The 56,870-nt window shown below is 63.9% G+C and carries 50 protein-coding genes and 3 pseudogenes (1 of these 53 running past the window's edge); 35 read left to right on the forward strand and 18 right to left on the reverse strand.

What is annotated here, in order from left to right:
* Positions 1-211: 211 nt before the first annotated feature.
* Positions 212-652 (forward strand): annotated as a pseudogene (locus NOM55_RS08110) (IS110 family transposase); the annotation flags it as partial.
* Between the two features lie 60 nt (positions 653-712).
* Here NOM55_RS08110 and NOM55_RS08115 read toward each other — a convergent pair.
* A pseudogene (locus NOM55_RS08115) lies at positions 713-1,790 on the reverse strand (IS3 family transposase); the annotation flags it as partial.
* Between the two features lie 66 nt (positions 1,791-1,856).
* On the opposite strand from NOM55_RS08115, the gene NOM55_RS17430 reads away from it, so the two are divergent.
* The gene (locus tag NOM55_RS17430) at positions 1,857-2,153 is read left to right on the forward strand and encodes a transposase (RefSeq protein ID WP_370687870.1); all 297 of its coding nucleotides are present in this window, start codon (positions 1,857-1,859) and stop codon (positions 2,151-2,153) included.
* Positions 2,154-2,723: 570 nt separating this feature from the next.
* On the opposite strand, the pseudogene NOM55_RS08125 reads toward NOM55_RS17430, so the two are convergent.
* Positions 2,724-3,579, reverse strand: a pseudogene (locus NOM55_RS08125) (IS3 family transposase); the annotation flags it as partial.
* Positions 3,580-3,674: 95 nt separating this feature from the next.
* On the opposite strand from NOM55_RS08125, the gene NOM55_RS08130 reads away from it, so the two are divergent.
* Positions 3,675-3,809, forward strand: coding sequence for a hypothetical protein (locus tag NOM55_RS08130; RefSeq protein WP_255908185.1), 135 nt, complete (start codon positions 3,675-3,677; stop codon positions 3,807-3,809).
* Between the two features lie 41 nt (positions 3,810-3,850).
* On the opposite strand, the gene dcd is transcribed toward NOM55_RS08130, so the two are convergent.
* The 3 genes from dcd to NOM55_RS08145 form a co-directional block, all read right to left on the reverse strand.
* A complete protein-coding gene (dcd, locus tag NOM55_RS08135) occupies positions 3,851-4,420 on the reverse strand; it encodes a dCTP deaminase (protein ID WP_047968178.1) in 570 nt (189 codons plus the stop codon).
* 75 nt (positions 4,421-4,495) lie between these two features.
* The gene (locus tag NOM55_RS08140) at positions 4,496-4,804 is read right to left on the reverse strand and encodes an STAS domain-containing protein (RefSeq protein ID WP_255908186.1); all 309 of its coding nucleotides are present in this window, start codon (positions 4,802-4,804) and stop codon (positions 4,496-4,498) included.
* Positions 4,805-4,818: 14 nt separating this feature from the next.
* On the reverse strand, positions 4,819-5,991 hold the full coding sequence (locus NOM55_RS08145) for a PAS domain-containing sensor histidine kinase (RefSeq protein WP_255908187.1): 1,173 nt from the start codon (positions 5,989-5,991) through the stop codon (positions 4,819-4,821).
* A 196-nt stretch (positions 5,992-6,187) separates the two neighbouring features.
* On the opposite strand from NOM55_RS08145, the gene NOM55_RS08150 reads away from it, so the two are divergent.
* The 10 genes from NOM55_RS08150 to NOM55_RS08195 are packed head-to-tail and all read left to right on the forward strand — an operon-like array spanning position 6,188 to position 15,353.
* Positions 6,188-7,129, forward strand: coding sequence for a chemotaxis protein (locus tag NOM55_RS08150; protein WP_047968180.1), 942 nt, complete (start codon positions 6,188-6,190; stop codon positions 7,127-7,129).
* Positions 7,130-7,159: 30 nt separating this feature from the next.
* Positions 7,160-8,095 (forward strand): chemotaxis protein, encoded by a 936-nt coding sequence (locus NOM55_RS08155; RefSeq protein ID WP_047968153.1) that lies wholly within the window; start codon positions 7,160-7,162, stop codon positions 8,093-8,095.
* 47 nt (positions 8,096-8,142) lie between these two features.
* On the forward strand, positions 8,143-8,529 hold the full coding sequence (gene cheY, locus NOM55_RS08160; RefSeq protein ID WP_202902794.1) for a chemotaxis response regulator CheY: 387 nt from the start codon (positions 8,143-8,145) through the stop codon (positions 8,527-8,529).
* A gap of 33 nt (positions 8,530-8,562) precedes the next feature.
* The gene (gene cheZ, locus NOM55_RS08165) at positions 8,563-9,294 is read left to right on the forward strand and encodes a protein phosphatase CheZ (RefSeq protein ID WP_255908188.1); all 732 of its coding nucleotides are present in this window, start codon (positions 8,563-8,565) and stop codon (positions 9,292-9,294) included.
* 55 nt (positions 9,295-9,349) lie between these two features.
* The gene (locus NOM55_RS08170) at positions 9,350-11,209 is read left to right on the forward strand and encodes a chemotaxis protein CheA (protein ID WP_255908189.1); all 1,860 of its coding nucleotides are present in this window, start codon (positions 9,350-9,352) and stop codon (positions 11,207-11,209) included.
* 11 nt (positions 11,210-11,220) lie between these two features.
* The gene (locus NOM55_RS08175) at positions 11,221-12,438 is read left to right on the forward strand and encodes an EAL and HDOD domain-containing protein (protein WP_047968156.1); all 1,218 of its coding nucleotides are present in this window, start codon (positions 11,221-11,223) and stop codon (positions 12,436-12,438) included.
* A 32-nt stretch (positions 12,439-12,470) separates the two neighbouring features.
* Positions 12,471-13,112, forward strand: coding sequence for a tRNA (adenosine(37)-N6)-threonylcarbamoyltransferase complex dimerization subunit type 1 TsaB (gene tsaB, locus NOM55_RS08180; protein WP_255908191.1), 642 nt, complete (start codon positions 12,471-12,473; stop codon positions 13,110-13,112).
* On the forward strand, positions 13,105-13,554 hold the full coding sequence (gene rimI / locus NOM55_RS08185) for a ribosomal protein S18-alanine N-acetyltransferase (protein ID WP_255908192.1): 450 nt from the start codon (positions 13,105-13,107) through the stop codon (positions 13,552-13,554). The genes tsaB and rimI overlap by 8 nt, the downstream gene beginning before the upstream one ends.
* Entirely contained in the window at positions 13,551-14,312 is a 762-nt protein-coding gene (locus NOM55_RS08190) for a uracil-DNA glycosylase (RefSeq protein ID WP_255908193.1), read from the forward strand. The genes rimI and NOM55_RS08190 overlap by 4 nt, the downstream gene beginning before the upstream one ends.
* Before the next feature lie 48 nt (positions 14,313-14,360).
* Positions 14,361-15,353, forward strand: a complete 993-nt coding sequence (locus NOM55_RS08195) for a recombination-associated protein RdgC (RefSeq protein ID WP_255908194.1) — start codon at positions 14,361-14,363, stop codon at positions 15,351-15,353.
* A 111-nt stretch (positions 15,354-15,464) separates the two neighbouring features.
* Here NOM55_RS08195 and NOM55_RS08200 read toward each other — a convergent pair whose 3' ends face one another.
* Positions 15,465-17,435: a LysM peptidoglycan-binding domain-containing protein gene (locus NOM55_RS08200; protein ID WP_255908195.1), complete on the reverse strand. Its 1,971-nt coding sequence runs from the start codon at positions 17,433-17,435 to the stop codon at positions 15,465-15,467.
* Between the two features lie 143 nt (positions 17,436-17,578).
* Positions 17,579-18,352 (reverse strand): hydroxyacylglutathione hydrolase, encoded by a 774-nt coding sequence (gene gloB / locus NOM55_RS08205; RefSeq protein WP_255908197.1) that lies wholly within the window; start codon positions 18,350-18,352, stop codon positions 17,579-17,581.
* On the opposite strand from gloB, the gene NOM55_RS08210 reads away from it, so the two are divergent.
* The 9 genes from NOM55_RS08210 to NOM55_RS08250 all read left to right on the forward strand — a co-directional run bounded on the left by NOM55_RS08210 (position 18,351) and on the right by NOM55_RS08250 (position 25,006).
* Positions 18,351-19,112, forward strand: coding sequence for a class I SAM-dependent methyltransferase (locus NOM55_RS08210; RefSeq protein WP_238377360.1), 762 nt, complete (start codon positions 18,351-18,353; stop codon positions 19,110-19,112). The genes gloB and NOM55_RS08210 overlap by 2 nt on opposite strands.
* Positions 19,105-19,548, forward strand: coding sequence for a ribonuclease HI (gene rnhA, locus NOM55_RS08215; protein WP_047968164.1), 444 nt, complete (start codon positions 19,105-19,107; stop codon positions 19,546-19,548). The genes NOM55_RS08210 and rnhA overlap by 8 nt, the downstream gene beginning before the upstream one ends.
* Before the next feature lie 46 nt (positions 19,549-19,594).
* On the forward strand, positions 19,595-20,317 hold the full coding sequence (dnaQ, locus tag NOM55_RS08220) for a DNA polymerase III subunit epsilon (RefSeq protein ID WP_255908198.1): 723 nt from the start codon (positions 19,595-19,597) through the stop codon (positions 20,315-20,317).
* A complete protein-coding gene (gene ispD / locus NOM55_RS08225; RefSeq protein WP_255908199.1) occupies positions 20,314-20,997 on the forward strand; it encodes a 2-C-methyl-D-erythritol 4-phosphate cytidylyltransferase in 684 nt (227 codons plus the stop codon). The genes dnaQ and ispD overlap by 4 nt, the downstream gene beginning before the upstream one ends.
* Before the next feature lie 4 nt (positions 20,998-21,001).
* Positions 21,002-21,484 carry a 2-C-methyl-D-erythritol 2,4-cyclodiphosphate synthase gene (ispF, locus tag NOM55_RS08230; RefSeq protein ID WP_255908200.1) on the forward strand — a complete coding sequence of 161 codons (483 nt, stop codon included), beginning with the start codon at positions 21,002-21,004 and terminating at the stop codon, positions 21,482-21,484.
* Positions 21,485-21,507: 23 nt separating this feature from the next.
* Positions 21,508-22,170 (forward strand): ribose-5-phosphate isomerase RpiA, encoded by a 663-nt coding sequence (gene rpiA / locus NOM55_RS08235; protein WP_255908201.1) that lies wholly within the window; start codon positions 21,508-21,510, stop codon positions 22,168-22,170.
* 286 nt (positions 22,171-22,456) lie between these two features.
* Entirely contained in the window at positions 22,457-23,170 is a 714-nt protein-coding gene (phoU, locus tag NOM55_RS08240) for a phosphate signaling complex protein PhoU (protein WP_047968169.1), read from the forward strand.
* 87 nt (positions 23,171-23,257) lie between these two features.
* Positions 23,258-24,742 (forward strand): exopolyphosphatase, encoded by a 1,485-nt coding sequence (ppx, locus tag NOM55_RS08245; RefSeq protein ID WP_120811425.1) that lies wholly within the window; start codon positions 23,258-23,260, stop codon positions 24,740-24,742.
* Positions 24,743-24,814: 72 nt separating this feature from the next.
* On the forward strand, positions 24,815-25,006 hold the full coding sequence (locus NOM55_RS08250; RefSeq protein WP_120811427.1) for a hypothetical protein: 192 nt from the start codon (positions 24,815-24,817) through the stop codon (positions 25,004-25,006).
* A 64-nt stretch (positions 25,007-25,070) separates the two neighbouring features.
* Here NOM55_RS08250 and efp read toward each other — a convergent pair whose 3' ends face one another.
* The 4 genes from efp to NOM55_RS08270 form a co-directional block, all read right to left on the reverse strand.
* A complete protein-coding gene (gene efp, locus NOM55_RS08255; protein ID WP_047968172.1) occupies positions 25,071-25,634 on the reverse strand; it encodes an elongation factor P in 564 nt (187 codons plus the stop codon).
* 57 nt (positions 25,635-25,691) lie between these two features.
* On the reverse strand, positions 25,692-26,840 hold the full coding sequence (gene earP, locus NOM55_RS08260) for an elongation factor P maturation arginine rhamnosyltransferase EarP (RefSeq protein WP_255908203.1): 1,149 nt from the start codon (positions 26,838-26,840) through the stop codon (positions 25,692-25,694).
* Between the two features lie 107 nt (positions 26,841-26,947).
* Complete coding sequence (locus tag NOM55_RS08265; protein ID WP_255908204.1) at positions 26,948-28,285, reverse strand: glutamine synthetase family protein; 1,338 nt, start codon at positions 28,283-28,285, stop codon at positions 26,948-26,950.
* Positions 28,286-28,303: 18 nt separating this feature from the next.
* Entirely contained in the window at positions 28,304-28,465 is a 162-nt protein-coding gene (locus tag NOM55_RS08270; protein ID WP_156168059.1) for a hypothetical protein, read from the reverse strand.
* Positions 28,466-28,677: 212 nt separating this feature from the next.
* Between NOM55_RS08270 and NOM55_RS08275 the strand changes: the two genes are divergently transcribed.
* Positions 28,678-31,974, forward strand: a complete 3,297-nt coding sequence (locus NOM55_RS08275; protein ID WP_255908205.1) for a DUF748 domain-containing protein — start codon at positions 28,678-28,680, stop codon at positions 31,972-31,974.
* A 202-nt stretch (positions 31,975-32,176) separates the two neighbouring features.
* Positions 32,177-35,035 carry an adenosylcobalamin-dependent ribonucleoside-diphosphate reductase gene (locus tag NOM55_RS08280; RefSeq protein ID WP_255908206.1) on the forward strand — a complete coding sequence of 953 codons (2,859 nt, stop codon included), beginning with the start codon at positions 32,177-32,179 and terminating at the stop codon, positions 35,033-35,035.
* 168 nt (positions 35,036-35,203) lie between these two features.
* On the opposite strand, the gene NOM55_RS08285 is transcribed toward NOM55_RS08280, so the two are convergent.
* Both NOM55_RS08285 and NOM55_RS08290 read right to left on the reverse strand, forming a co-directional pair.
* The gene (locus NOM55_RS08285) at positions 35,204-35,395 is read right to left on the reverse strand and encodes a vir-repressed protein (protein WP_120811434.1); all 192 of its coding nucleotides are present in this window, start codon (positions 35,393-35,395) and stop codon (positions 35,204-35,206) included.
* Positions 35,396-35,525: 130 nt separating this feature from the next.
* Positions 35,526-35,699 carry a hypothetical protein gene (locus tag NOM55_RS08290; RefSeq protein WP_170152165.1) on the reverse strand — a complete coding sequence of 58 codons (174 nt, stop codon included), beginning with the start codon at positions 35,697-35,699 and terminating at the stop codon, positions 35,526-35,528.
* 288 nt (positions 35,700-35,987) lie between these two features.
* Between NOM55_RS08290 and NOM55_RS08295 the strand changes: the two genes are divergently transcribed.
* The 3 genes from NOM55_RS08295 (at position 35,988) to NOM55_RS08315 (ending at position 43,312) form a co-directional block, all read left to right on the forward strand.
* Complete coding sequence (locus NOM55_RS08295) at positions 35,988-36,698, forward strand: response regulator transcription factor (protein ID WP_255908208.1); 711 nt, start codon at positions 35,988-35,990, stop codon at positions 36,696-36,698.
* Positions 36,699-37,001: 303 nt separating this feature from the next.
* Entirely contained in the window at positions 37,002-41,750 is a 4,749-nt protein-coding gene (locus NOM55_RS08300) for an Ig-like domain-containing protein (RefSeq protein ID WP_305118882.1), read from the forward strand.
* Between the two features lie 299 nt (positions 41,751-42,049).
* Entirely contained in the window at positions 42,050-43,312 is a 1,263-nt protein-coding gene (locus NOM55_RS08315) for an MFS transporter (protein WP_120811442.1), read from the forward strand.
* Positions 43,313-43,324: 12 nt separating this feature from the next.
* On the opposite strand, the gene NOM55_RS08320 is transcribed toward NOM55_RS08315, so the two are convergent.
* From NOM55_RS08320 to NOM55_RS08330, 3 genes are all read right to left on the reverse strand, one after another.
* The gene (locus NOM55_RS08320; protein WP_255908209.1) at positions 43,325-44,026 is read right to left on the reverse strand and encodes an ABC transporter substrate-binding protein; all 702 of its coding nucleotides are present in this window, start codon (positions 44,024-44,026) and stop codon (positions 43,325-43,327) included.
* Between the two features lie 185 nt (positions 44,027-44,211).
* A complete protein-coding gene (locus NOM55_RS08325) occupies positions 44,212-44,982 on the reverse strand; it encodes a sulfite exporter TauE/SafE family protein (protein ID WP_255908210.1) in 771 nt (256 codons plus the stop codon).
* A gap of 128 nt (positions 44,983-45,110) precedes the next feature.
* Entirely contained in the window at positions 45,111-45,866 is a 756-nt protein-coding gene (locus NOM55_RS08330; protein ID WP_255908211.1) for a sulfite exporter TauE/SafE family protein, read from the reverse strand.
* Between the two features lie 102 nt (positions 45,867-45,968).
* Here NOM55_RS08330 and NOM55_RS08335 point away from each other — a divergent pair, with 102 nt between their 5' ends.
* From NOM55_RS08335 to NOM55_RS08370, 8 genes are all read left to right on the forward strand, one after another.
* Positions 45,969-46,880, forward strand: coding sequence for a LysR family transcriptional regulator (locus tag NOM55_RS08335; protein WP_255908212.1), 912 nt, complete (start codon positions 45,969-45,971; stop codon positions 46,878-46,880).
* A gap of 617 nt (positions 46,881-47,497) precedes the next feature.
* Positions 47,498-48,607: a hypothetical protein gene (locus NOM55_RS08340; protein WP_047967865.1), complete on the forward strand. Its 1,110-nt coding sequence runs from the start codon at positions 47,498-47,500 to the stop codon at positions 48,605-48,607.
* A 189-nt stretch (positions 48,608-48,796) separates the two neighbouring features.
* Positions 48,797-50,044 (forward strand): serine hydroxymethyltransferase, encoded by a 1,248-nt coding sequence (gene glyA / locus NOM55_RS08345; protein WP_047967866.1) that lies wholly within the window; start codon positions 48,797-48,799, stop codon positions 50,042-50,044.
* A 164-nt stretch (positions 50,045-50,208) separates the two neighbouring features.
* Positions 50,209-50,664 (forward strand): transcriptional regulator NrdR, encoded by a 456-nt coding sequence (gene nrdR / locus NOM55_RS08350; RefSeq protein WP_047967867.1) that lies wholly within the window; start codon positions 50,209-50,211, stop codon positions 50,662-50,664.
* Positions 50,665-50,700: 36 nt separating this feature from the next.
* Positions 50,701-51,813 (forward strand): bifunctional diaminohydroxyphosphoribosylaminopyrimidine deaminase/5-amino-6-(5-phosphoribosylamino)uracil reductase RibD, encoded by a 1,113-nt coding sequence (ribD, locus tag NOM55_RS08355; protein ID WP_255908213.1) that lies wholly within the window; start codon positions 50,701-50,703, stop codon positions 51,811-51,813.
* A 181-nt stretch (positions 51,814-51,994) separates the two neighbouring features.
* Positions 51,995-53,050, forward strand: a complete 1,056-nt coding sequence (locus NOM55_RS08360) for a malate/lactate/ureidoglycolate dehydrogenase (RefSeq protein ID WP_047967869.1) — start codon at positions 51,995-51,997, stop codon at positions 53,048-53,050.
* Positions 53,051-53,159: 109 nt separating this feature from the next.
* Positions 53,160-53,810, forward strand: a complete 651-nt coding sequence (locus tag NOM55_RS08365; protein ID WP_255908214.1) for a hypothetical protein — start codon at positions 53,160-53,162, stop codon at positions 53,808-53,810.
* Positions 53,811-53,908: 98 nt separating this feature from the next.
* On the forward strand, positions 53,909-55,393 hold the full coding sequence (locus tag NOM55_RS08370; RefSeq protein WP_255908215.1) for a carboxypeptidase M32: 1,485 nt from the start codon (positions 53,909-53,911) through the stop codon (positions 55,391-55,393).
* An 88-nt stretch (positions 55,394-55,481) separates the two neighbouring features.
* On the opposite strand, the gene NOM55_RS08375 is transcribed toward NOM55_RS08370, so the two are convergent.
* Together NOM55_RS08375 and NOM55_RS08380 are read right to left on the reverse strand one after the other, a co-directional pair.
* Positions 55,482-56,057 carry a cold shock domain-containing protein gene (locus tag NOM55_RS08375; protein ID WP_255908216.1) on the reverse strand — a complete coding sequence of 192 codons (576 nt, stop codon included), beginning with the start codon at positions 56,055-56,057 and terminating at the stop codon, positions 55,482-55,484.
* A gap of 72 nt (positions 56,058-56,129) precedes the next feature.
* A protein-coding gene (locus tag NOM55_RS08380; protein ID WP_255908218.1) for a PLP-dependent aminotransferase family protein crosses the window boundary here: on the reverse strand, positions 56,130-56,870 show its 3' portion. It continues 690 nt past the right edge of the window; only the last 741 of its 1,431 coding nucleotides appear in the window; its start codon lies beyond the right edge, outside the window; the stop codon is at positions 56,130-56,132.

Below are 56,870 nucleotides of genomic sequence, written 5' to 3' on the forward strand. Positions count from 1 at the left end.
TGTGTGAAAGTAGGACACCGCCAGACGCCCCTTAAACAAAGCCCAGCTTGAGACATCAAGCTGGGCTTTGTGCTTTGTGTGCGGCAAACGCTTCCCGTGATCCTTGAAAGCAAAGTTGAATCAATGGGATGGACTCCTCCCTCCTGATACGGCATCAACGTGCCAGACTGGAAGTGTCAACAAACCAGTCAACAGAAACGAGGAGTCCACCATGAAGATTATGCGCATCGGCATCGATTTGGCCAAAATCGTATTTCAGGTTCATGGTGTGGATGCTCAGGAAAAGCCGGTTTGTCGCCGTCAGTTGCGCCGCCGTCAGTTACTGGAATTCTTTACCAATCGCGAGCCTTGCCTGATCGGCATGGAAGCCTGCGCCAGCGCCCATCACTGGGCACGCAAGCTGCAAGCGATGGGGCATACAGTGAAGTTGATCGCGCCGCAGTTCGTGAAAACCCTACGTCAAGGGTAACAAGAATGACGCCAACGACGCCGAGGCCATCTGCGAAGCAGTCGGCCGGCCCAGTATGCGGTAAAGACGGTAGAACAGCAGGATTTGCAGGCATTGCACCGCATTCGTAGCGAGCTGATCCGGCAGCGCACCGCCAAGGTGAACCAGATTCGCGGCTTGCTGGGCGAGTACGGCATCGTCGTGGCGACGTCCCCCCCCATTTTCAATAGCAGAGGGCTTTAGAGTCCGGGCTAATTTACCTGATTTCTCAGCGAGTGATTTGGCGTGGGCGACCGGCGTCAAACCGCCAAGGGCCTTCTTGGGTCTTTCGTTGTTGTATTCCCTCCGCCAGGCTTCGATGACGACCTGGGCATGGTACAGGCTGGTGAACCAGTGTTCGTTCAGGCACTCATCCCGGAAGCGCCCGTTAAACGATTCAATGTAGGCGTTCTGATTGGGCTTGCCGGGCTCGATGAGGAAGAGTTGAACAGCACGAGCATGCGCCCAGGTCAGCATGGCGCGGCTGCAGAACTCCTTACCGTTATCAGTCTGATCACTTTCGGCAAGCCGCGTGTCTTCGCCAACTGGTCGAGGATGCGCGTCAGATGCAGACCACCCATCGCACGTTCCGGAACAATGGCCACGGCCTCATGCGTGGCATCATCAACCACGGTCAGATTCTTGATGACGCACCCCTCTGCCGTCCGGTCGAACACAAAGTCCATCGACCAGACCTGATTGGCGGCCAAGGGACGAGCCAACGGGTGACGGTCTGTCACCGGAATCTTCTTGCGCTTGCGCCTGCGAATTTGCAGACCCGCCTCGGCATAGAGCCGATCCACCCGCTTGTGATTGACCACCATGTCACTCTGCCGCAGCTTCAAGTAGATCATGCCGGCACCGTAGCGTCGGTGCCGTTGCGCGAGCGCGATGATCTTCGCTTTCAAGGCGGCATTACGATCGGTGGCGGGCTGGTAGCGGAATGAATTGGGACTCATGCCGGCCAAGTGCAGCGATCGACGCTCGCTGAGCCCTTTGCCCACGAGATGGCGCACCAGCTCCCGCCGTGATGGTGCGCTTACCACTTTTTTCGCAAGGCCTTTTTGGCAATCTCTTTCTCGAGCAGCGACTCGGCCAGGAGCTTCTTCAGGCGCGCATTCTCGGTCTCCTGCTCCTTGAGGCGCTTGGCCTCCGAGACATTCATGCCGCCGAATTTGTTGCGCCAGAGGTAATAGCTGGCTTCCGAGAAGGCGTGCTTGCGGCACAGCTCTGCAATGGGCATGCCCGCTTCCGCTTCGCGCAGGAAGCCGATGATCTGTTCTTCGGTGAATCGTTTCTTCATGTCCAGTCTCCATGTGTGGTTGATTGGACTCCAAAGTCACGTGCTACTCAATACCGGGGGGCGTCGGTGGCACAGCACGTACCGGCGTTGCGCAAGGCGCTGCCGGAAATCCTCGAGGATGCCGAAAACGGACTGAGTGTGTACTTTCGTACCCTGCTGGACGGTCTACGCGCCGATCTGGTGTATCTGGATGAGCAGATCGACCGGCTGGATCAGAACATGCAGCACCAGGCTAGCACGAATGCGCAGGCAAGAAAGCTGCAACAACTGCGCGGCATCGGCCCCATCACCGCCACGGCGCTGGTGGCGGCCATCGGGCAGAACTCGGGCCAGTTCAAGCGCGGGCGCGATCTGGCCGCCTGACTGGGATTGACACCCGCTCAGCACAGCCGCGGTGGCAAGGACCGGTTGCTGGGTATCAGCCGCGTGGCGATGCCTACCTGCACACCTTGCTGATTCACGGTGCCCGCGCAGTGGTGCGAACTGCGGCGGGGCGATCCGACCGATTGAGTCTCTGGATTCAAAATCTGTGCAGCCGGCGTAACAAGAATGTCGCAGCAGTCGCGCTAGCCAACAAGACCGCTCGGCTGGTTTGGGCGCTCCTCAGCCGCGAAGCGGATTACGACCCGGCCTACGGGCTGGAAGGGAATGAAGCGACCTAACGCCATCAGTGCCTCCTGGTCCCGACAAAGGGGTGATCAACGAGTAAGCCAACCTTCACGATTGCCAAGCAAGTCGCAGTGATGGCCGACCGGTCGGACCGGCGTTAGCAGAACCCTGGTGGGGCGAAGTGCAAACAGCACGATGAATGGAGCTAACGCGCGAATAGCCCATCATGGTCCGGGCGATAACGCCCAACTCAAGGCCGGATATACGTGAGCAGTCGATCCGACGACCTGAGCTGTGAAATGCTAGCAAGCCGGGAGGAGTCCATATACGCTCCTTCTTCAGACTACTGAAGAAGGACTCTGCCACAGCGTTATCCCAGCAATTGCCACATCGGCTCATGCTGGGTTCAAGGTTGTGGGATAGGCAGAAACGGCGCCAGTCATCACGGCCATATTGCGAGCCCTGATCCGAATGGAGCAGCACGCGTCCAGTAAGTTTGCGCCGCCACAGAGCCATCAGCAAGGCGTCCAACGCCAATTCGCGGCTCAATGTTGGTTTCATCGATCAGCTCACCACCTTGCGTGAGAACAAGTCGATCACTACCGCCAGATAAAGCCTGCCCTGGCAAGTACGGATGTAGGTAATGTCCGTCACTCAGGCTTGGTCAGGCTGTGATGTCGGCTCGCCGATTTTACGTAGATCACCCAGTACGCGGCGAGACCCATACACCCCGCCACTGGCTCGCCAGGAGTCGCGAATCAACGCCAGCAATCTGGTATCTTCCTTGGCATGGTCAGACTCGGGGGCTGTGTAGCCATTGATAGAGGCCGGCACGGGCAACTTGCAACAAACGACACATGGTCGTCAGCGGCCAGGTATGTCGATGCTCGTTCATGAAGCGGTACCTTACTCGGACTCCCTGGCAAAGTACCGCGCGGCTTTTTTTTAGAATATCTCGCTCTTCTTCTGTGTGCCGCAGTTGCGCCTTCAGGCGAAGGATTTCGCTCTTTGCCTCGATCAGCTCGGCAGCCTGTTTCTCCGAATTATCTGGGCTGACCGCTTTCACCCATTTGTATAGGCTGTGGCAGGAAACCCCAAGCCGAGCGGAAACCTCGGCCACAGAGTGGCCGCGCTCAGTGACCTATTTGACGGCTTCTTCTTTGAATCCAGGGGTGAAACGCTATGTGCTCATGGATATCCTCCTATGCTAAAATCATAGGGCAGGATTGCCTACCGGAAGCGGGGCAGACCAGTCGATTGAAGCTGAAGTAAGAAATGGCTGTGCTCGTCTTGCTTGAAAATAAAGCAAAAAAAGAGCGTTGCGGCAAGGGGGAACCACAACGCTCAGGAAGAAACACGTCAGCAACAGTATTGCCCGCCGTGTTCTTCATCCTAGACCAGATGGCCTGAATTGCGAGAAGGAATTGCGCTGCGACGACCTGGCTAATGGCTCAGGTGCGCGGCAGGGTAACGCCGACTTGTCCCATGTACTTACCTGCACGATCCTTGTAGGAAACGTCACAGATTTCGTCGGACTCAAAGAACAGTACCTGTGCCACGCCCTCGTTGGCGTAGATTTTGGCTGGTAGCGGCGTGGTGTTGGAGAACTCCAGCGTGACGTAGCCTTCCCATTCCGGCTCAAACGGGGTGACGTTGACGATGATACCGCAACGGGCATAGGTCGATTTCCCCAGACACACGGTCAGTACCGAGCGCGGAATCTTGAAGTACTCGACGGTGCGGGCGAGGGCAAAGGAGTTGGGCGGAATAATGCAGTAGCCCTTGCCGGATACCTCGACAAACGATTGAGGATCGAAGTTCTTCGGATCGACGATGGTGCTATTGATGTTGGTGAAGACCTTGAATTCATCGGCGCAGCGAATATCGTAGCCGTAGCTCGATGTTCCATACGAAATGACTTTCTCGCCGTTAACCTGCTTGACCTGCTCGTACACGAATGGCTCGATCATGGCCTGTTCTTCGGCCATGCGACGGATCCACTTGTCGGATTTGATGCTCATCTTGTTGTTTTCCAAGGCGCTTGAGTTAGCTGCGGATTTTACCGCCCATGCCGGCGGTGAGGCTACCGGCAAGCGTCAAGAAATATTGAATAGCTTGGTAAAACAGGCAATTTCCAGTACCTGGCGCACGGTCTCCCGGCAGTTCACCAGCGCCAAGCCCTTGCCGGCGCTGCTGGTGCGTTCTTTCAGCAGCAGCAGCATGCCCAGTGCCGAGCTGTCCAGATAGGGTACCTGGTCGAAATCGACCTCGATTTCGGTGATGTCGCTGTTGTCGAGCAATTCCTGGCTTGCTTGGCGGAATGCCTTGTGGGCATTGAAATCGAATTGGCCAACAAGAAAGATGCTGCCAACATGGCCGCGCAGTTTAACGATAGGTTTCATCATGGAGTCATTGCCATTCATGGTTCGCCAGCCTGTGGAAGGACAACCGAGAACACGGTGCTGTCATCTTCGCGATGATAGCTTAGCTCGCCCCCCAGTGCGTCAATTACTCGCTTGGTTATGGCGAGGCCAAGACCGGTGCCGTTCGCCCTGGTCGTGAAAAAGGGTTCAAAGATACGGGGCACCAGCTCTGGAGCAATGCCTGGGCCGTTGTCTCTTATTCTGAATGTAAGACAGTTTTCGCGGTTCAGCACCTCCAGCGTGATCTTTCCGTCGGCCGGTACGTGTTGCAGTGCATTTTCGAGCAGACCGATCATGGCCGCTGCCAGCTCTTTGGGGCGGCAGTTCAGCGACGTTTGCTCCAGTGCTGCGGCGTGAATCTGAAAGTGCACGCCATGGCCCTCGCACTGTGGTGCGAACGACTGCTCCAGTTCGTGTACCAGCTCGGGTAGCGGGTAGCGGGTGACCTGTTCGCTGGAGGTGTTCTGGCGCACAAAGCCCAGCATTTCCTGGGTGAGTCCCTCCAGCGCTTGCAGGCGGTCGACAATCTTGCGTGAGAACTTCAGCCGTTCCTCGGGCGAAAGCGTTGGCCGCTCCAGATTCTTGGCGTAGAGCAGGGCGGTGGCCAGCGGGGTGCGCAGCTGGTGGGCCAGTGATGCTGCCATTTGCCCCATGGAGGCGAGCTTGTTTTGCTGCGCCAGTTGCTCGTGCAGGTGACGCAGTGTCCCCACGTCATGCAGGAGGAAGATTGTCGACCGGTCGTCCAGTGGGCAGGTTTGCAGGGTCAGGTAGCGTGTCCTGCCGCTATGCGGGTCGGCTAGGTGGATGACGCCGTCTGCATCCATCTGTCGTAGTAGTGCTGCTTCGCTCCAGTGCGCGTCGCTCTGCAGTCCGGGCAGCATCGTTTTCGCGGCATTGTTCAGTGAGATGATCTGTTTTTTTGCATCGGTTTCGATGACACCGGCAGGTAATTCATTGACGAGGGTGGCCAGTCGCTGCGCCAGCTGGGCGTTGGCTTGCGACTTTTGCAGTAGCTCATCATTGGCTTGGGTCAACTGAGTATTCAACTCTTCAACTTTGATCTCAAGCTGTTGGTATGCTTTGATCAACTCATCGGTCACCGCGTTAAAGTGGGCAAATGTTGCGGCCAACGTTTCCGGGGTGGTATTTGTTGATAGATTATTCGACATTAAGCAGGCGCCATTTGTAAAGGCTAGTTAAACCGTATGATAATCCTACCCCTGTATGCGGGGTGTGATGGTGCTGGACTCCTTATGGAGCACAGGCGATACTACCCGGAGTGTTGCCATTCTGGAATGTAAAGCTTGACGCCGGCTGGCATGAATGTCTTTGTCGTAAGAAATGAATTTTTCCTCGGAGGTTTCCGTGTCTGAGCTTCTTAAAAAAATCGATGCCCGCACCAAGCTGGCAGGAACGAACAAACTGGAAATTCTCTTGTTCTCTCTTGGGGTTGACCAAAGAACAGGGCGCAAGGAGACCTTCGGTATCAATGTTTTCAAAGTACGTGAAGTGATGCGGACGCCGGAAATCACCTCGGCACCGGAAATGCCTTCTTCCGTCGAGGGGATGGTCAGTCTGCGTGGCAGCCTGGTGCCGGTGATCGATCTGGCACGCTACGCCGGCATCGTCAGCGAGAAGCGCCCGGAAATCATGATCGTGACCGAGTACAACGGTCATACCCAAGGCTTTCTGGTCGAGGCGGTCGATACCATCCTGCGTCTGGATTGGGCGGCAATGCGGGTGCCGCCGGAGATGATTACCAACCGGATGGGCGGTCTGGTCACTGCGGTCACTGAGCTGGATGGCGGTACGCTGGTCATGATGATGGACGTTGAAAAGGTGCTGGCGGAAACAGCCATGTACGGTGACGAGCACCAGTTCATTGGCATCGATCCGATTAAAGAGCCGCGCATGGTGTACTTTGCCGATGATTCGGCGGTCGCCCGCAAGCAAATCCAGCAGACATTTGAGGTCATGAACATCAAGTATGCTTCGGCCATTAATGGTATGCGGGCATGGGATGACCTGCAGCGTATGGCGTCGCAGGCTGAGCTGGCCGGGCGCAAGTTGAGCGATGTCGTGAACCTGGTGCTGACCGACGTCGAGATGCCGGAGATGGACGGTTATATGCTGACCAAGCTGATCAAGTCCGATCCTCGCTTCCATGGCATTCCGGTGCTGATGCACTCCTCGCTGTCGGGGCAATCCAACCAGAAGCTGGGTGAGTCGGTTGGCGTCGATGCCTATGTATCCAAGTTCGAGCCACAAAAGCTCTCGATGAAAATCCGCGAGATGCTGAAGATTTGAGCTGATTTGCGCTTTATTTAAGGAGTGGCCATGTCCGCATCTGATGCCTCTTTGCTAGCCAATATCGATGCCCGTACCAAGCTGGCGGGATCGAACAAGATGGAAATTCTGCTGTTTTCGTTGGGTACCCGCGAAACATTCGGGATCAACGTGTTCAAGGTACGTGAAGTGTCGCAGACGCCTTTCGTCACCAAAACCCCCAATATGCCGTTTGGTGTCGAAGGGGTGTTGTCCCTGCGAGGCAACATCATTCCCGTGATTTCGCTGGCCAAGTTCATCGGCTGCGAGTTGGCGGAGGGTGGCTACAACACCATGATCGTCACCGAGTTCAACAAAAGCACCCAGGCTTTTCTGGTGGATTCGGTGGATCGCATCATTCGTGTCGATTGGGACAAGGTGCGCGCGCCTGAAAACGTGATGAATACCACCCAGCAGACGCTGATCACGGCGGTGACCGAGCTGGATGATGGCAAGCTGGTCTCCATTCTGGACGTTGAGCAGATTCTGTCCAGCGTCGTCGGCGAGACCCGTCTGCCGGATATTCCTCAGGCGGCACTGGAGGATGACCAGTACGTCTTCTTCGTTGACGATTCGGTAGTGGCGCGGAAAGAGATTTCCAACGTGATGGACAAGATGTCCCTCAAGTATCATCAGGCAAACAACGGCAAAGAGGCGTGGGATAAATTGCAGGTGCTGGCGAACAGAACCTGGTCCGACTCCGAAAGCCTGCACGACAATCTGAAACTGATTCTGGTTGATGCGGAAATGCCGGAAATGGATGGTTACGTGCTGACCAAGTTGATCAAGTCGGATGCCCGTTTCTCCGGTATTCCGGTGGTGATGCACTCTTCCCTGTCATCCAATGCCAACCGGGCGATGGGCGCCAGTGTCGGTGTCGATGCCTATGTCGCCAAGTTCGATCCTGCGGTGCTTGCGGATACAATCATTCCTTTCCTTCAGCGCTAGGAACAAAATAAGCTGGGAATTGATATCAGCTCAGGAAAAAGCCAATGATAGATAAGAATATGAGATTTCTGGTTGTTGATGATTTCTCAACAATGAGAAGGATTGTGCGCAACCTCTTGAAGGAATTGGGCATTACCAATGTCGATGAGGCCGAGGATGGCCAGGTTGCATTGCACAAGCTGAAGACACAGCATTTTGACTTCATCGTCTCTGACTGGAACATGCCAAACATGACCGGTATCGAGCTGCTACGTGCGGTGCGGGCTGATCCGCAACTGAAGACGCTGCCGTTCCTGATGATTACTGCCGAAGCGAAACGCGAAAACATCATCGAAGCCGCAACGGCTGGAGCCAGTGGCTACATCGTGAAGCCGTTTACTGCCGCGACACTGGAAGAAAAGATGGGCAAGATCTTCCAGAGCCTAAACAAATAAAAGCAGCCTGTACTGTTGCCAGGAGAAATTGTCGTGCCGGATCATCTTCTTGAAAGTGGCGATTCGCCAGAGCTGGAAGCTCTATTTGAAAGCATTGCCAAACAGCAGGCCTCTCAGCAGGAGGCGCCCTCGGCAGAGGTTGATGGTGCGAATCCCCAGGCTGCATTGGCAATTTATGCTCAGGTCGGCCAAATGACCCGCAAGCTGCACGATGCGCTGCGTGAGCTTGGTTACGACAAGTCCTTGGAAAAGGTGGCGGATGCCCTTCCTGACGCCAAGGACCGCTTGGGGTACATTGCCACGCTGACGGCCAATGCCGCGGAGCGGGTGCTGAATGCAACCGATATCGCCCGTCCGATTCAGGATGAGCTGCAGTCCCAGTCCGCAAGCCTCTCGGGTCGTTGGGACCAGCTGTTTGCGAACCAGCTGTCGGTTGATGATTTCAAGTTGCTGGCCGCAGATACCCGCCGCTTCCTGGCCCTGGCACCACAGCAGACGGCGGCGACCAATGCCCAGCTGCTGGAAATCGTGATGGCGCAGGATTTCCAGGACTTGACCGGACAGGTGATCAAGAAGGTCATGGACATGGTCAAAACGCTGGAAAGCGAACTGTTGTCCGTGTTGATCGAGTACCTGCCGGCCGAGAAGAAGGTGGAGCTGGGTACCGATCTGCTGCAAGGTCCGGTCGTGAATCCTGATGGCCGTTCCGACGTGGTAACCAATCAACAGCAAGTGGATGATTTGCTGGAAAGCTTGGGTTTCTAAGGCGCGCGATCGTCTAGGCCGTCTACTGCGGGCCGATAATGAAAAGGAAGTCAAAATGAGCGACTTTGCAGGTATGGAAGATCTGATGCAGGATTTTCTGCTCGAGTCCACGGAGCTGTTGTCCGATGTCGACAACAAGCTATGCGAGCTTGAGAAACGGCCTAATGACAAGGCGTTACTGAATGATATCTTCCGGGGCTTCCATACCATCAAGGGCGGAGCCGGCTTTCTGAATGTATCGGCAATGGTGACCATCTGTCACCGTACCGAAAACCTTTTTGACAAGCTGCGCAACGGCGAGTTGCCGCTGTCGTCGGAACTGATGGATGTGATTCTGGATGCGACGGGCGTGGTGCGCGGCATGTTCACCACCTTGTCGCAAGGGCTGTCGCCGGCCGCGCCGGATGCCGGCTTGCTTGCAGCACTGGACAGTGCGCTGGCAGGCAACCTGGTGCCTCCCGCTGCACCCGTGGCTGCGCCTGCTGCGGCACCGGCTGCGGCAGCCAATACACCGGACTGGAATGTGTTGCACGCGGCAGTGACCAAGACAGGCGCCCCTGCTGCAGCGACACCGGCTGCGGTGGTGGCGGTGCCGGTTGTCGAGGCTGTCGTCGAGACGCCGGCGGTGCCAGTCGTGGCCGCCAAGCCGGTACCGGCAAAGATGGCGCCACAACAAGGCATGGCCAGTGCGCCGCCGGAAAACACCATTCGCATCGATACCGTTCGTCTGGACCAGGTGCTGAATCTGTCCGGTGAAATCGGCCTGACCAAGAACCGCCTGACCACGCTGCGTACCGAAATCCTGCAGGGCAATATGGAGACGCATACCCTGCGCTCCCTTGACGAGGCGATCAGCCAGCTCGACCTGCTGGTCAGCGATTTGCAGAATGCGGTGATGAAGACCCGTATGCAGCCGATCGGGCGCCTGTTCCAGAAGTATCCGCGTCTGGCGCGGGACCTGGCGCGGCAATTGGGCAAGGAAGTCGAACTGGTCATTACAGGCGAGGAAACCGAACTCGACAAGACCATGATCGAGGACCTGAACGACCCGTTGGTACACCTGGTGCGCAATGCGGTCGATCACGGTGTCGAGTCCTCCGAGGAGCGCATCAGCGTCGGCAAGAAGCCGCAGTCGCTGGTGCAGCTGTCGGCCGAGCAGGTTGGCGATCATATCGTCATCGAGATCACCGATGACGGCAAGGGGATGAATCCCGAGGCGCTGCGCCGTAAGGCCATCGAAAAAGGCCTGATCGATGCGGAAACGGCCAACGGTCTCGACGAGAAGCAGTGCCTGCAGCTGATTTTCCTGCCGGGCTTCTCCACCAAGGACCAGATTTCGAACGTGTCCGGCCGCGGTGTCGGCATGGACGTGGTACGCACCAATATCCAGAAGCTGAATGGCCGTATCGACATCAACTCCGAGCAGGGTGTCGGCACCAAGATCAGCATTTCGTTGCCTCTGACGCTGGCCATCCTGCCAGTGCTGGTGGTGCGTGCCTGCAACCAGCCATTTGCCGTGCCGCTGGCCATGGTGCGCGAAATCATTCCGATCGATGTTGCCGCGATCCAGGAAGTATCGGGGCGGCCAACCATCGTGGTGCGCGACGAGATCCTGCCGTTGAAGACACTGGCCAACCTGCTGAACTGGGCGCCGACACAGAAACCGCAATTCGGCGTGCTGATGCAGTCCGCCGAGAAGTCCTTCATCCTCGCCGTCGACTCCTTTGTCGGCCGTGACGATGTGGTGATCAAGCCACTGCAGAACATTCGTCCGAAGGGCGTTGCCGGTGCCACCCTGTCCGGTGATGGTTCGGTGGTGCTGGTGCTGGACATGGAAGACTTGCTGATGGGGCAGGCGGATGCACCGAGTGGTGGCGCGATGATGCTTCGCAACGCTGACAACTATTCTTACTGAGCCCGCTTGCAATGTCCGTATCGGCTTTTTTGGGAAGACAGCCTGTTCTGAACCGTAACCAGCAGCTCATCGGCTATGAGCTGCTGTTCCGTGAAAGTGAAACCTCGACCGAAATCGGGCGGCATGCCGAGCTGGATGCCGATACCGAGGTGCTGGTCAATACCCTGAACCACATGGGTACCAGCTGGCTGATCGGCAACAAGCTGGCCTTCATCAATGTCGGCGAGTCGATGATCGGCAGCGACTTTCTGGAGTTGCTGCCGCCGCGGCGGGTAGTGCTGGAAATCTCCGGCAAGCTGACGCCTTCCAACGAGCTGCTGTCCCGTGTCCGTCACCTGCGTTCCCTCGGCTTCGGGGTGGCGCTGGATGGCTTTTCGTTCGAATCGCCGGCGGCGGCCTTTCTCGACCTGGCCAACTACGTCAAGCTGGATGTGCAGTCGATGGATGCACAGGCTTTCCAGACGCTGGCGGTACGTTTGCGCAGCTATCCGGTGATCCGTATCGCCGAGCGCGTCGAGACCTATGAACACTACCATCTGGCCCGCGATCTGGGGCTGGACGGCTATCAGGGCTACTACTTTGCCAAGCCGGAAACCCTGTCCGCCAAGGTGATACACCCCAGCTTTGCCAATACCCTCAAGCTGTTGAACCTGCTGCGTCAGGATGCGGCGCTGAAAGAGGTGGAGGCGGTGCTGAAAACCGACGTTGCGCTGTCCTTCAAGTTGCTGCGCTACGTCAACTCGGCCGCAGCCGGGCTGAATACCACCATCAGTTCGTTCTCGCATGCCTTGACGGTACTGGGCTACAAGCGCCTGTATCGCTGGCTGACGCTGCTGCTGGTGACCAGTTCGGAAAACGGCCTGATGCCGGCCGCGCTGCAGAAAACCGCGGTGTCGCGTGCGCGCATGATGGAGCTGATCGCGCTGGAGTCCGGTCTGCCTTCCGATGTCGCGGACAGTTTCTTTATCACCGGCATGTTTTCGTTGCTGGACGTGATTTTCGATATGCCGATCGCGCTGGCGCTGGAGCATCTCAACCTGCCGGAAGAGATTTGCGAGGCGCTGATGGTGCATGCCGGCCGTTATGGCCTGTGCCTGGAGCTGGTGCTGGCGATGGAAGCCGGCACCGACAATCTGCCGCAACTGGCGCAGCGCCTGAACATCGAGGCCGAGGCCTTGAACCTGTTGCACACCAGTGCACTCTCTTGGGTGGAAGAGCTTAGTCTATAATCACCCCTCTGTTTCTCTCGGTTAACTCAATCATGAAGTATCTGGCTATCGATACGTCGAACACGCATGTTTCGATTGCGGTCGCTGTGGACGAGCGTTTTTTCTCGGCAACCTTGCCGGTGGTGAATGGCCACTCCGAAGAAACCCTGCCGTTGATCCAGCGCCTGTTGGCCGATAGCGGCATCGACCTCGCCGAACTGGACGGCATCATTTACGGCCAGGGGCCGGGTGCCTTCACCGGTTTGCGCATCGGTTGCGGCATTGCGCAGGGACTGGCGCTGGCGCATGACTTGCCGCTGATCCCGGTGCCGACGCTGGACGTGATTGCCTTCCAGTCCGGTGCGTCGGCGGTGCAGGTGGTGATGGATGCGCGCATGAACGAGGTCTACACCGCGAGCTATCGCGACGGCGTGGCGCAAACCCCGATCACGCTGCAGGCGCGGGGCGAGTTGACCGTTCCCGCCGATATTCCGGTGCTGGCGGGCGACTGCGCGCAAGAGCTGACCTGTCCTGGCAAGACGGTGTACGAGCTGCGTCCGGATGCGGCCAGCTATATCCGGCTGGTACGCCGTGGCGGCTATGCTGCCGTGGCGCCGGAGGCGGCGGGGCTGCTGTATATCCGCGACAAGGTGGCGCTGACCGCCGCCGAACAGCAAGCACGCAAGCATGGCTGAGCTGCAGCGGCTGACCGATCCGGCCTTGGCCGAAGCGCTGCACCAGCTGGAGGCGGCGGTGTGCACACATCCGTGGGCCACGGCGGTCTACGCGCAAACGCTGGCCTCCGCCAGCGAACGGGTGCAGGTGTTGCAGCCGGCAGACGCGTGGCTGGCGGTGCTGGTTTCCGAGCAGATTCTGGACGAACTGCATATCCACAATATTTTCGTGCCGCTGGCCATGCAGCGTCGAGGCCATGCCCGCGCCGTGTTGCAGGCGGCCTTGGCCGAGGCGCAGGCCGCCGGTGCCAGTCGTTGCCTGCTGGAGGTGCGCGCCGGCAATGCCGCGGCCATCGGCCTGTATCGCTCGCTCGGTTTTGTCGACTGCGGCGTGCGCAAGGGTTACTACCGGCATGAGCACGGCCGCGAGGACGCGCTGCTGATGGAGTGCCCGCTATCATGAGCCGCCAACATCTGCTGCTTCGCGAGCTGGGGCTGGCACCACGCTGGCGCTTGCGCCATGGCGCGGCGCCGGAGCCGGTCTTGGCACCGGTTGCGGCCAACCTTGTGCCTGCTCCCGTGATGCCAGCGGTCGCCGCTCCGGTGGTTGTGCCGGCGGTGGCAGCGGTGCCGGCGCCTGCCGTTGTCGAACCGACCACGACCGCGTTGCCAGAGTGGGCCGCCTTGCAGCAGCAGGTAGCAAGCTGCACCGCCTGTGGCCTGTGCCAGACCCGCACCCAGGCGGTGTTCGGCAAGGGCAATCCGCGGGCGCGCATCATGCTGGTCGGCGAGGCGCCCGGTGCGGAAGAGGACAAGCAAGGACTGCCGTTCGTCGGCAAGGCCGGGCAACTGCTGGATAATATGCTGGCCGCCATCGGTCTGAGTCAGGACGATGTCTTTATCGCCAATGTGCTGAAGTGTCGCCCGCCGGGCAACCGTAATCCGGCCGCCGACGAAATTGCCGCCTGTGCCGACTACCTGCGCTGGCAGATTGCCCACGTCCAACCGGAGGTGCTGGTGACGCTGGGCCGCTTCGCCGCCCACGCGCTGTTGCAGAGCGATGCCGCCATTGGCGCGCTGCGGCGCGAGACGCACCAGTATCAGGGCATCCCGTTATTCGTCACTTTTCATCCGGCGTATCTGCTGCGCAGCCCTGGCGAAAAAGCCAAGGCGTGGCAGGATCTGCTGGCTATCCGTCGTGCGCTGGCCAAGAAGGCCTGATGTGGCGCAGCGACCGTTCCCTTCTTCTGGATAATTCAAGTCAATATCATGTGGTTCCGACAACTTAGTTTTTACCAGCTGCCTGCCCCGGAGCAGATTGTGGCCAGCAAGCTGGCCGATGCCCTGAATGCCCGCCAGTTCCAGCGCTGTTCCGGCCTCGACTGGTTCAGCGAGGGCTGGGTCGCCCCTGCGCCGCATCTCGACGAGCCGCTGTATGTGCAACGCGAGCGCTTGCTGCTGTCGCTGCGTCGCGAGGACAAGGTGTTGCCGGCCGGCGTAATCCGCGACTTCCTGGACGCCAAGTTGCGCGACATCGAGCAGCAGGAGCTGCGCAAGGTTGGCCGCAAGGAAAAGCTGGCGATGAAGGAGCAGATCACCGACGACCTGCTGCCGCGCGCCTTTACCCGTACCAGCCGCACGGCCGCCTATTTCGATCTGGCGCGCGGCTGGCTGGTGGTGGACAGCGGCTCCGCCAGCAAGGCGGAAGCGCTGCTGAGCAATCTGCGCGAGGCAATGCCGCCGCTGCCGGCCACGCTGCCGCGCACGGTGCTGTCGCCGCACACGCTGATGACCGACTGGCTGGCGGCGGGCGAGGCCAGCGACGACTTCGTGCTGGATTCCGACTGCGAGCTGAAGGACAGCTCGGAAAACGGCGCGGTCGTGCGCTGCACCCGCATGGACCTGACTGCCGACGAGATCCGTCAGCATATCGCCACCGGCAAGCAGGTGACCCGCCTCGGTCTGATCTGGCGCGAGCGCATCCGCTTCACGCTGACCGATACCCTGCAATTGAAAAAGCTGCAGTTCCTCGACGTGCTGCAGGAAGAAGCCAGCCAGGCGGGGGACGACGCCGCCAGCCTGTTTGAGGCAACCTTCCTGCTGATGAGTGAGGAGTTGGGCGAGCTGATCGACGATCTGGTGCAGGCGCTGGGCGGCTTGCAGGATGCGGCCAACGTTGCGCCTCCGGCTGCTGCGCCGACCGCATCGGCACCGCCAGCCGCCGCCGCGGCGCCTGGCACGGTCGACGTGCCCTGGGATTGATGTCGTGTGCCTGCCGCCGTTGGCGGCAGGGTGCCTTGCTAGCGTGACCATCATGAAAAACGCCTTGCACCGACCGGTGCAAGGCGTTTTGTCATGGTGTGCCGGTATGGTTTACAGCCCGCCGTCCTCGACGCGCAGCACCTGGCCTGGCTGGATCTGGTTGGCAACCAGCTGGGTGTTCCAGCGCTGGATGTCGCTGTGATGAATGCCGAACTTGCGGGCGATGCTGAACACGGTATCGCCGGCCTGCACCACGTACTCGGCCGATTTGCGTGCTGGCTGCTGATAGGCAACGGTGCGCAGTGGCGATGTCACGCTAGCGGTGACGTTGCCCAGCGGGGCGCCCAGCACGCGCAGGTTTTGTCCCAGCTTGACCGCGTCGCTGTTCAGTGTGTTCAGGCTTTTCAGTTCCGCCACGCTCATGTTGTAGCGGCGCGAGATGTTGTACAGCGTGTCACCGTTGGCAACGACATGGTTTTCCACGCGGGTGGCCGGGCGCAGCGGCAGTTCGGGGGCGTCGCTGGCGCTGGCCACCGCGGTTGCCGCCGGTTTGGCGCGCGGAGCCGGTGTGGCTTGCGGTTTGCTGACCGGCTGGCTCAGTGCGACGGTAATGCTGTTGCCACTGGTGGCGGCAGGCGCGACGACGTTGTTCGTCACAACGGCGACGGGAGCAACGCTAGCGGCAGGGCTGTTGGCGGCAAGGGCGACGGCTGGCGCGGCAACGGCGGTCAGTGGGCTGCTTGTCAGTGTGCTTGCCGGTGTGCTGTTGGTGGGGCTGGTGGTGACGCTGGCGACGATGGGCGTGATGACTGGTGCCACGGTGGCAGCCGGAGTGGTTGCGGCAACGCTGACGCTCGCAACGCGTACCACCGGCTGTTCATTGCTGCTGGCCTGCAGCACCGGTGCGCTGGCCGGGGCGACGTCGCTGGCCTCCAGTGTCACCGGGGCATCCTGGGTGCGGGCGGCCACCAGCACCGGACGGCCGGCGTTGACGGTGCGGTTGCCCTGCAGGCTGTTGGCGACCAGCAGCTCGTTCGGGTTCATGTCGAATTGTTGTGCCAGCTCGCTGACGCTGAGATCGCTCTCCGGTACGTGCACCTGCCAAGTCAGCAGTGGCTTGTCCCATTTGGCCAGGTTGGTCTCGAAGCGGTGCAGCTTGGTCGCCGGCAGCAGCATCTGGCGGCCGCTCTTGTGGGCGTATACCGGCAGGTTGAATGCGGGGTTGAGTTCCTTGAACTCGGAGACCGGCATTTCCGCCAGCTTCGCCGCGATGTCGATGTTCATGTGCTTGCCGGTGCTGACGGCGACAAAGGCCGGCTTGTTGGGCAGCACGTCGATGCGCAGGCCGAAGTTCTCCGGCTGCGCCATGATGTTGCGGATGGCAAGCAGTTTCGGCGCGTAGTTGCGCGTCTCGGCCGGCATCACGATGTTTTCGTAGGTTTCGGTTTCGCCCTTGGCGCGCACGCGGCTGATCGCCTTGCTCAGATTGCCCTGACCCCAGTTGTAGGCGGCCAGCGCCAGGTTCCAGTCGCCGAAACGGTTGTACAGCACCTGCAGGTAATCCAGCGCGGCGCGGGTGGATTCCACCACGTCGCGGCGGCCGTCATACCACCAAGTCTGCTCCAGTTCGTACTCGCGGCCGGTAGCCGGCATGAACTGCCACAGGCCGGCGGCGCCGACCGGCGAGCTGGCGCTCGGTACGAAGGAGCTTTCCACCACCGGAAGGAAGGCCAGTTCGGTTGGCATGCCGCGCTTTTCCACCTCGTTCATGATGTGGAACAGGTATTTGCGGCTGCGATCGAGGGTGCGGCGCAGGTATTCCGGGCGCGCGGTGTAGTACTTCTCGTGGCGGCGTACCAGCTCGGGATTCACCTCCGGCAGCTGGAAGCCTTCGCGCGCGCGTTGCCACACGTTGTCGCCGTTGCGCAGCAGGCTGGTGTTGATCAGCATCATGTCCAGACCGGCGGCCAGGCCGTCGTCGACACCGGGCGTGCTCCAGCCCGGTATCGTCACGCTAGTGGTCGCGTGGGCGGCGGGCAGGGCAAGGAGAACGGCGAGGGCGAGCGGGGTAAATTTTTTCATGGCAACGGCCTGATCGGAGCATATCGGGCGATGCTACCACGCCCGCCTGCGACGTCAATTATGAAGCGCTATGTTGTTCATTTAATTTCTTAATTTTTGTGTCTTTCACGACAAAACTATTTGCTAGGTGGATGAATGGCCATTCAGCTGGTGCGGAAGTCATTTTTCCATTGCCGCAGGGTGGCAAACACGCTCAGCGCGTCATTGCCGCCCTCGGGCTGATGGTGGCGCGCGGCGCGGCGGATGCCGGCCTCGCCGCAACGCAGGAACGGGTTGTGCTGCAGCTCGTCCGCCAGTAGGCAGGGCAGCGTCGGCAAGTCCTGTTCGCACCGGGCGCTGTCGCGTTGCCAGCGCTGCTGCAGCGCCGGATTGTCCGGCTCCAGTGCCAATGCAAATTGTAGATTAGCCAGCGTGTACTCGTGTGCCGGATAACACAGCGTCTGCGCCGGCAATGCGGCCAACCTTTGCAGCGAGGCGTGCAGGCTTTCTATGCTGCCGTCAAATACGCGGCCACAACCGGCGGCAAACAGGGTGTCGCCGCAAAACAGGTGCTGGCCGCAATGAAATGCCAGATGGTTGGCGGTGTGTCCGGGGACTTCGTAGACCTGGCAGCTCAGGCCCAGTGCCGGCAGTCGGCTGCCTTCCATCACCGGCACGCTGACGCCGCTGACACCGGCCGGGCCGTACACCGGACAATCCGGCCACTGCGCGTGCAGCGCCGGCAAGCCGCCGATATGGTCGTGGTGGTGGTGGGTGATCCAGATCGCGTGCAGCCCCAGTTGCGCCTGTGCCAGAAACTGCTGCACCGGGGCGGCGTCGCCGGGGTCGACCACGATCGCGGCGCGGTCGTCGTGCAAAACCCAGATATAATTATCAGAGAACGCCTTGAGTGGGGTAATGCGTACAATGTCGGCCATGAATGATCCTGCAATGATGGAAGAGTTCGCTGACTGGCTGGCCAGCGCCGAACTGGGACAATACCTGCTGGCGCAGGAACAGGCTTTCTTCGACAGCGCGGTGGCCGACGTGTTCGGTTTTCGCGCGCTGCAGATCGGCCTGTGCCAGCACGATTTCCTCGCCATGAACCGCATCCCGTGGAAAGGTCTGGCGGCGGCCTGTGGCGAGCCGGGCGTGGTCTGCGATCCGGCCTTCCTGCCGTTCGACAGCAAGAGCCTGGATCTGGTCATTTTGCCGCACGGGCTGGATTTTACCAGTCTGCCGCACCAGGTACTGCGCGAAGCGGCGCGGGTGCTGGTGCCGGAAGGGCGGCTGATCATCACCGGTTTCAATCCGGCTTCGCTGTGGGGCGTGCGCCGCCTGCTGCAGGGGCGGGAAGACAACCCGTGGCGCGGCAACTTCGTGTCGCTGCCGCGCATCCGCGACTGGCTGAAATTGCTGGAGCTGGAGCACGAGGCGACCTCATTCATGGCATACTCGCCGCCTTTGGCGCGCAAGGACTGGCTGGCCCGCTGGCAGTTCATGGAAAGCACCGGCGCGCGCTGCTGGCCGCTGGCCGCCGGCGTCTATGGCGTCGTCGCCGTCAAGCGCCAGCGCGGGCTGCGCCTGATCACGCCGCGCTGGGCACCGGCCAAGCCGGCCCGGGCGATGCTGGTCGCCGGCGGCAACGACCGCAATCCGCTTACCCGTAGCTCTGATAACGAGACATTGCATGACTGACGAGATCGTCGAGATTTACCCTGATGGCGCCTGCAAGGGCAATCCCGGCCCCGGTGGCTGGGGCGTACTGTTGCGCTACAAGGGGCAGGAAAAGGAAATGTTCGGCGGCGAAGCCGGCACCACCAATAACCGCATGGAGCTGCTGGCGGTGATCCGCGGCCTGGAAACGCTGAAGCGCAGCTGCCGCATCGTGGTGTACACCGACTCGCAGTACGTGCAAAAAGGCATCTCCGAGTGGATCCACGGCTGGAAGACGCGCGGCTGGAAAACCGCCAGCAAGGAGCCGGTGAAGAATGCCGACCTGTGGCAGCAGCTGGACGCGCTGCGCAACAACCACCAGGTGGAGTGGCGCTGGGTCAAGGGCCACGCCGGCCATGAATTCAACGAGCGCGCCGACCAGCTGGCCAATGCCGGCGTCGACAGCCTGCGCCGCTAGTCCTCTGTCCGCCTGCGGCCAACCTTGAACCCCATCCGATACCATCATGCGCCAAATCATTCTTGATACCGAGACCACCGGCCTGGAGCCGAGCCAGGGCCACCGCATCATCGAGTTTGCCGGCCTGGAAATGGTGGACCGCAAGCTGACCGGTCGCCATCTGCACCTGTACATGCACCCCGAGCGCGAGATCGACCCCGACGCCGAGCGCGTGCACGGCATCTCGCTGGATTTTCTCGCCGACAAGCCGAAGTTCCACGCCGTCGCCGACGAGCTGGTGGACTTCATCAGCGGCGCCGAGCTGATCATCCACAACGCGCCGTTTGACGTCGGCTTCCTCAATGCCGAATTCAACCGCCTCGGCATCGCGCCGGTGGACAAGCTGTGCGCACAGGTCACCGACACCCTGCGCATGGCGCGCGACACCTTTCCCGGCAAGCGCAACAGCCTGGACGCCTTGTGCGACCGCTTCGAGATCGACCGCAGCAACCGTACCCTGCACGGTGCGCTGATCGACTGCGAGCTGCTGGCCGAGGTCTACCTGTGGATGACCCGTGGCCAGGAAAGCCTGATGATGGACGCCGGCCCCGGTGACAACGAGGGCGGCACCGGCCTCAACCTGGCGTTCGAGCGCAAGCCGCTGACGGTGCTGGCGCCGACGGCTGAGGAGCTGGCCGCGCACCAGGAGTACCTCGACCTGCTCGACAAGACGGTGAAGGGCAGCTGCCTGTGGCGCAGCATCGAAAGCCCGGCGCCAGCGCAATCATGAGCGATTGCATCGCGCTGGTGCCGGCCGCCGGCCACGGCAGCCGTTTTGGCGCCGCGACCCCGAAACAGTACCTGCCGCTGGCGGGCCGGCCGCTGCTGGCGCACACGCTGGACGTGCTGTGCCGCAATGCAGCGATCAGCCGCGTGGCGGTGGTGATCTCGCCCGGCGACGAGTGGTTCGACAGCTTCGACTGGCCGCAGCCGAAGCTGGAAGTGCTGCGCGTCGGCGGCCCCAGCCGTGCCGAGAGCGTGGCCGGCGGCCTGGCGGCGCTGGCGGCCGACGCCGACGACTGGGTGCTGGTGCACGATGCGGCGCGGTGCTGTCTCAGCGACAGCGCGCTGCAGCGACTGATCGACAGCCTGCAGGGTGACGCGGTCGGCGGCCTGCTGGCACAGCCGGTGGCCGATACCGTCAAGCAGGCGAGTCCGCAGGGCCGCGTCGCCGCCACCGTGCCGCGCGACGGTCTGTGGCTGGCGCAGACGCCGCAGATGTTCCGCGCCGGCCTTTTGGCCGACGCGCTGCGGGATGCGGCCAACCCGGCGATTACCGATGAAGCCTCCGCCATCGAGCTGCTCGGCCATGCGCCGCGGCTGGTGGAGGGCGAGGCACAGAACTTCAAAGTGACGTGGCCGCAGGATCTGGCGCTGGCCAGCGCCATCCTCGCGGCACGCAAAGGATAAGCAGATGACGCCATTCCGTATCGGTCAGGGCTATGACGTGCACCGTCTGGTCGAGGGCCGCCCGCTGATGCTCGGCGGGGTGCACATCCCGCACGACAAGGGCCTGCTCGGCCACTCCGACGCCGACGCGCTGCTGCACGCCATTACCGACGCGGTACTGGGGGCGGCGGCGCTGGGCGATATCGGTCGTCATTTTCCCGATACCGACCTAGCATTCAAGGGCGCCGACAGCGGCCTGCTGCTGCAGGAGGCGATGCGCCGCGTGCGCGCTGCCGGCTGGCAGCTGGTGAACGTGGACAGCACCATCATCGCGCAGGCGCCGAAGCTGGCGCCGCACATCGATGCCATCCGTGGCCGCATTGCCGAACTGCTGGCCATCGACGTGGCCTGCGTCAACGTCAAGGGTAAGACCAATGAAAAGCTCGGCTACCTCGGCCGGGCCGAGGCGATCGAAACGCAGGCAGTGTGCCTGCTGGTGCCGCAATAATTCCTCATTCCGGAGAACACTCAATGGACCAGAATCAACTGAAACAGCTGGTGGCACAACAAGCCATCAAATTCGTGCCGGATGACTGCATCGTCGGCGTCGGCACCGGCAGCACCGTCAACTTCTTCATCGACGAACTGGCCAAGATCAAAGGCCGTATCAAGGGCGCGGTGTCCAGCTCCGAAGCGTCAACCAAGCGGTTGAAGGAAATCGGCATTCCGGTGCTGGACCTCAACAGCGTCGGCCCGGACGAGCTGCCGGTGTATATCGACGGTGCCGACGAGGTCAACCACCACCTGCACATGATCAAGGGCGGCGGTGCGGCGCTGACACGCGAGAAGATCATCGCCGCGGTGGCGCAGCAGTTCATCTGCATCGCCGACGAGAGCAAATATGTGTCGGTGCTGGGCGCCTTCCCGCTGCCGGTGGAAGTGATCCCGATGGCGCGTAGCCACGTGGCGCGCGAGATCGTCAAGCTTGGCGGTCACCCAGAGTGGCGCATGGGCGTCACCACCGACAACGGTAACATCATTCTCGACGTGCACGGCATGCAGATCGCCGAGCCGGTGAAGCTGGAGCAGCAGATCAACCAGATCGTCGGCGTGGTCACCAACGGCCTGTTCGCTGCCCGCCGGGCCGACGTGCTGCTGCTGGGGACTGCCGCTGGTGTGAAAGAACTGAGCTAAAAACCTGTGCACGATCTGCTGCGGCTTGATATCAATGGGGCGATACGGCGTTGAGTACGATCCAGGAATGCGCATTTACCATTTGTAAATTCCGCTTCTTCTGCCGTTTTCGCCTTGTCTCGCGTGAGCTCGCCAGATCGTGAACACGTTCTACGCACGCAGCCAGTCACGCTTGCGGCCAACGTTGGCCGCACGCGCTGCGTTACCGTGCATCTTGCTGCAACAGAACTGTCATGTTGCGCGTCTATCATGGCGCGCTTGAAGCCGAAAACCAACGAGGTCGCTCATGCCTGATCACATTTCCAAGCAGTTTGATATGGAGCTCGAAAATATCCGCACCCGCGTGCTGCAGATGGGGGGCTTGGTCGAACAGCAAATCCGCGCCGCGATGGAGGCGTTGCAGGAGGGGGATGTCGATCGTCTCGACCGCGTGATCGCCGACGACGCCAAGGTCAACGCCTTCGAAGTGGCGATCGACGAGGATTGCCAGCACATCATCGCCCGCCGCCAGCCGGCCGCCAGTGACCTGCGCATGGTGATCACGGTGATCAAGACCATCACCGATCTGGAGCGTATCGGCGACGAGGCGCAGAAGGTCGCCCGCGTCGGTCGTTCGCTGTACCAGTCGTCGCGCTATCCGACGCCGCGCTTCCGCGAGGCCGACAAGATGGCCAAGTCGGCGCTGGCGATGCTGCACCGCGCGCTGGACGCGTTTGCCCGCCTCGATACCACCGCCGCGGTGGAGCTGGCCGAAGAAGACATGATGCTGGACGAGGACTATGCCTCCGAGCTGCGTTCGCAGATCACCTACATGATGGAAGATCCGCGCACCATCACGCTGTCGATCGATACCCTGTTCATCTGCAAGGCGATCGAGCGCATCGGCGACCACGCCAAGAACATTTCCGAGTATGTGGTGTATCTGGTGAAGGGCAAGGACATCCGTCATACCTCGCTGGAAGACAAGAAGCGCGAGACCCTGCCGCAAGAACCGGTCTGATTTTGCGTGCAGTAGTCCAAAGGCGGCGGTAACATCGGTTACCGCCGTTTTTTCATTTCCCAACCCGTTTCCAAGAAGGGGTGATTCTTGAACAGTACTACGCCCCCCTATGATGTATTGGCCACCGTCGACCTCGGTTCGAACAGTTTCCGGCTGCAAGTGTCGCGCGTGGTGGACGACCAGCTGTATCCCCTGGATGTATTGAAGGAAACCGTCCGTCTGGGCGGTGGCCTCACCGAAGACAAGCTGCTGCAACAGGACACCATCGATCGCGCGCTGGCCTGCATGGCGCGCTTTGGCGAGCGGCTGCGCGGCTTCGAGCCGCGCCAGGTGCGCATCGTCGGCACCAACACCCTGCGCGTGGCGAAGAATGCCCCGGCCTTCATCAGCGAGGCCGAACGGCTGCTGGGCTTCCCGATCGAGATCATTGCCGGGCGCGAAGAAGCGCGCCTGATCTACCTTGGCGCCGCGCACAGCCTGCCGGCCACCAAGGAGCGCCGGCTGGTGGTCGACATCGGTGGCGGCTCCACCGAGTTCATCATCGGCAGCCAGTACAAGGCGCACGTCACCGAGAGCTTGCCGCTGGGCTGCGTTACCTACAGCCTGCGCTATTTTCCCGGCGGCAAGATCAGCAAGGCCGCGTTCCGCGACGCCGAGCTGGCCGCTGCCAGCGAGATCCAGCGCATCACCCACGCCTATCCGCAAAGCGAATGGCAGCTGGCGGTCGGCACCTCCGGCACCGCGCGTTCGCTGCGCGACATCCTGGAGATCAACGACTGGACCAGCGGCGAGATCACCCTCGGCGGCATGTTGCGCCTGCGCGAGGAGTTGCTGCGCTTTGGCTCGTTCAAGACCATCGACCTGAACGGCCTCAAGCCGGACCGGGCGCCGGTGATCTGTGGCGGCCTCGCGGTGATGATCGCGGTGTTCCAGACCTTGCAGATCGAGCGCATGATCGTCACCGATGGCGCACTGCGCGACGGCGTGCTCTATGACCTGCTGGGGCGACAGCAGGAGAAGGACATGCGCGATGCCACCATTGCCCAGTTCAAGCGCCGTTATCACGTCGATACCGCACAGGCGGAGCGGGTGCTGCGCCTGGCCGAGCAGTTTTACGGTATGGTGGCGCCGGACGGCCCACTGCTGAAATGCCTGAACTGGGCGGCCAAGGTGCACGAGATCGGCCTGTCGATCGCGCACACCGCCTACCACAAGCATTCCGCCTACATCCTGCAGAACGCCGACATGCCGGGTTTCTCGCGGCGCGAGCAGAGCGAGCTGGCCACCATCGTGCTCGGCCACCGTGGCGACATGGGCAAGATGACGCGCGAGATCGCCGATCCGGAACTGTGGCACGCGGTACTGGCGCTGAGGTTGGCCGCACTGTTCTGTCGCAGCCGCAACGATGTCGATGGCCGGGCGGTGCAGAACGTGCAGCAGACCATGAACGGCTACGCCATCACCATCGATGGCGATTGGCTGGAAGCCAACCCGCTGACCACCAGCGCCTTCGGCCAGGAAGTCGGCCAGTGGCGCCGCGTTGGCATGTTGCTGGAGTTGCGCCCGGCCTGATTGCTGGAAGTTGTTGAAAATGCCATGGCTTTGCGATAAGTTTTTATTTTGATCTATGCGGATTGGAATGCCATGGCCAGCAAAACCACCACCAGTCGCCGCCTGATTACCCCGAAAAGCTGGGGCATCCGTCAGCCGGAGCTGATCGATACCCCCGGCCGCGACCGGGTCTGTTCGCGCTGTTCCGGGCGCGGCCTGACCGAGGTGCGCACCATCGCCGGCATGATGATGCGCTGTCCGCGCTGCAAGCAGCTGCAGTTCTGAGTGTTGCCGGCAAAAGAAAAGACCACCGCGTGCGGTGGTCTTTTGCTTGCTGCGGGCCGGGAAATCAGGCGCGCTTCTTGAATTCGTTGGTGCGGGTATCGATTTCGATCTTTTCGCCGGTGTTGACGAAAGCCGGAACCTGCACTTCGAAAGTGGTGCCTACCAGGCGTGCCGGCTTCAGTACCTTGCCGGAAGTGTCGCCACGGACGGCTGGCTCGGTGTATTCCACTTCGCGAACCACGGTGGTCGGCAGTTCTACGGAGATGGCCTTGCCGTCGTAGAAGGTCACCTGGCATTCATCTTCCATGCCGTCAACGATGTAGTTCAGGGTGTCGCCCAGGTTGTCGGCTTCGACTTCGTACTGGTTGAACTCGGCGTCCATGAACACGTACATCGGGTCGGCAAAGTAGGAGTACTGGCAGTCCTTGCGATCCAGTACCACCACGTCGAACTTGTCGTCGGCACGGTATACCGCTTCGGAACCCGCACCCGTCAGCAGGTTTTTCATCTTCATTTTCACGACCGAAGCGTTACGGCCGGATTTGCTGAATTCAGCTTTTTGTACAACCATCGGCTCGCCGCCGACCATGAATACGTTACCTGCGCGGAGTTCCTGAGCGGTTTTCATGCGTTTAAGTCCTAAAGTCTTGAATCGGAATCGGAAAACGATTCCCTTGGAAACCGGTTATTGTAGCTGCTTTTCGGTGAACTGCACCAGTCGTGTGGCGAGGTCGCCGTGACGCAGTTGCATTTGTGGCCAGCTGCGGGCGTGGCGTTGCCATTCCGCCAGTACCGCCGGCAGCGCCTGCCAGACCTGGCCGATGTCCTGCTCGCGGTTCCAGCCTTGCCACAGCGCGTGGATCTGCTGCCGAGCCGCCGGCGACAGTGCGGCGCTGTAGCGTTGTAAAAAAGCCTCCAGCTTGACCAGGTGCGCGTCTTCGTCCTGGCGGTAGATGTGCCACAGGAATGGCCGCGCCGCCCACTGCGCGCGCACGAAGCTGTCCTCGCCGCGCACGATGTTGATATCGCACGACCACAACAGCCGGTCGTAGCCGTGCTGATCGGTCAGTGGCAGCACGTGCAGCGTCAGTGCGCCGCGTTGCAGCACGTCGCCGGCCTGCGGCAGCTGCGCGAGGCCCAGCGCGGCGGCGACATCCGGCAACACCTTGCCCTGCGGCACCAGCAGCCGCAGCGGCTGGCTACCGGCGGCGCAACTGGCCAGCCACTGCCGCGCGGCGGCGGACTCGTAGCAGAACAGGCTGACGCGCAGCTCGCCGGCGCGGCGCGGCGGTACGCCCAGCTGTTGCCAGTAGGCATCCTGCAGCGCCGTGTCGGCCTGCCACGCATCGCGTTGTGCCGGCAGTGCCTGTTCACAGAGCAGGCCGCCGGTATCGTCGCCAAAGCCAGGAAAATAGAAGTGCTTGGTCAGCGGCAGCTGCGGATGCGGCGAGGCCAGGCCGTGGCAGCCGGCGACCCAGTCTTCCGCCGACAGGTATTCCAGATTGATCCATACCGGCTTGCCCACCCGGCCGACCATGGCGGCCAGATAGCGCTCCGGCAGCGGGCAGCCGAAGGCCTCGATCACCACGTCGGCCGCGTCGGCGGCAGGGAAGTCCTGCGCCGGCCAGTGGCGGATGTCGACGCCGTCCAGCTGCTGCTGCGCCAGCGCCGGCTGCAGGCCGGGGGCGATGCGGGCAAAGCTGGCCAGATCGTCCACCCACAGGCGCACCACGAAGCCGTACTCGTGCGCCAGCTGCCGCGCCAGGCGCCAGGTGACGCCGATGTCGCCGTAGTTGTCGATCACGGTGCAGAAAATGTCCCAGCGTTGCGCCATGCTGCTCTCCTTACAATGGCTGCGCAGCATAGCGCAGCCGGCGCCGGCGACAAAGTGTTGCGGCCAACCTTGCGCACAAGGTTGGCCGCAAGCGGTGGCGCTGCCGCTTACACGTGCAACAGCAGGAAGCGCCGCTCCCACGGGCTGATCACGTCGAAGTACTCGCGATACTCGGCTTCCTTGATCGCGCTGTAGGTCTGGATGAAGTGGTCGCCGAACAGCTCCGCCAGCGGCTGGCACTTGAGCAACATGTCGATGGCGTCGTCGAGGTGGCGCGGCAGCTGGTGTGGCTGCTCGTAGGCGCTGCCGGTCAGCGGTGCGCTCGGCTGGATGCGCTGTTGCATGCCGAGGTAGCCGCAGGCGAGGCTGGCGGCGATCGCCAGATACGGGTTGACGTCCACGCCGGCAAGGCGGTTTTCCACCCGCCGCGCCTCGGGGCCGGAGTGCGGCACGCGCAGGCCGCAGGTGCGGTTGTCATAGCCCCAGCTGAGGTTGATCGGCGCCGAGGTGAAGCGCGACAGGCGACGGTAGCTGTTCACGTACGGCGCGAAGAACGGCATCGCCGCCGGCAGGTAGGTCTGCAGCCCGCCGATGAAGTGCAGGAAGGCGTCGGACGGGCTGCCGTCGGCGTTGCTGAAGAGGTTGTTGCCGTCGGCATCGACCACGCTCTGGTGGATGTGCATCGCGCTGCCGGGCTGGCCCTGCATCGGCTTGGCCATGAAGGTGGCGTACATATTGTTGCGGATCGCCACCTCGCGCACGGTGCGCTTGAACAGGAACACCTGGTCGGCCAGCTGCAGCGGATCGCCGTGATCGAGGTTGATCTCCATCTGCGCGGTGCCCATCTCGTGGATCAGCGTGTCCAGCGCCAGACCCTGCGCCTCGCACCAGTCGTAGATCTCGTCGAAGATGTTGTCGTATTCGTTGACCGCGTCGATGGAAAAGCTCTGCATCCCGGCCTCGGTGCGCTTGGTGCGACCAACCGGCGGTTTCAGCGGGATGTCTTCGTCGGGCTCGACCTGTACCAGGTAGAACTCCATTTCCGGCGCGACGATGGCGGACAGGCCGTCCTGCTGGTACAGCTTGAGGATGCGCTTGAGCACGTTGCGCGGCGCGAGGTCGGCATCCGTGCCGTCGAAATTGACGCAGTCGTGGATGATCTGCGCGGTCGGTTCCTTGGCCCACGGCACCGGTCGCACGGTGCTGGCGTCCGGGATCAGGCGCATGTCGGGGTCGGCGACGGAGGTGAAATCCTGCTCGGGAAAGTCGCCGGTGACGGTCATCGACAGCACGGCTTCCGGCAGGCGCAGGCCCTCGGCGGGGTTGTACTTGTGTCGCGGCACGATCTTGCCGCGCGCCAGCCCGGTCATGTCCGGGATCAGGCATTCAACTTCGGTAATCCGGTTTTCGTCCAGCCATTGCTGGATTTTCTGCGCGTCGTTCATTGGGTAGTCCTATGGCGATCAGGTGTGGGCGCCGGAGCTGGTGCTGCGGCGTTCGTGGTTGAGCAGCGCGTCACGGCGGCGCGCCAGCGTCAGGAAAGCCTGCGCGGCATCGAGGCGCAGGTCGCAGGGTTGCCGCAGCAGCGGCTGGCGTGCATGGCACGGCCAGGCGAGATCAATCAAAATGCGTTCCTCTTCAGGGTATAGAATGCTTGATGAAAGCCGCAGCCTGGACTGCGGTGTTTAAAATTATGGTCACGCTTCGCCATGCTATGAGCGGCGCGGCGCGACTGCAACCTTCGTCCGCCTTGCCGGCGACCGGTTGTGGAATAAAGCCCACAGCCGCGGCCGCACTAGCTGCGGGCGGGCACTGCCTATTTTTGCCGGACTGTTTAATGATGAGTGAAACCGCTGCCCAAGCTGCCGCCACGCCCGCGCGCTGGCCCCGTCGTCTGTTGTGGAGCGCCGCCACCGTGGCCGTGCTGCTGGGCGGGCTGTGGGCCGGGGTGCCCAAGGCGGTGGATTACGCCGCCGGCAACTGGGCGCAAAAGCTTGGCCGCAAGTTGACGCTGGGCGAGGTGGAGTTCGCGCCGTGGGCGTGGCGGCTGACCGTGCACGATGTGCGCCTGAACGAGCGCGACGGCACGCCGCTGTTCAGCGCCGCGCGGCTGCATGTCGATGCCGAGGCGCTGCCGCTGCTGATCGGCCGCTTCGAGCTGGCGGAGCTGACCCTGGACACGCCGCGACTGTGGGCGGCGCGCAATGCGCAGGGCGAGTGGAACTGGACGCGCCTGCTGCGCGACGCCGCCGGCCCGGACACCGAACCGGACGAGGACGACGGCGAGCCGCCCAAGCTGCTGCTGACCCAGCTGGCGCTGAACAAGGGCCAGCTGCTGCTGCACGACCAGCTGGGCGGCGACGTGCAGCGCCAGGTGCTGCCGCTGGACTTCCAGCTGAAAAACCTGTCCACGCTGCCCAACAATCACGGCCGCTACCGCCTCGCCGCCGAGCTGGGCGACGGCACCAAACTGGACTGGCAGGGCAGCCTGCTGTTGCAGCCCTTGCAGTCGGACGGGGTGCTGAAGGCGTCCGGCTTTACCCTTGCCAGCGTGTGGCCGTACGTGCAGCCGCATCTCAAGCTGGCGCCGCCGCAGGGCAAGCTGAGCGTCAGCCTGCCGTACCACTTCGATCTGGCCGGCAAGACGGTGCGGCTGTCGGCCAAGGGCGTTGCGGCCAACCTTGCGGCGCTGGCGGTGACTGCGCCGGGCAGCGGCAGCAGCTTCAAGCTCGGCCAGCTGGCGCTCAGCGGCGGCGAATTCGACCTCGCCAGCCGCCGGCTGACCGTGGGCAGGCTCAGTCTTGCCGGCGGCGAGCTGGATACCGTGCTCGACCGTCTGGGGCAGCCGGACTGGCTGGCGGCCTTGCCTCCCGCACCGGCTGCCAGCGTGAAAACCGCCGCGCCGGTCAAAGCGGCGGTAGCTACCACCAAGCCGGCGGGAGGCTGGACGGTGAGCCTGCCGGCCATCCGCGTCGACAACTGGCAGCTGCGCGCCGAGCACCGCGGCTTTGTCGCGCCGCTGGCCGCCAGTGTGCGGCTGGACAGCCTGCAGGCGGCGCTGGCGGTGGCGGCGGATGGCAGCGTCAAGGTCGGCAACGCCACGCTGGCGCTGTCGCAACTGAGCGCCGCCAGCCAGGGCAAGCCGGCGTTCGCCAGCCTGGCGCGGCTGCAGCTGGCCAGCAGCCAGCTGGATCTGGGCAAGCGGCAGCTGACGCCGGGTGACATCAGCGTCGCCGGGCTGCAGCTGGCCATCGCCCGCAACAAGGCCGGGCAGCTGGACATCGGCGAGGCGCTGCGCCCGCTGCCGGTCACCACCACCACCGCCCCGACGCCGGCCGCCGCCAGTGCCGGCCAGCCGTGGCAGATCCGCTATCCGCAGCTGACGCTGGCGCAGTCCGCGCTCAGCTGGCGCGATGCCGGCACCGGCCAGCCGGTGAGCGTGGCCTTGCAGGATGTCAGCGCCAGCGTCAGCGGCGATCCGCAGCAGGGCTTTGCCGTACAGCTGGCGGCGGCGCTGGGGCAGGGCTGGCTGCAGCTGGATGGCACGCTTGCGGCCAACCTGCAGGACATCAAGGGCAAGCTGCGCGCCAGCCGCCTGCCGCTGCGTGACGTGGCGCCGTATGCGCTGGACAATACCGTGCTGCGTTTTGGCGGTGGCGAGCTGTCGGCCGATCTCGGCTTTGCACTGCAGGGCAGTCGCTGGCAGGCCGACGGCAAGGCGGCGCTGGACAAGCTGGCGCTGTACGAACCGGGCCGGCGCGAGATGCTGCTGGGCTGGCAGCAGCTGGCCGTCAGCGGCATCAAGGCGCAGCCGGACAGGATCAGCCTCGGCGACGTGCGGCTGGTGTCGCCGCAGCTGCGGCTGATCCTCGATGAAAAGCGGGTGCCCAATTTTGCGCACCTGATGAAGCCGCAGCCGGCGGCCAAGGCGGCGCCCGCCGCCAAGGGCGATAGCGGCGACAAGCTGCCGCTGGTCGAGGTGCGTGCCGTCCGCGTGCGCAATGCGCGCATGGACTTTGCCGACCTCGGCCTCAACCCCAGCTTTGCCACCCGCATCCACTCGCTGTCCGGCACCGTGCTCGGCCTGTCCAGCCGCCCGGGGCGGCGCGGTACGGTAACGCTGGACGGTCGCGTCGACCAGTTCGGCGACGTGCGCATCCGCGGTGCGCTGTCGCCGCTGGCGGTGACCAACGATCTCGACATGGTGCTGAACTTCCGCAACATCCCGCTGGGCAGCCTCAATCCGTACTCGATGACCTTTGCCGGCTGGAAGATCACCGATGGCAGCCTGAGCACCGAGCTGCGCTACGTGCTGAAAAACCGCCAGCTACAGGGCGAAAACCGCATGGTGATCGACCACATCCAGCTGGGTGAGGAGGTGAGCGACTACGACGGTACCCGCCTGCCGCTGCGCCTGGCGGTGGCGCTGCTGGAGGACAGCGACGGCCGCATCGACCTGTCGCTGCCGGTGGCCGGCAGCCTCGATGCGCCGGACTTCTCCTACGGCCACCTGGTGTGGCAGGCGTTCCGCAACATCGTGGTCAAGATCGTCACCGCGCCGTTCCGCGCGCTGTTTGGCGGCGAGGGCTTCGACGACATCTACGCCGATGCTGGCGACGACCGCATCCCGCCGCCGGAGCGCGAGAAGCTGCTGAAGCTGGCCGAGCTGCTGGCTAAGCGGCCGAAGCTGGCGCTGGCCATCGGCGGTGGTTATGACGCCGAGCAGGACAGCAAGGAGCTCGCGCGCTACCGCGTCGACAGCGACATCCTCAAGCGTGCCGCCTACCAGCTGCAGGCCGACGAACCGCTGCCGCTGCCGGACATGGGCGATCCGGCGATCCGCAAGGCGGTGGGCGATGGCTACGCGGTGCAGTTTGGCCGTTTTGCCTGGCTCAAGCGCGTGGCCAGCGAGAAGGACACCGCCGAGCGCGCGCAGTCGATGCGTGCTGAACTGCTGGCGGCGCAGAAGATCGACGACAGCGCGCTGCAGGCGCTGGCCCGCGCCCGTGGCGAGGCGGCACGGCAGCTGCTGCTGGCGGCGAAACCGGAGCTGGCCGAGCGCATCAGCGTGCTGGACGCCGACAAGGTCAAGGCCGACAAGGACGGCGTGCCGCTGCTGCTGAAACTGAAATAAGCGCCTGCTTTTCCGCTTGCGGCCAACCTTGTCACAAGGTTGGCCGCAAGCGTTTGTTGCGCTGTGTTGCGGCTGTTGTATGCCTGCCGCACAGGGTTGGCCGCAGGCTGCTCAGTGGTGCCGCTTTAATGAAAATCAAGGGCGTGGAGTGCTGTATCTAGTAGACTTAAACTTTCAAGACACCACATCTAGCGGGGGCGGCATGAACCGGGACAATAGCGTAGCGTTTGCGGAGCAGGATATTTCACGCGAGGTATTGCTGGAAAAATACGCGAAGAACGGCGAACAGTCGGTCAGCGAAGTGCGCCAGCGCGTGGCGCAGGCACTGGCCGAGCAGGAGCAGGATCCGCAACGCTTCGCCCCGCTGTTTTTCGAGGCGCTGGACAACGGTTTCATCCCCGGCGGCCGCATCAATTCCGCCGCTGGCACCGATCTCAAGGCCACGCTGATCAACTGCTTCGTGCAGCCGGTCGGCGATGCGGTGTCTGTCAGCGAGCACGGCAAGGTCGGCATCTACGAGGCGCTGCTGCAGTCGGCGGAAACCATGCGTCGTGGCGGCGGGGTCGGCTACAACTTCAGCCGTATCCGCCCCAAGGGTGCGCGGGTGAAGGGCACCAACAGCCGCGCCTCCGGCCCGGTGTCGTACATGCGCGTGTTCGACCGCAGCTGCGAAACGGTGGAATCCGCCGGTGCGCGCCGCGGTGCGCAGATGGGGGTGCTGGATGTTAGCCACCCGGATATCGAGGCCTTCATCCACGCCAAGGACGGCGGTGACCTCGCCAACTTCAACATGTCGGTGGGGGTGTCCGATGCCTTCATGCAGGCGGTGGAGGCCGACGGCGACTGGCAACTGACCCACGCGGTGGCGCCGGCATCGGATGCCTTCCCCGACAGCTTCCAGCGCGAGGACGGGCTGTGGGTGTACCGCAGCGTGCGCGCCCGCGAGCTGTGGCAGCAGATCATGGCCTCGACCTACGACCACGCCGAGCCGGGCGTGCTGTTCATGTCCAAGATCAACGCCGACAACAACCTGTCCTACTGCGAGGTGATCGAGTCCACCAACCCGTGCGGTGAACAGCCGCTGCCGGACTACGGCTGCTGCGACCTGGGCTCCATCAACCTGTGCAAGTTCGTGCGCCAGCCGTTCGGCGACGCGCCAGCCTTCGATTTCAAGGCCTTCGAGAAGGTGGTGCGCACCTCGATCCGCATGCTGGACAACGTGCTCGACCTCACCGTGTGGCCGCTGGTGGAGCAGCAGCGTGAGGCGCAGAACAAGCGCCGCGTCGGGCTGGGCTTCACCGGGTTGGGCGACGCGCTGATCATGCTCAAGGTGCGCTACGACAGCGAGGAAGGCCGCAGGTTGGCCGCCAGCATTTCCGAACACATGCGCGATGCCGCCTACGACGCCTCGGTGGATCTGGCCATCGAGAAGGGCGCCTTCCCGCTGTTCGATGCCGACAAGTACCTGGCGGCGCCGCACTGCGCCAGCCGCCTGCCGGACAAGCTCAAGGCGCGCATCAAGAAGCACGGCATCCGCAACTCGCACCTGCTGTCCATCGCGCCGACCGGTACCATCTCGCTGGCGTTTGCCGACAATGCCTCCAACGGCATCGAGCCGCCGTTTTCCTGGTACTACACCCGCAAGAAGCGCATGGCCGACGGCACGCAGCAGGAATACCTGGTGGAAGATCACGCCTACCGCGTGTACCGCATGCAGGGCGGCGACACCAACGCGCTACCGGAGTATTTCGTCAGCGCGCTGCAGATGAGCGCGCTTGATCACATGCGCATGGTGGCGGCAGTGGCGCCGTACATCGACACCGCCATCTCCAAGACCGTCAACGTGCCGGCCGACTACCCGTTCGCCGACTTCGAGACGCTGTATCTGGAAGCGTGGCGCGCCGGGCTGAAGGGCATCACCACCTACCGCCCCAACAGCGTGCTCGGTTCGGTGCTGTCGATCGAGCCGACACCGGCTGCCGCCAGTCAGCAGCTGCCGCAGGATCTGGGCAACCAGAACGACCCTGACCGTCGCATCACCCTCAACACCGCGCCCAGCCCGGCGCTGGCCAGCCTGAAATGGCCGAACCGGCCGCGGCTGAAGCACGGCAACCCGTCGTGGACTTTCATGGTGGAGGGCGAGGAGGGCGATTTCGCGGTGATGGTCGGCCATATCGACGGCGAGGCACCACTGCCGTTCGAGTGCTGGGTCAACGGCGACGTGCCGCGCGGCCTCGGCGCCATCGCCAAGACGCTGTCGATGGACATGCGCTGCCGTGATCGTGCCTGGTTGGGCGCCAAGCTGGACGCGCTGGCCGCCACCCGTGGCGACCGCCACTACCGCGCCGAACTGGGCGATGCGCCGGTGCAGAGCAGCGCTGCCGCCGCCGCGCTGGCACGCGTGGTGCGCCACCGCATCGAACAGCTGGGCGCGCTGACGCTGGCCGCCGGCGCCGCCACCCCGGTGATGGACGCGCTGTTCGCACGCAAGGAGCCGAAATCCGGCACCGACGGCACCATCAGCTGGTCGGTGGATGTCAGCAACCCGCAGACCGGCGACGATTTCGTGCTGTTCGTGAAGGAGCTGGTGTTGCCCACCGGCCAGCGCCGGCCGTACTCGATGTGGCTGGCCGGCCACTATCCGCGCGAACTGGACGGGCTGTGCAAGATGCTGAGTCTCGACATGCGGGTGATCGATCCGGCGTGGATCGGCATGAAGCTGCGCAAGCTGCTGAGCTACGCCGAGCCGCAGGCCGATTTCTTTGCCCGTGTGCCGGCCAGCGACAAGTCGCAGAGCTGGCCGTCGACCGAGGCCTATCTGGCGCGGCTGATCATCCATCGCTACGCGATGCTGGGCATCCTCAGCGAGGACGGCGTGCCGGTGGAGGACATGGGGGTGATGGTGCCGGAGCAGGGCGACCTGTTCGAAAGCGCGGTGGTCAGCGTGGCCGCGGCACCGATGGCCGGCAAGGCCTGCCCGGAGTGCGGCAACCGCGCGCTGATCAAGAAGGACGGCTGCGAATTCTGCACCGCCTGCGGTCATGTCGGCGCCTGCGGCTGAGCGTGCCGGCCGCGGCCAACACGCCGCCCCTAGGGCCTATGGCCGCTAGTTAACACAACACCGCCCCCGACGATGTCGGGGGCGGTGTTGTTTTGTGGCTTGCGGCGCGGCTCAGGGCTGCGGCGCCGCTCGTTACCGGTGCCATGATGCTGGCGTTGCGGCCAAGCTTTAGCAGCGGCCTTTCTTCGCCTGCCCCGGCGGGCAGAAGCCGCCACCGCGATGGTAGTGATCATCGTAGACCGGCTCGACCACCACCGCCGGCTCCAGCACGATGGGGGAGCGCAGCTTGACGCGCGCGGGCTGTACCACACAGGCCGACAGGCTGCTGGCGGCGATCAGGGCAAACAGGATGGTTTTCATATTGGTTCTCGCTATGTCAGTGGCGGGCCGCCGTGCGTGGCGACACCGGGAATTGCTTGCGGACAGGGCCGGCATCTGCCGGCCCTGCTGTCCTGAGTGTTGCGCGCCATGACGGGCATGGCGCACTGGTTTAGCGACGCCGGCTACCGCGGCGATCACCGTCGCGCCAGTCGCCGCCACGCCAGTCGTCACCGCGATAGTAGCGGTCATGGCCGTAGTAATCATCGTGGCGGTAGGGGTACAGCGGCCGTACAACACAGCCGCTCAGCACGCTGGCCAGCAGTATGAGCATCAGCAGTTTCATGATGTCTCCTCCAGGAGAGCTGTCGCGGCACCGTCGCAAAGCGTTCCGGTAGCATCGGCAGTCAATCTTGTTTCAGCATAATCGAAGCCATTGCCGCCAGATAGCCGGCATTTGCTAACAAATATTAATTGTGTACAGCTTGTGTGACACTGCGGTCGCTTGCGGCGGCACGGCTTGGCGTTGCCATGGCGTGCGGGGCGCCCGCTAACGCTTTGTGGTGGAGGCGCTGCCGTTTTGGCATAAGCTGAAACAGGCACGCCATGCGGCGTGACAGCGAAGGGGGCGACCATGGCGATGCAGACGCAACACGGCCTGACGGCCGACGATACCGCGTGCCCGCTGCGGGTGTTCGTGATCAGCGATTTCCCGTTGCTGCTGGCGGGGCTGACGGCGCTGCTGGCCACCCAGACGCCGCGGCTGGCGCTGGCCGGCAGCGCTGCGGTGACACCATCGCCGTTGGAAGCACTGACGGCCGCCGAGGCTGATATCGTGCTGCTGGACCTGGATGGCGACGCCGAGACTAGCCTGGCGCTGATCCGGGCACTGGCCACGCGCGGCGACAAGGTGTTGTTGCTGACACGGCAGCAGGAACGGGCGCGGCAGGACCGCGCCATCATGCTCGGCGCCCGCGGCCTGCTGACGCGGGATACCGACGCGGCGCAGCTGCTCACCGCCATCGAGAAGGTCCATCACGGCCAGCTGTGGCTGGATCGCGACGCCACCGGGCGCATCTTCGATGCGCTGTCGCGCCACGGTGCCATGCCAGCGCCGGATGGCGCCCCCGCGATGCCCCCGCCACTGAGCGAGCAGGAACAGAAGATCGTCGCCATCCTGATGGCCAACAGCGGCGAGCCGGCCAAGCTGATCGCCGGCAAGCTGCACATCAGCGAGAGCACGCTACGTAACCATCTGACCGTGATTTACAAGAAGTTCGGGGTGAGCAATCGCCACGGCCTGCTCGGCTACGTGTTGCAGCACGGCCTGCTGCTGCCCGCCTGAGCCGGTATGGCAAGGTTACGGGAGCTGTCTCTGGGCCATGCCGGAGCTTGCTCCTGCCAATAACGGGATGTTTCTCCCGTAGATTAAAAAGTTCCGCTTACTACACTTCCTATGTCATGACCGGTGTCGGGGCGTCAGCGCCATGCCGCCAGCCTGATGCGCCACACGCATCCCGCCCGTGCCGGGCAAGGTTGGCCGCAAGCTAGCCCTCACCGCTCATGTCACCGATTCCGCCGTTCTTGCCCGCATGCGCAAGCGGCACGCTCGTCATCCGGCCAGCGCAGATCATTCAGGGAGAACATCATGGCCATCAGCAGCGTTTCCTACACCAAGACACCGCAAGCCGGCGACGATTCCTACTGGTATACCGAGGATGAACTGCTGGCGGCCAGTAATTATGACAGCAGTAGCAATGTGCTGACCCTGAACGTGATGAGCAATGATCTGGGCGGCAATGCGAAGAAGCTGTACTCCATCGATGATGGCAGCGGTGCGCTGAGCGACCTGCTGACGAGCAATGTCACCACCGGCTGGGAAACCACGCTGGGCGGCAACCAGATCCGCATCAACGCCGGCAAGATCGAGTTCAAGTTCGCGACCGGGCTAGACTCCCTCGCCGTCGGCGAAACCCGGCACGATTCCTTTCTCTACGCCATCCAGCTGGGCAACGGCACCATCAGCTACGCCACCGTCACCGTCGATGTGATGGGCAGCAATGACGGCCCGCGCGTCAGCGCCGCCGTCACCGCTGGCGGCAACGAAGGGGGTGCCGACTTCGAGGTCGACCTGCTGCAGGGCGCCAGCGACATCGATACTGGCGAAACCGCCACCCTGCAGGCCAGCGGGCTGAGCTTCAGCGTCAACGGCGGCCCGAGTTCGAGCGCGCTGCCTGCCGGCTTGACGCTGGCCGGCAACAAACTGCTGGTCGATGCCGACGGTAGCGCGTTTGATCACCTGGCCGCCGGCGCCAGCGAAGTCATCACCGTCAGCTATGTCGTGGTGGACGCGCACGGTGCCAGCGTGGCGCAGACCGCGACCATTACCATCACCGGCACCAACGACGCGCCGCTGGCGGTCGCCGACAGCGCTGCCGGCACCGAGAACCAGCTGCTCAACATCGACGTGCTGGCCAACGACACCGATGTCGACGACGGCCACGTGTTGAGTCTGGTCAGCGCCAGCGCACCGGCTGGCATGGGCACAGCCAGCGTGGTCGGTGGCCAGCTGCAATTCGATCCGGGGACCGACTTCGACCACCTGGCCAAGGACGCGGTGGTACACGTCACCCTCAGCTACACCATGACCGACCAGTTCGGTGCCGAGTCGAGCAGCACGGTGGACGTCACCGTAACCGGCACCAACGACGGGCCAGTGGCGGTGGCCGACAGCGCTGCCGGCACCGAAAACCAGCTGCTCAACATCGACGTGCTGGCCAACGACACCGACGTCGACGACGGCCACGTGTTGAGTCTGGTCAGCGCCAGCGCGCCGGTAGGTATGGGCTCAGTCAGCGTGGTGGATGGCAAGGTGGTGTTCAACCCGGGGACCGACTTCGACCATCTGGCCAAGGACGCGGTGGTACACGTCACCCTCAGCTACACCATGACCGACCAGTTCGGCGCCGAGTCGAGCAGCACGGTGGACGTCACCGTCACCGGCACCAACGACGGGCCAGTGGCGGTGGCCGACAGCGCTGCCGGCACCGAAAACCAGCTGCTCAACATCGACGTGCTGGCCAACGACACCGACGTCGACGACGGCCACGTGCTGAGTCTGGTTGACGCCAGCGCGCCGGCCGGCATGGGCAGCGCCAGCGTGGTCGGTGGCCAACTGCAATTCGATCCGGGGACCGACTTCGACCATCTGGCCAAGGACGCGGTGGTGCACGTCACCCTCAGCTACACCATGACCGACCAATTCGGCGCCGAGTCGGGCAGCACGGTGGACGTCACCGTTACCGGCACCAACGACGGGCCGCTGGCGGTGGCTGATACGGCCGCGGGCACCGAAAACCAGCTGCTCAACATCGACGTGCTGGCCAACGACACCGACGTCGACGACGGCCACGTGTTGAGTCTGGTCAGCGCCAGCGCGCCATCAGGCATGGGTTCAGTCAGCGTGGTCGGTGGCCAGTTGCAATTCGATCCGGGGACCGACTTCGACCATCTGGCCGAGGATGCGGTGGTGCACGTCACCCTCAGCTACACCATGACCGACCAGTTCGGCGCCGAGTCGGGCAGCACGGTGGACGTCACCGTCACCGGCACCAACGACGGGCCGATGGCGGTGGCCGACAGCGCCGCCGGCACCGAAAACCAGCTGCTCAACATCGACGTGCTGACCAACGACACCGACGTCGACGACGGCCACGTGTTGAGTCTGGTTGACGCCAGCGCACCGGCCGGCATGGGCACAGCCAGCGTGGTGGATGGCAAGGTGGTGTTCAACCCGGGTAGCGACTTCAACCATCTGGCCAAGGACGCGGTGGTGCACGTCACCCTCAGCTACACCATGACCGACCAGTTCGGTGCCGAGTCGAGCAGCACGGTGGATGTCACCGTCACCGGCACCAATGACGCGCCAGTGGCGGTGGCCGACAGCGCTGCCGGCACCGAGAACCAGCTACTCAACATCGACGTGCTGGCCAACGACACCGACGTCGATGACGACCACGTGCTGAGTCTGGTCAGCGCCAGCGCGCCGGCCGGCATGGGCACAGCCAGCGTGGTCGGTGGCCAGCTGCAATTCGATCCGGGGAGCGACTTCGACCATCTGGCCAAGGACGCGGTGGTGCACGTCACCCTCAGCTACACCATGACCGACCAGTTCGGCGCCGAGTCGAGCAGCACGGTGGACGTCACCGTCACCGGCACCAATGACGCGCCGCTGGCGGTGGCCGACAGCGCCGCCGGCACCGAGAACCAGCTGCTCAACATCGACGTGCTGGCCAACGACACCGACGTCGACGACGGCCACGTGCTGAGTCTGGTTGACGCCAGCACGCCGGCCGGCATGGGCAGCGCCAGCGTGGTCGGTGGCCAGCTGCAATTCGATCCGGGGACCGACTTCGACCATCTGGCCAAGGACGCGGTGGTGCACGTCACCCTCAGCTACACCATGACCGACCAGTTCGGCGCCGAGTCGAGCAGCACGGTGGACGTCACCGTCACCGGCACCAATGACGGGCCGCTGGCGGTGGCTGATACGGCCGCCGGCACCGAAAACCAGCTACTCAACATCGACGTGCTGGCCAACGACACCGACGTCGACGACGGCCACGTGCTGAGTCTGGTCAGCGCCAGCGCGCCGGCCGGCATGGGCACAGCCAGCGTGGTCGGTGGCCAGCTGCAATTCGATCCGGGGAGCGACTTCGACCATCTGGCCAAGGACGCGGTGGTGCACGTCACCCTCAGCTACACCATGACCGACCAGTTCGGCGCCGAGTCGGGCAGCACGGTGGACGTCACCGTTACCGGCACCAATGACGGGCCGCTGGCGGTGGCCGACAGCGCTGCCGGCACCGAGAACCAGCTGCTCAACATCGACGTGCTGGCCAACGACACCGACGTCGACGACGGCCACGTGTTGAGTCTGGTCAGCGCCAGCGCGCCGGTAGGTATGGGCAGCGCCAGCGTGGTGGATGGCAAGGTGGTGTTCAACCCGGGGACCGACTTCGACCATCTGGCCAAGGACGCGGTGGTACACGTCACCCTCAGCTACACCATGACCGACCAGTTCGGCGCCGAGTCGAGCAGCACGGTGGACGTCACCGTCACCGGCACCAATGATCTGGCGAGCATCACGGGGACGGCCAGTGGTGGTGTGCAAGAGGCCACCGCCTCCTCTGCCGGCGTGCCGACGACCGGCGGTGTGCTGCTGCTCAGCGATGTCGATGACGGCGAAGCGGTGTTCCAGCAACCTGCTAGTCTGGACGGGGTATACGGCAGCTTCTCGCTGGATACCGGCAGTGGGGTGTGGAGCTATCAGCTGGATAACAACAGGGCGGCCACCCAGGCGCTGAATAGCGGCACCACGGTCTACGATACGTTGCTGGTGAAGTCGTACGATGGCACGGCGCAGCAGACCATCACGGTGTCGATCCAGGGGGCGACCGATAACTCGGCACCGCAATTCCTCAGCAGCGGCGTGCTGGTCAGCATGTTTGAGCATTTGCTGAATGCGGCGACGAGTCCGACCGGTTTTGCTTCCGCCCTGCTGGGCAGTGTCCTGGCCAGCGATGCCGATGGCAATGCCTTGACCTATAGCCTGCTGTCGGATGCGTCCGGCGGTGGGTTCCAGATTTCGGCGGGCGGGGCGGTGTCGGTCAAGGATCTGTCGCTGCTCGATTACGAGTCGGCGGCGCTGATTCCGGGGGGCGGTGGTGCCCGGGGCTATGCGCTGGAGGTGGCGGTCAGCGACGGGATTGCCGCACCGGTGACCACTACCCTGTATGTCGAGGTCAAGAATGTGACGACCGGGCTGACTGGCGGCAATCAGACTGACTATCTGGATGGTGGCAGTGGGGGCGAGATCCTGATCGGAGGCGGGCAGGCGGATGTGGTCTTCGGCGATGGCGGTGATGACTCGCTGACCGGCGATACAGGCACCGGTGCCGAGAAAGCCGACCAACTGTTTGGCGGTGCCGGCAACGACCAGCTGTTCGGCAATGGCGACAGCGACATGCTGCGCGGTGGCAGCGGCAACGATGGACTGACCGGCGGGACGGGCAGCGACACCTTCGTCTGGTCGCTGGCCGACATTGCCGGCGGGCCTTACACGGACACCGTCAAGGATTGGGGCGCCGGCGGGACCGCCGACAAGCTGGACCTGCGCGACCTGTTGCAGGGCGAGCATGCCAATGCACTGTCGCTGGATGGGTATCTGGATTTCAGTTACGCCAGCGGCAATACCACCATCGCGGTTCATTCCGCCGGGGCCGGCACGGCGGTGACGCAGTCGATCGTGCTGGAGAGTATCCAGCTGGCCGGCGCCGACGATCAGGCCATCATCAGTAATCTGCTGAGCAGCAACAAGCTGGTGGTCGATGTCTGAGTGAGGGCAGGGTTGTGGTCATGGCCCTCTGCGCGAGAGGGGGCTTTGTCGCCGGGTGCTGACCGGCACGAGGGGGAGAACAAGGTTGGCCGCAACACTGCGGCCAACCTTGTTCATTTTTTGTCCTGGCGTAATGACCGTCGCCGGATGGGAGCGGCACAGGCTTGGCCGCAATCGACCGCCCCCCCGCTCACAACAAAGCGGTTTGGATATGGCCGCGCTGGCGATATGCTATGCGTTTGGCCTGATGCCGGCGGTGCGCTGCCGCGGCGGGAGGGCCGTTTCCTGGATAAACAAGCATGGCTCTTCCCGTGACGCCCTCCGGCGTGGCGCATCCGCGCCTGATCTTGCTGGCCATCTGCCTGGTGGCGTTGATGAGTACCGCCGGGGTGGCGATGCCGTACCCGATTCTGGCGCCGATCTTCGTCGATGCCGCCGCCGACGGTTTCAACCACTTTGCCGGCCTGCCGCCCAAGCTGCTGCTGGGCATGGCGCTGGCCGCCAACCCGCTGGGCATCCTGATCGGCAGTACCTTCATCGGCGCGCTGTCCGATCGTCTCGGCCGACGCCGCGTGTTGCTCAGCACGCTGTCGCTGACCTTGCTCGGTTACCTGCTGACGGCGTGGGCGCTGGATTTGCGCTGGTATCCGCTATTCGTGTTCGCGCGCTTTCTGACCGGCCTGACCGAGGGCAATGTCGCGGTGGCGCGCGCCATCGTCGCCGACCTGCATCCGCAGCTGGATCGCACTCGCAGCTTCGCCATCCTCAACGCAGTGCTGTACATGGGCTGGCTGGTGGGGCCGATGATCGGCGGCTTCACCCTGCCGCTGGGCGAACCGGTGCCGTTCCTGATCGGCGCGCTGACGCTGCTGCCGTGTCTGGCGATCCTGCTGTGGGTGCTGCCGGAAACCGGTCGCGCCGCCGGGCTGCAGGGGGTGTCGCTGTGGCAGACGGTGCGGCAGCAGCAGGCGTTCCGGCTGTTGCAGCAGGATGCGCTGCTGGCCGGGCTGTTCTGGATGCAGCTGCTGTTCGCGCTGGGGGTGAACGCCTTTTACGAGTTCTATCCGCTGTGGCTGGTGGAGTTCGCCGGCCTCGGCAGCAGCGGCATTGCCTGGGTCACCGCCGGGCTGTGCCTGATGATGTCGCTGGCCAGCACCGTGTCCGGCAAGCGCGGCCTGCACCATGATCCGCTGCGCCAGGCGCGCAAGTCGGCGGTGATCTTCGCGCTGGGGCTGTTGCTGCTGTCGCTGTTGCCGGATGGCCCAGGCGTGGTGCTGGTGGTGTTGCTGGGGCTGCCGCTGGCGATCTACAACGCGGTGCTGCCCAGCTGGTGCGCCGAGCGTTTCGAGCACCACGGCCAGGGCAGCGTGATGGGGCTGCTGTCGACCATCTTCTGCATCAGCAATGTGCTGATCGCGGTGATCGGCGGCCTGCTGACGCTGCTGGACACGCGGCTGACGCTGGCGCTGGGTGCGGTGATGTGCGTGCTGGCGGTGGTGCGCCTGAACCGGCTGATCCGCCAGGCGGCGCGCATGCCGCAGCTGGCCGGCGCCGGGGGGTGAGCACGCGGGCGTTTACGGCGCGCGCGCCTTGTCCGGCAAGTCGGCAATGTGGGGGTTGAGTTGCAGCAGCAGCGCCCGTGAACGCGGGCTGTCGGGCAGCGCGATATAGGTCAGGTTGCTGGCGAGGATGCCGGCTTCTTCCAGCTCGCCCTGATTGAGCGCGGCGATGCTTTCGCGGATGCCGATCAGGTAGTCCAGCCGTCCCAGCCGCAGCTTGTCGACATTCTGCGCGTCGCGCGCCGCCTCGTCGGCCAGCAGCCGCCGCTCGTCGAGGGCACGGCTGAAGGCGTCGCTGTAGAACCAGCCGGACAGCACGCCGACGCGCTTGCCGTACAGCGAGGCGATGCCGCTGTACGCTGCCATGGCGTGGCCCTTGCGCGCATACACCACCAGCTCCTCGCGGTAGATCGGTTTGGAAAACAGGTATTTGCGTTGCCGCTCCTCGTTGCGGTAGATGCCGGCCACGCCGTGGCTGCCCTGTTCCAGATAGGCCAGCGCCCGTTTCCACGGTATCGCCTCGATGCGCAGGGTCAGTCCGGCGCGCTCGCCCAGCTGGCGCAGCGTCTGCGCGTACAGCCCTTGCGCCACGCCTTGACTATCGACATACATGAACGGCGGATTGTGGGCGTCGATGGCAAAGCGCAGCACCTCGCGCGCCTGGCTCAGGCTGCACAGCAACAGCAATACGGCGGTGGCAAGACGGGAGGCGGACATCGCGGAATCCTTGGCTGATGGCGACGGAGGCGGCCGCGTAAGTGATCGCCGGCATCCTTTGATGATAAGAAGATAACGGCGATATCCCAAGCCGGCAATGCGCACCGCCCGCACCAACGGCATTGCGGCCAACCTTGAACCCAAGGTTGGCCGCAATGTCATGAAGCGGGAGCGGGGTGAAGCGCTTACAGCACCAGCTTGGCGCCGATCAGCGCCATCATCAGCGCCAGTGCCGGACGCAGCCAGCGTTCGGCGACGCGGCGGGTCAGGTGGCTGCCGAGCCAGATGCCGGGCAGCGAGCCGATCAGCAGCTGCGCCAGCAGGCCGTAATCCATATTGCCCATGCTGGCGTGGCCCAGGCCGGCGACCAGGGTCAGCGGCACCGCGTGGGCGATCTCGGTGCCGACCAGGCGCGCGGTCGGCAGCAGCGGGTACAGCGCGAAAATGGCCAGCGTGCCCAGCGCGCCGGCACCGATGGAGCTGAGGGTGACGATCACGCCCAGCACCACGCCGGTAAACACGGTGGCCTTGGTCGGGATGTAGCCTTCCGGCCGTGTCGGCATGAAGCGGGCAATCTGGCGCAGGATCCACGGCTTGAACAGGATCGCCAGCGCGGTGAGGATCAGCGCAAAGCCGAGCATCACCTTGATCAGGCTATTGGCGGCCTGGGTGTCCAGCTGCAGGTAGTGCAGCACGATCACGGTCAGCAGCGACGCCGGCACGCTGCCGATCGCCAGCAGCTTGGTGATGTGCCAGTCGATGTGCTTGTGCTTGTGGTGCACCCACACGCCGCCCATCTTGGTAATACAGGCGTACAGCAGGTCGGTGCCGACCGCGGTGGCCGGATTGATGCCGAACCACAGCAGGATCGGTGTCATCAGCGAGCCGCCGCCGACGCCGGTCAGGCCGACGATGAAGCCTACTGCCAAGCCTGCAATGATGTAACCCGGATCCATGCCGTCTGCTTTCTGCCAAATCGTGATCAGGCAGCCATGCTAACCGAAGGGTTTATAACCGCTTAGATGTTTTAAGAGATTAGTTATTCGGTAAATGAATAAGCTGTGCATGGTAGGCGGACGGCGGCTCACCCCCCGCTGCTGCACCACAGCAACAATGCGGTCAGCAGCAGCAGCGCGGCGAAACACTGCTTCAGCCGCGCCTCCGGCAAGCGGTGCGCCAGCGCCACGCCCCAGGAGATGGTCGACAGGCCGCCAACGGCGAGGGCGATGCCGGTGGCCCACTGCACCTGGCCGGAGCCGGCATAGGTCAGCAGCGCCACCAGCGCGCTGGGCACCACCAGCGCCAGCGCCATGCCTTGCGCCACCGCCTGCGGCAGGCCGAAACCGCGCACCAGTAGCGGCGCGGCGATGATGCCGGAACCGACACTGAACAAGCCGCCGCAGGCACCGCCGAGCACGCCGACCGCCGGCAGGTAGCGTTGCGGCCAACCTTGCGCCGCCTGCGGCCGGGCGCGGCGGCCCTGGCGCCAGAAGTAGTACGCCAGCCACAGCAGGAAGGCGGCGAACACCTGCTGCAGCCGCTGCTGGTCGAGCGCCACCGCCAGCCGCGCCGCCGGATAGGTTGCCAGCATGGCGCCGGCACCCATCGCCAGCGCGGTGCGCAGCGGGAACGGATGGCGCTGGCGGTAACGCCAGAACGCCAGCAGCACATTGGGCACGATCATCACCAGCGCAGTGCCCTGCGCCAGCGCCTGCGGCTGGTGATAGGCCAGCACCAGCAGCGGGATGGCAATGATGCCGCCGCCGATGCCGAACAGGCCGCCGACGGCGCCGAGCAGCGCACCCAGCAGCAGGGTGGCAAACAGCAAAAGCAGGTCCATGGTTGGCTCCGTCACGCGATGACGCCAGTTTAGCGCCGCCGTTCATGTTTATAATTCAGATTGAATCAATCCATTCTTTACCTGAAAGCAACAATGGACGCGATGGCCGATTTGACCCTGGTCGCCAGCATTGCCCGCTGCGGCAGCCTAACCGCGACCGCGCAGGAGCAGGGCGTCACCACCCCGGCGATCAGCCGCCGGCTGGCGGCGCTGGAGCAGCGGCTGGGCGTGGCGCTGTTTGCCCGCACCACGCGCACGCTGCTGCTGACGCCGGAGGGCGAGCGCTACCTGCAGGCGGCGCGGCGCATCCTGGACGACATCGGCGAGCTGGAGCGCTCGCTGCGCGGCAGCCACGCCGAGCCGCAGGGGCTGTTGCGTGTCAACGCCACCTTCGGCTTTGGCCGCCGCCACATCGCGCCGGCGATCGCGCTGTTCGCCGCGCGTCATCCGCAGCTGTCAGTGCAGCTGAGCCTGACCGAGCGCATGCCGGCGCCGGGGGAGGGCAGTTTCGATGTCAGTATCCGCTTCGGCCCGCCGCCGGATGCGCGGCTGTGCGCGCAGCGCATCGTGCACAACCGCCGCATCCTGTGCGCGGCGCCGGCCTATCTGCAGCATGCCGCGCCGATCCGCCAGCCGCAGGACCTCAGCCGGCAGCAGTGCCTGTTCGTGCGCGAGAACGATGCCGTCTACGGCCAGTGGCAGCTGCAGTGCGACGGCCAGCAGCAACGGGTGCGGGTCAGCGGCCGGCTGAGCGCCAACGACGGCGAGAGCGTGGTCGGCTGGGGGCTGGCCGGCCACGGCGTGATGCTGCGTTCGGAGTGGGATGTCGGCGCGGCGCTGGGTGACGGTCGCCTGCAGCGGGTGCTGCCGCAGTGGCAGGGCACGCCGGCGGACATCTACGCGCTGTACCCGCCGGCGCTGACGCTATCGGCGCGGGTGCGGCTGTTTGTCGATTTCCTGTGCCAGCATTTTGCGGAGGCGGCGACCGGCGCCGTTACGCGCGACAGCAAATAAATCGGCATCCGCCTGAACTTTTCAGCGCCGGGCGTGACCAAGCCGTAGCAAGCGTCGTCCTGACGTTTTCTCCTCTGATTGTTTCGCATTGACTTGACCGCGCCGCGCAAGCTGGCGCGGCTTTTTTTTTGTTCAGTTTTCAGTGAAACCGAACTTTTGATGTTCGTTTTTGATTGCGGCAAGGTGACAAACCGAACGCTGATGACGCGCGGGATCGCGTCACGGCCATGCCATTGGCGTTAGCGGTGTGCGTGCGACAGCGACGACGGCAGGCGAGCGGCGAGCGGAACAAGTGTTTGATTTTACTGGGGGAGAAAAACGGGCAAAAAAATTGCGCGGGGTTTTACGCCCGCGCCAAGTCTACAAAGGAGAAATAGAGGAGAAACTATCAAGAAGCAATTGCTGCATCCCAACGAGTACGGATTATCCGGATCGTGTTTGTCGCTGTCAATGTATACAATCTGCAATAACGCAAAAAATATAACATTTTGTCGCGCTTTGAACACATGGCGTGTTGGAAAGTGAAAATCTAGCGCTTGCTTGCTGCGCTTGATGCGGCGCATCACGCCAAGCTGTGCCACAATATCGTCTTTGCCAGATTTGTCCGGTTGCCAGTGATGAGCGATATTTCCCTGCAGTTGCCTGATCCGCGTCAGTACCCCGAATCTTCCCCTTCCAATATGTTGATCCACTACACGCAATCGATCGTGAATGCGCGTAGCGAGGACGACCGTGCCATGTGGCGTGCCTCGCTGCGTGCCGCGCTGGTCGAGATGCTGGAACGCGAAGAACTGTTATCGCTGTCCGTTGCGCTGGCGATGGTGACCTCGCAGCAGATCTACCGCGAGCTGTGGGACGCGCTGCGCGATGCCGCCGAGCGTCCGGACAGCGGCCGCCACGCGGTGATCTTCGCCGTGCCGCTGGTGCTGGTGATCGGCAGCAAGGGCAAGGCCACGCTGCCGGAGCGCATTGCCGACGTCGATACCCTCAATGCCTTGTTCCGCCAGCACGGCCTGTTCGCCGACGGCGCCGAGGTGTTCCTGTCCGGCAAGCTGCTGCACCCGGACAATGTGGTCGGCATCCATTCCGCCCAGATCTACCGTTACACCCGCCAGCTGGTGGACGCCGCACGCGGCCTGCCGCTGGAGTTGCCGGCGGCGCCGATCGTGGCCAAGGACGAGGGCGTGTTCCTGCGCTACCTGCTCGGCGTGGCCATCCGTGAAGACGGTGCCGAGGCACCGGTGAAACTGGGCGGCAATGTCGGTGCCTGGGGCGTGCCAGTGATGAAGTTCATCGGCGAGCAACTGAAGACCGAGGGCGTGACCCTGTTCCCGATCCCGCGTCCGCCGATGCCGCTGATGCAGGCCATCGTTGCGGCCAACTTTGCGCGACTGGAGGTGGCGTTGCAGGTATTTGCCAGCACCCAGATCCGCCAGCTGCGCGACCTGGGCCAGGAACCGGTGGCCATCATGTCGGCGCACGACAACGGCGAGCTGCACATCACCGTGTCGGCCTCCGGCAACGAGAAGGACTGGGGCGGCTTCGTGTGGCCGCTGGCGGCGCAGGACGACGTGGCGCAGATCGAGACCAACTTCCGCCTGCTGATGGCGGAGTGCCAGGTCGGCGACGTGCGCGTGGTGGACGGGGTGCAGCCGGAAAGCCGCGACGGCATTCCGCTGTTCTTCACCGCCGACGACTGGCCGCCGCAGCCGGTGACGCTGCAGTAAGTCATTGAAATGGCAGGGGCAGCATGAAACGCTTTCATGCCAAACCTGCCATTTGTTCATCACGGCGCCGCGCCGGATGAGGTAAAATAGCCGCCTTGCAGTGTTGACGTTTGCCCTGCCGCCGCCGCGCGACAGGCTAAACGTCAAGACTGCCTTTTAGTTCAAACCCTCCAGATGGAAGAGTCAACGATGTTTGCTGATCTGAAAATTGCCCAGTTTGACCCGGAACTCGCAGCTGCGATCGGCGCGGAAGTCCAGCGCCAGGAAGACCATATCGAGCTGATCGCCTCCGAGAACTACACCAGTCCGGCAGTGATGGAAGCCCAGGGTTCCCAGCTGACCAACAAGTATGCCGAAGGCTACCCGGGCAAGCGCTTCTACGGCGGTTGCGAGCACGTTGACATCGTCGAGCAACTGGCGATTGATCGCGTCAAGCAGCTGTTCGGCGCCGAATACGCCAACGTGCAGCCGCACTCCGGCTCGCAGGCCAACCAGGCGGTGTACTTCTCCATCCTGAAGCCGGGCGACACCGTGATGGGCATGAACCTGGGCCACGGCGGTCACCTGACCCACGGCAGCCCGGCCAACCTGTCCGGCAAGCTGTTCAACATCGTGGCCTACGGCCTGAACGAGAACGAAGAAATCGACTACGACGACATGGAGCGCGTAGCGATGGAAACCAAGCCGAAGCTGATCATCGGCGGCGCTTCCGCCTTCGCACTGCGTTTCGACTTCGAGCGCATGGGCCAGATCGCCAAGAAATGCGGCGCCTACTTCATGGTCGACATGGCGCACTACGCCGGCCTGATCGCCGCCGGTGTGTACCCGAACCCGGTACCGCACGCCGACTTCGTGACCTCCACCACCCACAAGACCCTGCGCGGTCCGCGTGGCGGCCTGATCCTGGCCAAGGCCGAGTTCGAGAAGTCGCTGAACAGCAACGTGTTCCCGACCCTGCAGGGCGGCCCGCTGATGCACGTGATCGCAGGCAAGGCAGTGGCGTTCAAGGAAGCGCTGACCCCGGAATTCAAGGCCTATCAGGAACAGGTGCTGAAGAACGCCGACGCCATGGCCAAGACCCTGGCCGAGCGCGGCCTGCGCATCGTGTCCGGCCGCACCGAGAGCCACGTGTTCCTGGTTGACCTGCGTGCCAAGGGCCTGACCGGCAAGGCGGCCGATGCCGCGCTGACCAAGGCGCACATCACCGTCAACAAGAACGCGATCCCGAACGACCCGGAAAGCCCGTTCGTGACTTCCGGTATCCGTATCGGCTCGCCGGCGATCACCACCCGCGGCTTCAAGGAAGAAGAAGCCCGCATCGTCGCCAACCTGGTGGCCGACGTGCTGGACAACCCGACCGACGAAGCGGTACTGGCGCGCGTGGCCAAGGAAGCCACCGAGCTGTGCCACCGTTTCCCGGTGTACAGCAAGAAGTAAGTCACCGTCCCGACGGTAGACGACAAAGCGGCCTGCGGGCCGCTTTTTTCATGCGGCCAACGTTGGCCGCACGCGGCTGCGCCTGTTGCGCTGCGGCACGGGCTGCGCGGCAGCGCCGATTGCTGATAACATCAGGCTATTGAAACCAGCAGGATTGTAAAGCCATGAAATGCCCGTTTTGCGGCTGTGCCGATACCCAGGTGGTTGATTCGCGTGTCAGCGACGACGGCAACAGCATCCGCCGCCGCCGCCGCTGCATGGGCTGTGAAAAGCGTTTTACCACCTTTGAAAACGCCGACGTGCGCATGCCGCAGGTGGTGAAATCCGGCGGCCACCGTGCCGAATTCGACGTCGAGCGCGTGCGCACCAGCTTCCTGCGCGCGCTGCACAAGCGCCCGGTGCCGACGCCGCTGGTCGACGACGCCATCGACCGTCTCTGCCAGCGCCTGCTGCAACTGGGCGAGCGCGAGGTGTCCAGCCGCCAGATCGGCGAGATGGTGATGAACGAGCTGGCTAGGCTGGACAAGGTCGCCTACGTGCGCTTTGCCTCGGTGTACAAGAGCTTCCAGGACATCGCCGAGTTCAGCGACGCGATCAAGGAAATCCAGAAGCGCGACTGAGTGTCGCCGCCAGTCCCCATCGCGATGGAATTGCCGATGAGCATATTTACTGCCGACGATCACCACTACATGCAGCAGGCGCTGCGCTTGGCCGAGGCCGCCACCCGCCGCGCGGCGCCCAATCCCGGCGTCGGCTGCGTGCTGGTGCGCGACGGGCAGATCATCGGCGAGGGCGCCACGCTGGTGGTGGGCTCGGACCACGCCGAGATCCAGGCGATCAAGGACTGCTATGCGCGCGGCCTGACGCCGGCCGGCGCCACCGCCTACGTCACGCTGGAGCCGTGTAGCCACCACGGCCGCACCCCGCCGTGCGCCGGGCGGCTGATCGCGGAAAAGCTGGGCCGGGTGGTCGCGGCGATGGTCGATCCCTATCACGAGGTCGCCGGTCGTGGCATCGCCATGCTGAACGCCGTGGGCATCCCCGCCGCCGCCGGCTGCCTGCAGGCCGAGGCCGAGCGCGTGCATCGCGGTTTTCTGTCGCGGGTGACGCGGCAGCGCCCGTTCGTGACGCTGAAGGGCGCGGCGACGCTGGACGGCAAGACCGCGCTGCTCAATGGCGTCAGCCAGTGGATTACCGGCGCCGACGCGCGCCGCGACGTGCACCGGCTACGTGCGGCCAACTGTGCCATCCTCACCGGCAGCGGTACGGTGCTGGCCGACAATCCGCAGCTGACGGTGCGCGAGGTGGCGTGCGTGCGCCAGCCGCTGCGGGTGGTGGTGGACAGCACGCTGCAGACGCCGGCAAGCGCCGCGATCTACGATACCGCCGTGGCGCCGACCTGGCTGGCGACGGCGGTGAGCGATGCGGTCCGTCACGCGCCGTATCTCGCGCGCGGCGTCAGGCTGCTGCCGTGCGCGGCGGACGATGGCCGCGTCGATCTGGCGCAGCTGTTGCAAACGCTGGCTGCCGACGGCATCAACGAGCTGATGGTGGAGGCGGGCGCCGGCCTGAACGGCGCGCTGGTCGCCGCCGGGCTGGTGGACGAGGCAGTGCTGTACCTGGCGCCGTATCTGGCCGGCGACGCCGCGCGCGGGCTGTTTGCCTGGCCGGCGCTGACCTCGCTCGACGACAAGGTGCCGCTGGCGGTGCGCGACCTGCGCCTGGTCGGGCGCGATATCAGGGTTACCCTCACTTTTCCGCCGCGCTGAGTAGCGGTTCAATGCCTGCGGCAGCGGAGATCAATGCGGCGATACGGCGTTCTGGTTTCTCCCCAGCTAAACGCCGCCTCCGCCGTCGTTGTTGCCTTGTCTCGCGTGAGCGGGCGAGACCTTGAACAGGTTCTAAACGCGTGATGCAGTTGCAATCCATTTTCTTCCGACAAGGTATGCCATGCTGATTCCGGCCGAGCGACTTCATCGCCTGGCGCACGCCACCCTGTGCGCACTGGGTTCCACCGCCGACGAGGCCAGCGTGGTGGCCGACCACCTGCTCGCGGCCAACCTCAAGGGGCACGACAGCCACGGTGTCGGCATGCTGCCGTTTTACGTCGACAGCGTCGCCGCCGGCACGCTGCAGCCGAACCAGCCGGCGTGGCTGCTCAACGATTGCGGCGCCATCCTGCAGTTCGACGGCGAGCGCGGCTACGGCCAGCGCGTGGTGCGCGAGGCGATGGACGCCGCCATCGAGCGCGTCGGCCACAGCGGCATCGTGCTGCTGACGGTGCGCAACAGCCACCACATGGGCCGCATCGGCAGCTACGGCGAACAGGCCGCCGCCGCCGGCAAGGTGGCGCTGTTCTTCGTCAACGTCACCGATTTCCCGCAACCGCTGGTGGCGCCGTTCGGCGGCTCGGCGCCGCGTTTCGGCACCAATCCGCTGTGTATCGCGTTTCCGGCCGGTCATCGCGAGCCGGCGTTCATCCTCGATTTCGCCACCAGCATGGTCGCCTACGGCAAGACGCGGGTGGCCTATCTCGCCGGCCAGCACTTTGACGAGGCGGTGATGCTGGATGCCGCCGGCCAGCCGACGGCCGATCCGGCCGCGCTGCACGAAGCACCGAGCGGTGCGCTGCGCCCGATCGCCGCCCACAAGGGGGGCGGACTGGTCGCGGCCATCGAGTTCCTCGCCGGGCTGTTGTCCGGCGGCGGCACGCTGCAGCCGGATAACGCGCGGGAGGGCGGCATCGTCAACAACCTGACCGCGATCCTGATCGATCCGGAGGCGGTCAGCGATCTGGACTGGCTGCGCGCCGAGTATGACGCAATGGCCGCCTACATCCGCAGCTCGCCGCCGCCGCCCGGGCAGCCGCCAGTGCTGCTGGCCGGCGAGCCGGAGCGGCAGCGCGAGGCGCAAAGGTTGGCCGCAGGGGTGGAAATTTCCGATAATGAGTGGGCGGCGATCGTGGCGGCGGCCCGGCGTGCCGGGGTCATTGATGCCGATCAGTAGTGGCGGCTGAAAACACGTTATGCTTGGCGCGCCTGGCCTTGTTGCCTGCAGTGGTAACCAGGCCAGTGCTGTATCTGGCGCAGTCGTTGTCATAAATGAGGTTGTCATCGTGGGTGATATTGCTGTCAGGGCGCTGGACGCGTACCTGAATCTGCTCGAACAAAAAGGTGCGGCGGTGGAGGTGGTGCTGTTCCGTCGCAACATCCTGCGCCGGCTGGTGCAGATCCTGCGCGGCCAGCCGCGCAACCGCGATGTCTATCGCAGCGCGATCAATGCGCTGCTGTCGATCTGCCCGCCCGGCGATCGCCCGGCGGCGATGACGGCGGCGCGCGAGTACTACTATTTCTGGCTCGGCGACCTGCAGCAGCTGGCGCAGATGAATGCCCGCGCCGGCTTTACCACCCACCACGTGCGGCTGCCGGTGCTGGCCTCGTTCGCCGACCTGCAGCAGCGCATGAGCGATGAAAACTTTGCCAGCTTCCCGCCGTCGCTCGACATCTATCTGGGCAAGCTGTACGAGCTGGGCGCCGACGACGAAGTGCTGGCCGAACGCGCCGGGCTGATCAAGCCGCTGCTGTACCTGCTGCACGACCAGGCGCATCATCCGGACAGTTTCCGCACCGCGGTCGACGCCATGCTGATGCACCTCACCGACAGCTACGCGCGCGACAGCTTCCTCACCATCTCCCGCGAATTCTTCTACTACTGGATGACCTTTCCCGACGCCGGCGTGCGCCACAAGAAGGCCACGCTCGCCTGAGCGGTCAGGGCTTTTTATGTGTCGCCGCGTGGCTGGATGATTGATTGCTGCCGCTTGTGCTGGCATCATTGGGCATAATATTCCAAGAAAGCCACGCCATGACCACACCTGCCTACCAGCAAGCCGTTGCCGTCTTTACCCGTTTGTACCGCTACCAGCATCTGGCCGCCATCGCCGGCTGGGACCAGGCGGCGATGATGCCGCCCGGTGGCAACGAGGCGCGCGGCGCGGCGATGGCCGAGCTGCAGCTGCTGATGCACGGCCTGCTGACCGCACCGGCGCTGCAACAGGCCTTGCAGGCGGCGGCGCAGGAAAGCCTGTCCGACGCCGAGCAGGCCTCGCTGCGCGAAATGCGCCGCGTGTGGCAAAGCGCCAACCTGCTGCCGGCGCGGCTGGTGGAGGCCAAGTCGCTGGCCGGCAGCCGCTGCGAACACGCGTGGCGCGAACAGCGCAAGGGCAATGACTGGCACGGTTTCCTGTCCAATTTCCGCGAGGTGGTGCAACTGGCGCGCGAAGAGGCGCAGCTGCTGGCCGACGCCAGCGGCAAGTCGCGCTACGACGCGCTGCTGGACAAGTACGAACCTGGCATGAGCAGTGCCGAGCTGGAGCGCATCTTCGGCGACGTGAAAAGCTGGCTGCCGGGGCTGATCCGCCAAGTGATGGACAAGCAGGCCGGCGAGACGCTGATCCCGGCGCAGGGGCCGTTCGCGGTGGAGCGGCAGCGCGCGCTGGGGGTCGAGATCATGGGCCTGCTCGGTTTCGACTTCAACGCCGGGCGGCTGGACGTGTCGGTACACCCGTTCTGCGGCGGCGTGGCCGAGGACGTGCGCATCACCACCCGCTACCGCGACGACGACTTCATGCAGAGCATGATGGGCATCGTGCACGAAACCGGCCACGCCCGTTACGAGCAGCGCCTGCCGCGTGCGCTGGTGCAGCTGCCGGTGGGCCAGGCGCGCTCGATGGGCATCCACGAAAGCCAGAGCCTGGCATTCGAGATGCAGCTGGGGCGCAGCCCGGCCTTCCTGTCGCTGATCGCACCGCTGGTGAAAAAGCACCTGGGCGAGCAGGATGCCTTCGATGCGGCCAACCTGGCGCGCATGTACAGCCGCGTGCGTCCCGGCTATATCCGCGTCGACGCCGACGAGCTGACCTATCCGGCGCACGTGATCCTGCGCTTCGAGATCGAGCGCGCGTTGATCGAGGGCGACATCGAGGCGGAAGACATTCCGGCGCTGTGGGATGAAAAGATGCAGGCCTATCTTGGCGTCGATACCCGCGGCAACTACCGCGACGGCTGCCTGCAGGACATCCACTGGACCGACGGCAGCTTCGGCTACTTCCCCAGCTACACCCTCGGCGCGATGTACGCGGCGCAGTATTTCGCCACCCTCCGTCGCCAGGAGCCAGCACTGGACGCGCGCATCGCCGCCGGCGAGCTGGCACCGGTGTTCGACTGGCTGGACGCCAACATCTGGTCGCAGGCCAGCCGCTGGGAAACCGGCGAACTGGTGCGCCGCGCCACCGGCGAGGCGCTCAATCCGGCGCACTTCCGCGCCCATCTGGAAGCGCGCTACCTGTAAGCGGCGAGACGCCTGAGCGGGACGTGACTGCGGCCAACCCTGGTGACAGGGTTGGCCGCAGTGTTTTTGGCGTGGTGTGGCTGCCGGCTCAGTTGGCGAATTGCGTTTCGCACGGTTGCCTGTCGCCGTCGCCGTCCATCCGGTTGTCCGGGCAGTGTTGCAGGAAGTAGGCGGCCTCCTGCAGCGTATTCATCTGCGAGCAGTGCTGGCGACCGTCGCAGCGGAAGCCGGCGGTGGCCGCTGCCGGCGTGGTGGCGGGCCGGGTGGTGTCGATTGCGCGACTGGCCGGTGCCGCGCTGCTGCGGCCGGCATAGCTGGCGTAGCCGGCGACGCCGGCGGTGAGCAGCAACAGCAGCACGATGCCGTGCACGCGACTGTGGGGCTGACGCGGCGCGGCCGGCGTCAGCACGTAGTCGAGTGGCGGCAGCGGCGGGCTGGCGGCGGGCGGTGCGGTGAACACCTTGCCCTGCACCTGGCGGGCCGACACCTTGCCGTTGGCCGCCTGCTGGCGCTGGAAGTAGACCACAAAACCGACCTGCGGCCGCACGCCGCCCGGCGGGCAATCGGAGAGGTCGAAGAACAGTTCTTCCCTGGTGTGATCCTGGGTGATGAAGCCGAAGCCTTTGTCGTCGTGCCAGCGGCTGATGGTGCCGTGATAAAGCATGGGAAAGTGCCTGGTCAGGTGGGTGGCCAATCCCGTATTTTAATGTCATTTATGCTTTATGTGTTTACTTTGTCATGATTTGCCGCAGCTGGCGGCCAGCTCGCCGACCCGTGCCAGCGCGCTGACAAAGCGCTCGTCCAGTGGCTGGCAGCAGGACACCCGCAACGCGTTGCGGTAGCGGCCGCTCGGCGAATACAGCGGCCCCGGCGAGATGCTGATGCGCTGCTGGATCGCCAGATCGAACAGCTTCACCGTGTCGTAGCCGTCCGGCAGCTCCACCCAGATCAGGAAGCCGCCGCTGGGGTGGGTGGCGCGGGTGCCGGCCGGGAAGTGGTCGGCGATCAGCGCGCGCACCTTGTCGATGTGCAGCGTGTAGCGCCGCTTCAGCGCGCGCAGGTGGTGGTCGTAGCCGCCGGACTCCAGGAAGGCGCCCAGCGTCTCGCACAGCACCAGCGGCTCGGCGATGGAGGTGGCGAACTTCAGCTTGCGCAGTTCCTCGGTGAAGCGGCCGCCTTCCATCCAGCCGACGCGGAAGTCCGGCGCCAGCGTCTTGGTGTAGCTGGCGCAGACGATGACCCAGCCGTCGCTGTCGTAGGCCTTAACCGCCGGTTGCAGCGCGTCGCCGAACTGCAGCTCGGCGTACAGCGCGTCCTCGATCAGCGGCACCTGGTAACGATTGACCAGTGCGGCCAACCTTTTCTTGTGTTCGGTGGGCATGCTGCAGCCCAGCGGATTGTGCACGTTGGGCATCGCGATGATGGCGTTGAGGCGCTTTTCCGCCAGCAGCATCTCCAGCGCCTCCAGCGACAGCCC

The organism is Vogesella sp. AC12, assembly GCF_024437575.1.
GTDB lineage: Bacteria > Pseudomonadota > Gammaproteobacteria > Burkholderiales > Chromobacteriaceae > Vogesella > Vogesella indigofera.

What these genes read in the sequence shown, in the direction of transcription:
- NOM55_RS08130 (WP_255908185.1), top strand. Translation starts at nt 3,675, where the DNA reads ATGGCTGTGCTCGTCTTGCTTGAAAATAAAGCAAAAAAAGAGCGTTGC.
- dcd (WP_047968178.1), bottom strand. Translation starts at nt 4,420, where the DNA reads ATGAGCATCAAATCCGACAAGTGGATCCGTCGCATGGCCGAAGAACAG.
- NOM55_RS08140 (WP_255908186.1), bottom strand. Translation starts at nt 4,804, where the DNA reads ATGATGAAACCTATCGTTAAACTGCGCGGCCATGTTGGCAGCATCTTT.
- NOM55_RS08145 (WP_255908187.1), bottom strand. Translation starts at nt 5,991, where the DNA reads ATGTCGAATAATCTATCAACAAATACCACCCCGGAAACGTTGGCCGCA.
- NOM55_RS08155 (WP_047968153.1), top strand. Translation starts at nt 7,160, where the DNA reads ATGTCCGCATCTGATGCCTCTTTGCTAGCCAATATCGATGCCCGTACC.
- NOM55_RS08170 (WP_255908189.1), top strand. Translation starts at nt 9,350, where the DNA reads ATGAGCGACTTTGCAGGTATGGAAGATCTGATGCAGGATTTTCTGCTC.
- NOM55_RS08175 (WP_047968156.1), top strand. Translation starts at nt 11,221, where the DNA reads ATGTCCGTATCGGCTTTTTTGGGAAGACAGCCTGTTCTGAACCGTAAC.
- tsaB (WP_255908191.1), top strand. Translation starts at nt 12,471, where the DNA reads ATGAAGTATCTGGCTATCGATACGTCGAACACGCATGTTTCGATTGCG.
- rimI (WP_255908192.1), top strand. Translation starts at nt 13,105, where the DNA reads ATGGCTGAGCTGCAGCGGCTGACCGATCCGGCCTTGGCCGAAGCGCTG.
- NOM55_RS08190 (WP_255908193.1), top strand. Translation starts at nt 13,551, where the DNA reads ATGAGCCGCCAACATCTGCTGCTTCGCGAGCTGGGGCTGGCACCACGC.
- NOM55_RS08195 (WP_255908194.1), top strand. Translation starts at nt 14,361, where the DNA reads ATGTGGTTCCGACAACTTAGTTTTTACCAGCTGCCTGCCCCGGAGCAG.
- NOM55_RS08200 (WP_255908195.1), bottom strand. Translation starts at nt 17,435, where the DNA reads ATGAAAAAATTTACCCCGCTCGCCCTCGCCGTTCTCCTTGCCCTGCCC.
- NOM55_RS08210 (WP_238377360.1), top strand. Translation starts at nt 18,351, where the DNA reads ATGAATGATCCTGCAATGATGGAAGAGTTCGCTGACTGGCTGGCCAGC.
- gloB (WP_255908197.1), bottom strand. Translation starts at nt 18,352, where the DNA reads ATGGCCGACATTGTACGCATTACCCCACTCAAGGCGTTCTCTGATAAT.
- rnhA (WP_047968164.1), top strand. Translation starts at nt 19,105, where the DNA reads ATGACTGACGAGATCGTCGAGATTTACCCTGATGGCGCCTGCAAGGGC.
- dnaQ (WP_255908198.1), top strand. Translation starts at nt 19,595, where the DNA reads ATGCGCCAAATCATTCTTGATACCGAGACCACCGGCCTGGAGCCGAGC.
- ispD (WP_255908199.1), top strand. Translation starts at nt 20,314, where the DNA reads ATGAGCGATTGCATCGCGCTGGTGCCGGCCGCCGGCCACGGCAGCCGT.
- ispF (WP_255908200.1), top strand. Translation starts at nt 21,002, where the DNA reads ATGACGCCATTCCGTATCGGTCAGGGCTATGACGTGCACCGTCTGGTC.
- rpiA (WP_255908201.1), top strand. Translation starts at nt 21,508, where the DNA reads ATGGACCAGAATCAACTGAAACAGCTGGTGGCACAACAAGCCATCAAA.
- phoU (WP_047968169.1), top strand. Translation starts at nt 22,457, where the DNA reads ATGCCTGATCACATTTCCAAGCAGTTTGATATGGAGCTCGAAAATATC.
- NOM55_RS08250 (WP_120811427.1), top strand. Translation starts at nt 24,815, where the DNA reads ATGGCCAGCAAAACCACCACCAGTCGCCGCCTGATTACCCCGAAAAGC.
- efp (WP_047968172.1), bottom strand. Translation starts at nt 25,634, where the DNA reads ATGAAAACCGCTCAGGAACTCCGCGCAGGTAACGTATTCATGGTCGGC.
- earP (WP_255908203.1), bottom strand. Translation starts at nt 26,840, where the DNA reads ATGGCGCAACGCTGGGACATTTTCTGCACCGTGATCGACAACTACGGC.
- NOM55_RS08265 (WP_255908204.1), bottom strand. Translation starts at nt 28,285, where the DNA reads ATGAACGACGCGCAGAAAATCCAGCAATGGCTGGACGAAAACCGGATT.
- NOM55_RS08275 (WP_255908205.1), top strand. Translation starts at nt 28,678, where the DNA reads ATGATGAGTGAAACCGCTGCCCAAGCTGCCGCCACGCCCGCGCGCTGG.
- NOM55_RS08280 (WP_255908206.1), top strand. Translation starts at nt 32,177, where the DNA reads ATGAACCGGGACAATAGCGTAGCGTTTGCGGAGCAGGATATTTCACGC.
- NOM55_RS08285 (WP_120811434.1), bottom strand. Translation starts at nt 35,395, where the DNA reads ATGAAAACCATCCTGTTTGCCCTGATCGCCGCCAGCAGCCTGTCGGCC.
- NOM55_RS08290 (WP_170152165.1), bottom strand. Translation starts at nt 35,699, where the DNA reads ATGAAACTGCTGATGCTCATACTGCTGGCCAGCGTGCTGAGCGGCTGT.
- NOM55_RS08295 (WP_255908208.1), top strand. Translation starts at nt 35,988, where the DNA reads ATGGCGATGCAGACGCAACACGGCCTGACGGCCGACGATACCGCGTGC.
- NOM55_RS08300 (WP_305118882.1), top strand. Translation starts at nt 37,002, where the DNA reads ATGGCCATCAGCAGCGTTTCCTACACCAAGACACCGCAAGCCGGCGAC.
- NOM55_RS08315 (WP_120811442.1), top strand. Translation starts at nt 42,050, where the DNA reads ATGGCTCTTCCCGTGACGCCCTCCGGCGTGGCGCATCCGCGCCTGATC.
- NOM55_RS08320 (WP_255908209.1), bottom strand. Translation starts at nt 44,026, where the DNA reads ATGTCCGCCTCCCGTCTTGCCACCGCCGTATTGCTGTTGCTGTGCAGC.
- NOM55_RS08325 (WP_255908210.1), bottom strand. Translation starts at nt 44,982, where the DNA reads ATGGATCCGGGTTACATCATTGCAGGCTTGGCAGTAGGCTTCATCGTC.
- NOM55_RS08330 (WP_255908211.1), bottom strand. Translation starts at nt 45,866, where the DNA reads ATGGACCTGCTTTTGCTGTTTGCCACCCTGCTGCTGGGTGCGCTGCTC.
- NOM55_RS08335 (WP_255908212.1), top strand. Translation starts at nt 45,969, where the DNA reads ATGGCCGATTTGACCCTGGTCGCCAGCATTGCCCGCTGCGGCAGCCTA.
- NOM55_RS08340 (WP_047967865.1), top strand. Translation starts at nt 47,498, where the DNA reads ATGAGCGATATTTCCCTGCAGTTGCCTGATCCGCGTCAGTACCCCGAA.
- glyA (WP_047967866.1), top strand. Translation starts at nt 48,797, where the DNA reads ATGTTTGCTGATCTGAAAATTGCCCAGTTTGACCCGGAACTCGCAGCT.
- nrdR (WP_047967867.1), top strand. Translation starts at nt 50,209, where the DNA reads ATGAAATGCCCGTTTTGCGGCTGTGCCGATACCCAGGTGGTTGATTCG.
- ribD (WP_255908213.1), top strand. Translation starts at nt 50,701, where the DNA reads ATGAGCATATTTACTGCCGACGATCACCACTACATGCAGCAGGCGCTG.
- NOM55_RS08360 (WP_047967869.1), top strand. Translation starts at nt 51,995, where the DNA reads ATGCTGATTCCGGCCGAGCGACTTCATCGCCTGGCGCACGCCACCCTG.
- NOM55_RS08370 (WP_255908215.1), top strand. Translation starts at nt 53,909, where the DNA reads ATGACCACACCTGCCTACCAGCAAGCCGTTGCCGTCTTTACCCGTTTG.
- NOM55_RS08375 (WP_255908216.1), bottom strand. Translation starts at nt 56,057, where the DNA reads ATGCTTTATCACGGCACCATCAGCCGCTGGCACGACGACAAAGGCTTC.